Annotated in this window: 48 protein-coding genes, 2 tRNA genes and 3 pseudogenes; 29 read left to right on the plus strand and 24 right to left on the minus strand. The window is 57.2% G+C overall.

Going from position 1 to position 53,320, the window contains the following annotated elements:
* Positions 1-67 precede the first annotated feature (67 nt).
* Positions 68-367 (plus strand): annotated as a pseudogene (locus AACY08_RS20705) (LysR substrate-binding domain-containing protein); the annotation flags it as partial.
* A gap of 55 nt (positions 368-422) precedes the next feature.
* Here the strand turns inward: AACY08_RS20705 and AACY08_RS20710 are convergent.
* Positions 423-677, minus strand: a complete 255-nt coding sequence (locus tag AACY08_RS20710; protein ID WP_339471219.1) for a hypothetical protein — start codon at positions 675-677, stop codon at positions 423-425.
* Between the two features lie 280 nt (positions 678-957).
* Here AACY08_RS20710 and AACY08_RS20715 point away from each other — a divergent pair, with 280 nt between their 5' ends.
* Entirely contained in the window at positions 958-2,184 is a 1,227-nt protein-coding gene (locus AACY08_RS20715) for an MFS transporter (protein ID WP_339471220.1), read from the plus strand.
* A gap of 76 nt (positions 2,185-2,260) precedes the next feature.
* On the opposite strand, the gene deoC is transcribed toward AACY08_RS20715, so the two are convergent.
* Positions 2,261-2,944 (minus strand): deoxyribose-phosphate aldolase, encoded by a 684-nt coding sequence (deoC, locus tag AACY08_RS20720; protein ID WP_339471221.1) that lies wholly within the window; start codon positions 2,942-2,944, stop codon positions 2,261-2,263.
* A 120-nt stretch (positions 2,945-3,064) separates the two neighbouring features.
* Between deoC and deoR the strand changes: the two genes are divergently transcribed.
* Positions 3,065-3,829 (plus strand): DNA-binding transcriptional repressor DeoR, encoded by a 765-nt coding sequence (deoR, locus tag AACY08_RS20725; RefSeq protein ID WP_445261425.1) that lies wholly within the window; start codon positions 3,065-3,067, stop codon positions 3,827-3,829.
* Between the two features lie 20 nt (positions 3,830-3,849).
* On the opposite strand, the gene AACY08_RS20730 is transcribed toward deoR, so the two are convergent.
* The 10 genes and pseudogenes from AACY08_RS20730 to dapA all read right to left on the minus strand — a co-directional run bounded on the left by AACY08_RS20730 (position 3,850) and on the right by dapA (position 11,940).
* Positions 3,850-4,923 (minus strand): aldose 1-epimerase family protein, encoded by a 1,074-nt coding sequence (locus tag AACY08_RS20730; RefSeq protein WP_339471222.1) that lies wholly within the window; start codon positions 4,921-4,923, stop codon positions 3,850-3,852.
* Complete coding sequence (gene fucP / locus AACY08_RS20735) at positions 4,920-6,251, minus strand: L-fucose:H+ symporter permease (RefSeq protein WP_339471223.1); 1,332 nt, start codon at positions 6,249-6,251, stop codon at positions 4,920-4,922. Before fucP ends, AACY08_RS20730 begins: the two co-directional genes overlap by 4 nt.
* A gap of 67 nt (positions 6,252-6,318) precedes the next feature.
* Positions 6,319-7,239, minus strand: a complete 921-nt coding sequence (gene rbsK, locus AACY08_RS20740; protein ID WP_339414933.1) for a ribokinase — start codon at positions 7,237-7,239, stop codon at positions 6,319-6,321.
* A gap of 371 nt (positions 7,240-7,610) precedes the next feature.
* A pseudogene (locus AACY08_RS20745) lies at positions 7,611-7,974 on the minus strand (DUF86 domain-containing protein).
* Positions 7,964-8,134, minus strand: a pseudogene (locus AACY08_RS20750) (type VII toxin-antitoxin system MntA family adenylyltransferase antitoxin); the annotation flags it as partial. The pseudogenes AACY08_RS20745 and AACY08_RS20750, both read right to left, overlap by 11 nt.
* Before the next feature lie 117 nt (positions 8,135-8,251).
* Positions 8,252-8,341: transfer RNA gene (locus AACY08_RS20755), tRNA-Ser, on the minus strand.
* 83 nt (positions 8,342-8,424) lie between these two features.
* Complete coding sequence (purC, locus tag AACY08_RS20760) at positions 8,425-9,138, minus strand: phosphoribosylaminoimidazolesuccinocarboxamide synthase (RefSeq protein ID WP_003172493.1); 714 nt, start codon at positions 9,136-9,138, stop codon at positions 8,425-8,427.
* 27 nt (positions 9,139-9,165) lie between these two features.
* On the minus strand, positions 9,166-9,924 hold the full coding sequence (locus tag AACY08_RS20765) for an MBL fold metallo-hydrolase (protein ID WP_049709501.1): 759 nt from the start codon (positions 9,922-9,924) through the stop codon (positions 9,166-9,168).
* A 4-nt stretch (positions 9,925-9,928) separates the two neighbouring features.
* Complete coding sequence (bamC, locus tag AACY08_RS20770) at positions 9,929-11,044, minus strand: outer membrane protein assembly factor BamC (RefSeq protein ID WP_339471224.1); 1,116 nt, start codon at positions 11,042-11,044, stop codon at positions 9,929-9,931.
* Between the two features lie 17 nt (positions 11,045-11,061).
* On the minus strand, positions 11,062-11,940 hold the full coding sequence (gene dapA / locus AACY08_RS20775; RefSeq protein ID WP_339471225.1) for a 4-hydroxy-tetrahydrodipicolinate synthase: 879 nt from the start codon (positions 11,938-11,940) through the stop codon (positions 11,062-11,064).
* Between the two features lie 273 nt (positions 11,941-12,213).
* Here dapA and AACY08_RS20780 point away from each other — a divergent pair, with 273 nt between their 5' ends.
* A complete protein-coding gene (locus AACY08_RS20780; protein ID WP_003172487.1) occupies positions 12,214-12,774 on the plus strand; it encodes a glycine cleavage system protein R in 561 nt (186 codons plus the stop codon).
* 10 nt (positions 12,775-12,784) lie between these two features.
* Positions 12,785-13,258 carry a peroxiredoxin gene (locus AACY08_RS20785; RefSeq protein ID WP_339471226.1) on the plus strand — a complete coding sequence of 158 codons (474 nt, stop codon included), beginning with the start codon at positions 12,785-12,787 and terminating at the stop codon, positions 13,256-13,258.
* 152 nt (positions 13,259-13,410) lie between these two features.
* On the opposite strand, the gene AACY08_RS20790 is transcribed toward AACY08_RS20785, so the two are convergent.
* Both AACY08_RS20790 and AACY08_RS20795 read right to left on the minus strand, forming a co-directional pair.
* Positions 13,411-14,481 (minus strand): AI-2E family transporter, encoded by a 1,071-nt coding sequence (locus AACY08_RS20790; protein ID WP_339471227.1) that lies wholly within the window; start codon positions 14,479-14,481, stop codon positions 13,411-13,413.
* Between the two features lie 31 nt (positions 14,482-14,512).
* Positions 14,513-14,752, minus strand: coding sequence for a sulfurtransferase TusA family protein (locus AACY08_RS20795; RefSeq protein WP_010212198.1), 240 nt, complete (start codon positions 14,750-14,752; stop codon positions 14,513-14,515).
* A 94-nt stretch (positions 14,753-14,846) separates the two neighbouring features.
* On the opposite strand from AACY08_RS20795, the gene AACY08_RS20800 reads away from it, so the two are divergent.
* Positions 14,847-16,280, plus strand: a complete 1,434-nt coding sequence (locus AACY08_RS20800) for a M48 family metalloprotease (protein WP_339471228.1) — start codon at positions 14,847-14,849, stop codon at positions 16,278-16,280.
* 64 nt (positions 16,281-16,344) lie between these two features.
* Here the strand turns inward: AACY08_RS20800 and AACY08_RS20805 are convergent, their stop codons facing one another.
* From AACY08_RS20805 to rpoE, 4 genes are all read right to left on the minus strand, one after another.
* Complete coding sequence (locus AACY08_RS20805; protein WP_339414945.1) at positions 16,345-17,784, minus strand: DegQ family serine endoprotease; 1,440 nt, start codon at positions 17,782-17,784, stop codon at positions 16,345-16,347.
* A 235-nt stretch (positions 17,785-18,019) separates the two neighbouring features.
* On the minus strand, positions 18,020-18,982 hold the full coding sequence (locus AACY08_RS20810; RefSeq protein WP_339471229.1) for a MucB/RseB C-terminal domain-containing protein: 963 nt from the start codon (positions 18,980-18,982) through the stop codon (positions 18,020-18,022).
* A gap of 15 nt (positions 18,983-18,997) precedes the next feature.
* On the minus strand, positions 18,998-19,585 hold the full coding sequence (locus AACY08_RS20815) for a sigma-E factor negative regulatory protein (protein WP_339471230.1): 588 nt from the start codon (positions 19,583-19,585) through the stop codon (positions 18,998-19,000).
* A 32-nt stretch (positions 19,586-19,617) separates the two neighbouring features.
* A complete protein-coding gene (gene rpoE, locus AACY08_RS20820) occupies positions 19,618-20,199 on the minus strand; it encodes an RNA polymerase sigma factor RpoE (RefSeq protein WP_003172477.1) in 582 nt (193 codons plus the stop codon).
* A 459-nt stretch (positions 20,200-20,658) separates the two neighbouring features.
* Between rpoE and nadB the strand changes: the two genes are divergently transcribed.
* Positions 20,659-22,275: an L-aspartate oxidase gene (nadB, locus tag AACY08_RS20825; RefSeq protein ID WP_339471232.1), complete on the plus strand. Its 1,617-nt coding sequence runs from the start codon at positions 20,659-20,661 to the stop codon at positions 22,273-22,275.
* Here nadB and AACY08_RS20830 read toward each other — a convergent pair.
* Together AACY08_RS20830 and AACY08_RS20835 are read right to left on the minus strand one after the other, a co-directional pair.
* Positions 22,244-22,690, minus strand: coding sequence for a hypothetical protein (locus tag AACY08_RS20830; protein WP_339471234.1), 447 nt, complete (start codon positions 22,688-22,690; stop codon positions 22,244-22,246). The two genes, nadB and AACY08_RS20830, sit on opposite strands and share 32 nt — an antisense overlap.
* A complete protein-coding gene (locus AACY08_RS20835) occupies positions 22,674-22,928 on the minus strand; it encodes an FAD assembly factor SdhE (RefSeq protein ID WP_339414950.1) in 255 nt (84 codons plus the stop codon). The genes AACY08_RS20830 and AACY08_RS20835 overlap by 17 nt, the downstream gene beginning before the upstream one ends.
* A gap of 140 nt (positions 22,929-23,068) precedes the next feature.
* Here AACY08_RS20835 and ygfZ point away from each other — a divergent pair, with 140 nt between their 5' ends.
* Positions 23,069-24,010: a CAF17-like 4Fe-4S cluster assembly/insertion protein YgfZ gene (ygfZ, locus tag AACY08_RS20840; protein WP_339471236.1), complete on the plus strand. Its 942-nt coding sequence runs from the start codon at positions 23,069-23,071 to the stop codon at positions 24,008-24,010.
* A 36-nt stretch (positions 24,011-24,046) separates the two neighbouring features.
* Complete coding sequence (locus AACY08_RS20845) at positions 24,047-24,868, plus strand: HDOD domain-containing protein (protein ID WP_339471237.1); 822 nt, start codon at positions 24,047-24,049, stop codon at positions 24,866-24,868.
* Here the strand turns inward: AACY08_RS20845 and AACY08_RS20850 are convergent, their stop codons facing one another.
* Both AACY08_RS20850 and AACY08_RS20855 read right to left on the minus strand, forming a co-directional pair.
* Positions 24,869-26,254, minus strand: coding sequence for a sensor histidine kinase (locus AACY08_RS20850; protein ID WP_339471238.1), 1,386 nt, complete (start codon positions 26,252-26,254; stop codon positions 24,869-24,871).
* Complete coding sequence (locus AACY08_RS20855; protein WP_010212220.1) at positions 26,247-26,918, minus strand: response regulator; 672 nt, start codon at positions 26,916-26,918, stop codon at positions 26,247-26,249. The genes AACY08_RS20850 and AACY08_RS20855 overlap by 8 nt, the downstream gene beginning before the upstream one ends.
* A gap of 232 nt (positions 26,919-27,150) precedes the next feature.
* On the opposite strand from AACY08_RS20855, the gene AACY08_RS20860 reads away from it, so the two are divergent.
* From AACY08_RS20860 to AACY08_RS20880, 5 genes are all read left to right on the plus strand, one after another.
* Positions 27,151-28,134, plus strand: coding sequence for a Bug family tripartite tricarboxylate transporter substrate binding protein (locus tag AACY08_RS20860; RefSeq protein ID WP_339414954.1), 984 nt, complete (start codon positions 27,151-27,153; stop codon positions 28,132-28,134).
* Between the two features lie 60 nt (positions 28,135-28,194).
* Positions 28,195-28,653: a tripartite tricarboxylate transporter TctB family protein gene (locus AACY08_RS20865; protein ID WP_339471239.1), complete on the plus strand. Its 459-nt coding sequence runs from the start codon at positions 28,195-28,197 to the stop codon at positions 28,651-28,653.
* Position 28,654: 1 nt separating this feature from the next.
* A complete protein-coding gene (locus AACY08_RS20870; RefSeq protein WP_339414956.1) occupies positions 28,655-30,169 on the plus strand; it encodes a tripartite tricarboxylate transporter permease in 1,515 nt (504 codons plus the stop codon).
* Positions 30,162-31,190, plus strand: a complete 1,029-nt coding sequence (locus tag AACY08_RS20875; RefSeq protein ID WP_339471240.1) for an AbrB family transcriptional regulator — start codon at positions 30,162-30,164, stop codon at positions 31,188-31,190. The genes AACY08_RS20870 and AACY08_RS20875 overlap by 8 nt, the downstream gene beginning before the upstream one ends.
* 162 nt (positions 31,191-31,352) lie before the next feature.
* Positions 31,353-32,291 (plus strand): YncE family protein, encoded by a 939-nt coding sequence (locus tag AACY08_RS20880; RefSeq protein ID WP_339471241.1) that lies wholly within the window; start codon positions 31,353-31,355, stop codon positions 32,289-32,291.
* Positions 32,292-32,302: 11 nt separating this feature from the next.
* Here AACY08_RS20880 and ung read toward each other — a convergent pair whose 3' ends face one another.
* On the minus strand, positions 32,303-32,995 hold the full coding sequence (gene ung / locus AACY08_RS20885) for a uracil-DNA glycosylase (RefSeq protein WP_339471242.1): 693 nt from the start codon (positions 32,993-32,995) through the stop codon (positions 32,303-32,305).
* 136 nt (positions 32,996-33,131) lie between these two features.
* On the opposite strand from ung, the gene AACY08_RS20890 reads away from it, so the two are divergent.
* Positions 33,132-34,244, plus strand: a complete 1,113-nt coding sequence (locus tag AACY08_RS20890; RefSeq protein WP_339471243.1) for an enoyl-CoA hydratase/isomerase family protein — start codon at positions 33,132-33,134, stop codon at positions 34,242-34,244.
* A 55-nt stretch (positions 34,245-34,299) separates the two neighbouring features.
* On the opposite strand, the gene AACY08_RS20895 is transcribed toward AACY08_RS20890, so the two are convergent.
* Positions 34,300-34,662: a hypothetical protein gene (locus tag AACY08_RS20895; protein WP_339414961.1), complete on the minus strand. Its 363-nt coding sequence runs from the start codon at positions 34,660-34,662 to the stop codon at positions 34,300-34,302.
* A 300-nt stretch (positions 34,663-34,962) separates the two neighbouring features.
* On the opposite strand from AACY08_RS20895, the gene AACY08_RS20900 reads away from it, so the two are divergent.
* From AACY08_RS20900 to istB, 14 genes are all read left to right on the plus strand, one after another.
* A complete protein-coding gene (locus AACY08_RS20900; protein WP_445262036.1) occupies positions 34,963-36,546 on the plus strand; it encodes a methyl-accepting chemotaxis protein in 1,584 nt (527 codons plus the stop codon).
* 85 nt (positions 36,547-36,631) lie between these two features.
* Positions 36,632-36,844, plus strand: a complete 213-nt coding sequence (locus AACY08_RS20905; protein WP_339415050.1) for a cysteine-rich CWC family protein — start codon at positions 36,632-36,634, stop codon at positions 36,842-36,844.
* Entirely contained in the window at positions 36,844-37,536 is a 693-nt protein-coding gene (locus tag AACY08_RS20910) for a 16S rRNA pseudouridine(516) synthase (RefSeq protein ID WP_339471244.1), read from the plus strand. Before AACY08_RS20905 ends, AACY08_RS20910 begins: the two co-directional genes overlap by 1 nt.
* 305 nt (positions 37,537-37,841) lie before the next feature.
* Complete coding sequence (locus tag AACY08_RS20915) at positions 37,842-38,726, plus strand: alpha/beta fold hydrolase (protein WP_339471246.1); 885 nt, start codon at positions 37,842-37,844, stop codon at positions 38,724-38,726.
* A 284-nt stretch (positions 38,727-39,010) separates the two neighbouring features.
* Positions 39,011-39,084: transfer RNA gene (locus AACY08_RS20920), tRNA-Gly, on the plus strand.
* A 684-nt stretch (positions 39,085-39,768) separates the two neighbouring features.
* On the plus strand, positions 39,769-41,148 hold the full coding sequence (locus tag AACY08_RS20925) for a tyrosine-type recombinase/integrase (protein ID WP_339471247.1): 1,380 nt from the start codon (positions 39,769-39,771) through the stop codon (positions 41,146-41,148).
* Entirely contained in the window at positions 41,145-44,498 is a 3,354-nt protein-coding gene (locus tag AACY08_RS20930; protein WP_339471248.1) for a hypothetical protein, read from the plus strand. The genes AACY08_RS20925 and AACY08_RS20930 overlap by 4 nt, the downstream gene beginning before the upstream one ends.
* Before the next feature lie 543 nt (positions 44,499-45,041).
* The gene (locus AACY08_RS20935) at positions 45,042-45,446 is read left to right on the plus strand and encodes a hypothetical protein (RefSeq protein ID WP_339471249.1); all 405 of its coding nucleotides are present in this window, start codon (positions 45,042-45,044) and stop codon (positions 45,444-45,446) included.
* 3 nt (positions 45,447-45,449) lie between these two features.
* Positions 45,450-47,291 carry a hypothetical protein gene (locus AACY08_RS20940; RefSeq protein ID WP_339471250.1) on the plus strand — a complete coding sequence of 614 codons (1,842 nt, stop codon included), beginning with the start codon at positions 45,450-45,452 and terminating at the stop codon, positions 47,289-47,291.
* A 488-nt stretch (positions 47,292-47,779) separates the two neighbouring features.
* Positions 47,780-48,601: a hypothetical protein gene (locus AACY08_RS20945; protein WP_339471251.1), complete on the plus strand. Its 822-nt coding sequence runs from the start codon at positions 47,780-47,782 to the stop codon at positions 48,599-48,601.
* A gap of 97 nt (positions 48,602-48,698) precedes the next feature.
* The gene (locus AACY08_RS20950; RefSeq protein WP_339471252.1) at positions 48,699-50,552 is read left to right on the plus strand and encodes an ATP-dependent nuclease; all 1,854 of its coding nucleotides are present in this window, start codon (positions 48,699-48,701) and stop codon (positions 50,550-50,552) included.
* Between the two features lie 71 nt (positions 50,553-50,623).
* On the plus strand, positions 50,624-50,941 hold the full coding sequence (locus AACY08_RS20955) for a hypothetical protein (RefSeq protein WP_339471253.1): 318 nt from the start codon (positions 50,624-50,626) through the stop codon (positions 50,939-50,941).
* A gap of 144 nt (positions 50,942-51,085) precedes the next feature.
* A complete protein-coding gene (istA, locus tag AACY08_RS20960; RefSeq protein ID WP_339471254.1) occupies positions 51,086-52,600 on the plus strand; it encodes an IS21 family transposase in 1,515 nt (504 codons plus the stop codon).
* 20 nt (positions 52,601-52,620) lie between these two features.
* The coding region (istB, locus tag AACY08_RS20965) for an IS21-like element ISPre4 family helper ATPase IstB (protein WP_339471255.1) at positions 52,621-53,320 on the plus strand (700 nt) is incomplete at its 3' end.

Genomic DNA, 53,320 nt, shown 5'->3' on the forward strand with positions numbered 1-53,320 from the left:
AGAGATGCCCAGGAAAGTACTAATGAATATTTCAGTCACTTTTCGAAAAGGATCAACGTAAACCCTGCTTGGCGGAATGCTGTCGCCGTTGACGATTTTTCGTGATCAACAAGGGTTTAGCGGACGGATCGTGGCGTCCTCTTCAAGCCTGGAAGAAGTGCGTCGGTTGGTGATTGCCGGGTTTGGCTTAGGCTGTTTGCCGATTCATGTGGTGGCAGAGGATGTGAAGAACGGGCTGCTGTGGCGGCTGCCGCCAGATGAGGGGATCGCGGACGTGGATATTCATTTGCTGTGGAATCGGGAACAGAAGATGAGTCGGGCGGAAACGGTGTTTATCGAGAGCCTGTCAGAACGGCTTGGGCGATGACTGAGGCCCGGTAGCCGATTCGACTACAGGGCCTTTCCTATCTAGCGGGAGTGACTTAGCTTGCGCGCTCCTTGTTCGCTTGAGACAGAACCGAGGCGGCAAGCGCTTTGGTATCTTCGCTGTATTTATCGCTGCCCAGCACCTTTCCAGCTTTCTGCTCCATCTCTGCACTCGTCTGCTTGTCGGTGCCTTTTTGGGCTAAAGCTGAAGCGGCGAGGCTTTTGGCAATGGTTGAGGCGCTTTGGCTGTTGAGCACTTCCGCCTCCAACGTCGCGATCTTGCCGGTGGTTTCTTTCGTATTTTTGTTCACGATGCAGTTCCTTTGCGGTTGGAGGCGCCCGATCTCGAGCGCTACCACAAAGTAATAAGTTGCCGGGAGTACCGCAATGCGCTGCTCGTAGGCAGCATTTTGAAAGCCTGTACGAAAGGTGCATTGAACGTGTAGTGCGTGCTAGAGCGTCGTATCGATTGCACTGATGATTACTATCGAAACGAGCGCCTGCCCGATTTTCAACACTGATTCCTATAATCGCGTCCAAATTACCTCCCCCTCGCCTGGCTTCAGGCGACGCTCATCCTGGAACCCAACCATGCCAAGTGCCAGCCAGGCCCCTCGCGGCCTTCCCGAACATAATCAACAAAGTGTCAAACAGCAGTGGTTGGCAATTCTCTCGGTTGCCGTGGGCGCGTTCGCCTTGGTCACCAGTGAGTTTCTGCCCGTGGGCGTGCTCAACGACGTCGCCAGCGACCTCGGCATCACTGCCGGCCACGCAGGCCTGATGGTCACCCTGCCTGGCATCATGGCCGCCCTCGCCGCCCCCCTGCTGTCGGTGATCATTGGCACCATGGACCGTCGCTATCTGCTGATCGGCCTGACGTTGGTCATGATTATCGCCAACTCAGTCGTGGCCTTCGCCAGTGACTTCAGCCTGCTGCTGTTCGGCCGCGTCTTGCTGGGTATCAGCATCGGCGGTTTCTGGGCGACGGCCATTGCCCTCAGCGGCCGCCTGGCCCCCAAGGGTGTAGGCGTAGCGAAAGCCACATCGATCATCATGATGGGGGTGACACTGGCCACCGTACTGGGCGTGCCCGTAGGGACCTGGCTCAGCGGCCTGATGGGCTGGCGCATGACCTTCCTGGTCACCGCGCTGTTGGGCATACCGGTGGTCCTGGCGCAGGTCTTCCTGCTACCCCGGCTCAACCCGGAAAAGGCCATTCAAGTCAGTGACCTGCCGGCGTTGTTTATCAACCCACGGGCTCGGGTCGGACTGATCGCCGTATTGCTGATCGGCCTGGCGCACTTTGCCGCGTATACCTATGTCGCACCTTTCTTCAAAAACAGCTCCGGCTTCGATGGCCCGACGATTGGCTCGCTGCTGCTGATGTTTGGTGTGGCAGGGGTCGCGGGTAACATTTTCGCCGGCTTCGCCGCCAACCGCAGCGTGCGCTACACCCTGCTGCTGGTCGCGCTGATGATCGGCACCAGCACCGCGCTGTTCCCCCACTTCGCCACCGGTTTGACAGGCGCAGCGATGCTCATTGCGCTCTGGGGTTTCGCCTTTGGCGCCTTCCCGGCCTGCGCCAGTATCTGGATGTTTGTGGTCGCGCCCAAGGATGTGGAACGCGGCATGCCGCTGTTCGTCGCCTTGTTCCAGGTGATCATTGCCTTGGGCTCGTTCTTTGGCGGGCGGATCGTCGATCAGATGGGCAGTTCAGTGTTGTTAAGCCTGGCTACGGCGTTGGTGGGATGTGGGTTTGTCACAGTGTTGGTGCTGGGGCGTAATGTGAGTAACAGCCTGGCGGCCCAACCTGCCTGACAGACCAGTCCCCATTAAAAAGCCTGCTGAGCATTGAGTTCAGCAGGCTTTTTCAATGGCCGGGTACAAAACGAATTCAGTAACCCGCCGCATCCTCGAGCTTGCCACTGACAATGCTCACCCCCGAGCTTGTGCCCAGGCGGGTGGCGCCGGCTTCGATCATGCCGACTGCAGTCGCATAGTCGCGCACCCCACCCGACGCCTTGACCCCCATCTGCGGGCCGACGACGCGGCGCATCAGGGCGATGTCTTCAGCGGTGGCGCCACCGCGGCTGAAGCCCGTCGACGTCTTGACGAAAGCCACGCCCAATTCACGGCAGATTTCGCAGGCCCGGATCTTTTGCTCCTCGTCCAACAGGCAGGTTTCGAGAATCACTTTCAGCGGCACCGCACCACAAGCTTGATGCACGGCGGCGATATCGTCGCGCACTGTATCCAGGCGCCCTTCGCGCAGTGCGCCGATATTGAGCACCATATCGATCTCTCCCGCGCCCACGGCAATTGCCTGTTGGGCTTCGAAGGCTTTACTCTCGCTCAGCCCCGCACCCAATGGGAACCCGATCACTGCGCAGACTTTAACCTTCTGCCCTGCAAGCAATTGAGCGGCAAAAGGCACCTGGCCCGAGTTCACGCACACGGAATAGAACCCATATTCCTGCGCTTCTTTGCATAACGCTGCAATTTGCTCCCGCGTCGCGTCGGGCGCCAGTAAGGTGTGATCGATAAACGGTGCAAGTGCTGCGGGTGTGATTGAGGTCATGAAATCCGTTCCTGATGAAGGAGCACGATGGGCGAATGTGTTAGAAGACGCGCCCAGCAAATGTTAATATAATACCAATAAATGATGTAATTACAACATAACTGGCCGATCGGAATACCTGTGGAAAGCAAACAATCAGAACGCATCAAACTGATCCAACAAGCCCTGCAGGACCAAAAGGCGATCCATCTGCGGGAGATGGCCGCGTTGCTGGAAGTCTCGGAAATGACCCTGCGCCGGGATCTCAACCGCTACCCGGACAAGTTCCATTTACTCGGCGGGCATATCACGCTCGCATTCGACCCGGAAGGCGCGCCCGACTACAAAGTCACGGAGCAAGGCACTCGGCATGTGGAAGAGAAACGCCGCATCGGCAAGCTCGCGGCCGCGGTTATCAAGCGCGGCGACACGGTATTCTTCGACTGCGGTACCACGGTGCCCTTTGTGATTGATTTCATCCCCGATGAACTTGAGTTCACCGCGGTTTGCAACTCGCTCAACGTGTTGCTCAAGCTGCAGCAAAAACCCAACTGCACGATCGTCCTCTGTGGCGGCACCTTCCATCGCAAGAACCAAGTGTTCGACCATGCCAACGAGAGCAGCATCCTCGACAACGTGCGCTTGACCTGGGCATTCATCTCGGCCGCAGGCGTCAGCGAAACCTTCGGCGTGACCTGCTTCAACTTCAATGAAGTGGCGGTCAAACAGAAGGTCTTGCGCCAGGCCCAGCACCGCATGCTGCTGGCCGACCACAGCAAGTTCGACGTCGTGCGCACCGCGCATTTCGCCACCCTGGAACAATTCAACGTGGTGGTCTCCGATAAGAAGTTGCCCAAACCATACCGTGAGCTGATCACGCAATACGGCGCGCAATGGGTGGTGTGAACCTCCCTCGCCACGCCTCATCAGCCGCCCAATTCATCCCGTAGGCGACAACGCTCCTCAGCCGACAAATAGCCGGTGCTCACGCTGAACAGCGCACGTTGCCCGCCGGCCAATGAGCGCACATTGCCTTTGTTTTTTTCCGCCAGGTAGCCCTCGGGTTCGCAGGTAGAGGGCAAGACGAATGCGGCGACACCTTGGTCGGCGTTATGCAGGATCCAGCGGGTGGCATGGGAGAACTGATCGGGCCGATAGCGGGTGTAAAACGCCGAACCTTCGGGATGGTCCAGTAGAAAATGCGCACGACCTGCAGCATCGCCGGGCACCTCTTCGAAGAAACAGACAATTTCCGGATCATGCAGCGCGGGGCTGTTCAGGGTGCTCAAGCGCAAGGGGTCCTGGCTCAACTCAGCCATATAGGCCGACCACTCGGGAGTTGGCTTGACGTGGGCCGGCACGCTGCTGCGAACCCGGACACGGGCGCCGGCCAAGGGCTCGACCAGGCTGGCGCCGGGAATGTAGGCGTAGTTCATGTGGGCCATATACATCAGTTCCATGGCCTTGCCCGCAAGATTGGTGACCGCCATGCCGATATCAAATACCCCCGAGCCGACACGCAGGGTCAGCGTGGGTGTGGCCCGATAGTGGTCGCCAAACCCCTGCACATACTCGTAGTCCCCACCTAGGCGCAGGTACAGGCCAGCCGCGTCTTCCCCCACTTCCAGCCAGGCGGCGTCCATCGGCGCGCAGGGCATTTCGCCGTGCAGCGGGTGGTCATCGGCCGGGGCCGGGCAACCATTGCGCAGCAGCCCGGCGTGGAACATAAAACAGCCGTAGGTGCCGATCACCGTCGAACTGGGCTTGGGCTGGCGAACCATATTGCGCATGGTCAGCTCGCAACCGTCGAAGGTCGCGGACCAGATCATCTGCCCCTGGTAAGGCAAGGCCACCACGCGGCCGCGGGCATTTTCCAACGCCAGCGCCTTGACCCCACTGGGGTAGGTCCAGGCCAGCACGCGAAAATCGGCCGATTGCAGCAGGGTCTTTTCGACGCCGCTGAACTGCTCGGGAGACAAGGCCAGCGTAAAGGTTTTCATGAGGCCACCACAGCGCCAGCCCGAGGCTGCGCGGCGCGACTGTGACGCATGCAGGAATAGGCGTAGGCCACAATCACCACAAAACACAGCAGGGGCACGCTGTACGCCAGCTGCATATTGCCGTGAGTGGCATCTGACAACAGGCCTTGGAAGACCGGAATCACCCCGCCGCCGACGATGCTCATCACCAGCAGAGAACCGCCGACACTGGTGTCTTCGCCCAGCCCTTCAATCGTCAGGCCATAAATGGTCGGCCAGCACGGCCCGAGGAAAATGCTCACCACGACCGCTGCATACACCGCGCTGATATTCGGTACCAGGATGGTGTAGGCGAGCAAGGCAATTGTCAGCACGCCGTAGATGGCGAGGACCTTGGCAGGGTGCAGCTTGCGCATCAACAGATTGGCGATCATCTTGCCGACGAAATAAGCGGCAAAGGTCGTCAGCAGGAACCATGACGCGCTGCGCTCGTTCATCCCGCCCATCTGCATCGCCAGGCGAATGGTGAAGCTCCAAACACCCACCTGGGCACCCACATACAGAAACTGCGCCAGCACGCCGAAGGTAAAGCGCGGATTACGCGACAGGCGCGCCAGGCTCTGGCCGAGGCTGGGCTTTTTAACATCAGCCTTGACGTTGCCCCGACACGCGGGGAAGCGGGTGATGGCGATGAGGATAAACATCAGCACCAGCACCGCGATCATCCACTTGTACGGCAGCAGGGTCGACTGGATCATTTCCAACTGTTGGATAGCCGCCTCAGAGGCGCTCATCTGGGTCAGTTGTTCGTGGGTCGCATCGGTGTCCTTGAACATCACGAAGCTGCCGACATACACCCCGGCCATGGCGCCGAACGGGTGGAAGGTCTGCGAGATGTTCAGGCGGCGGGTGCCGGTCTCCCGCGGGCCCATCAAGGTCGAGTAGGTGTTGCAGGCGGTTTCGAGAAACGAAAGCCCGCACGCGATCACAAACAGCGCCATCAGGAACATGCCGTAGGTGGCGCTGGATGCCGCAGGAAAGAACAGCGCGCAGCCCGCCATGTAGAGCATCAAACCCACCAGAATCGTGCTTTTATAACCGAAGCGACGGACCACCAAGGCCGCCGGAATCGCGACGAAAAAGTAGCCCAGGTAAAACGCCGACTGCACAAACGCGGTCTGGAAATCGCTGAGCAAAAAGGCTTTCTTGAAATGCGCGATCAGCACGTCATTCATGCTGGCCGCCGCCGCCCACAGCGCGAAAATACTGCACAGCAGCAAAAACGCGAACCAGGGCGTGCGATTGAGATAAAAACCATCGGCAGTTTGTTGGAGCGGGACTTTTGTCATTGTTATTCTCCGTGGGGTATACGGCGCGTCAGCCATACAGGGATGGCCGACATCGGTGATAGACGACTCAGGACGGGTCAAAAAACTCGGCGAACCGGGCAACGTCGGGGTAGGAACTCTGGGTGCCGAGGCCGGTGACCGAACAGGCGGAATACGCCACCGCCCGGGTCATGGCCGCACGCATATCGCCCTGCTGGGTCCAGTAGTGGGCGAAGCAACCGATAAAGGCATCACCAGCGCCGGTGGTGTCCCGGGCCTCGACCTCGCGCCCAGGCACATGGAACTCACCCTCCTCGCCCACATACAGCGCGCCATGCTCGCCGAGGGTGACGATAACGTGGCGGATACCCTGGGCGACCAACACCCGCGCGGCGAGTAACGCACTCTCAGGCCCCTCGACCGACTTGCCGGTGATCAGTGACAGTTCGCTTTCATTGGGAATGAAAAAATCCAGCTGCGCCAGATGCTCGCGGCTCAAACCCGCGACCGCAGGGGCCGGGTTGAGCAACACCGGAATGCCGTGCCGTTTGGCAAACTCGATGGCGTAGTAGACGGTTGCCAAGTCGATTTCCAACTGCAGGACGATGAGGCTGCATTCGCGTAAAGCCGCGTCCGCGGCGTCGATATCAGCCGGCTTCAAATGCGCGTTGGCGCCTTTGACGATGAGGATGCTGTTGTGGGAATCGCTCTGCACAAAGATTGGCGCCACGCCGCTGGACACCCCCGGCACCCGCGTGACGTAGCGCGAGTCGATGGCATGGCGTTGAAAATTGGCCAGGGTGTTATCGGCAAACATGTCATCACCCAATTTGGTCAGCATCAACACTTCGCTGCCAAGCTTGGCCGCCGCCACTGCCTGGTTCGCCCCCTTGCCGCCGCAGCCCATGGCAAAGCTCGGAGCCTCAAGTGTCTCGCCCTGACGGGGCATTCGGTCGATATAGGTAACCAAATCCACCATGTTGCTGCCGATGACCGCGATCTTATTCATGGATATCTTTACCTTGTGCACGCTGTGGCAGGCACCACAGCGTTATTATTTTTGTTATTTAAATAACATTTTCTGTGACTACTCAACCTATTTTTTGTGAGTGCGGAAAAGTTGGGCTGATGCGCTGATGAGAGGAAGCGCGAATTAACGGAGGGGACGACGCCGTGCGAAGGCGCTCGGTTCGTTCGAAGGCTTGGCTGATGTGTAAAAAACGACAGCGAACCTGACGGTTTAACGTTGAAAAAACAGTGCCCACGCAATGGCAGGCCGAAGGCGCTTAAGGGCCCTGGGGAGTAGATCACGGGAACATTCAGAAGGGAGGAGCAACTACTAAAACGCCTGCTGAACATTGAGTTCTGCAGGCTTTCTCTTCATCTGAGTCGAGTGTCTGGGGTAGCGCTTGACTGACTCGCATCCTTAATCAGGATAAATGAACTGAACGCCAAAAAATCACCCAAATGCTGAGTGATGATCGCAACGGTAATCGGCAATTGGAGGGGTTGATACTCGTGCACGGCGATATTGCGAAAACCGACCATGCTCTTCAGGTTGGTCAACAGGATGCTGCCCCATATCCAGCGCGGCTTCGCACGCACGTTGAATATTAAGAATCGCTGCGTCCTGACGGATGAAGTCAGTAGCGAAACTGGCAGGGCCCTTTGCGTACTCCTCGCGGGCGCGAGCGACACCGCGCTCAATGCCCGAGGCGTTGTTGATTAGCACATCATCGGCCATGCACTTTTCCGCCCTTCTGAATATCTGACAGCAGCCCCGCTCGTGCAGCGTCCAGCGCGGTTTTTTCACTGAGGGTATAGCTCTCGAAAATACCCGCCTGACTGTCCTTGTTCCGGAGCCGTCGCCCTGTTGTTATGACTGGGTACTGCATGACGGTGTTACGGCCCATGATGCCATCTGATAAATGACCGTAGCAGGATTCATCTTGAAATTTCTGCCCCAAAACAAAAAACCCCCAACAACAATTAAGTTATCAGGGGTTTTCGTTATTCAATAATGGCGGAGAGATAGGGATTCGAACCCTAGGTACCGGTGAAGGTACAACGGATTTCGAATCCGTCCCATTCGGCCACTCTGGCATCTCTCCAACGGCGCGCATCATAACAGCGTGAATCAGGAAAGCAAAGCGCCGAAGCGATTTTTTTCCGTGCTATCAGATGCTTGCGTCGATTAAAGCGGTACGCCGAGACGATTGGCAACTTCTTCGTAGGCTTCGATCACATCACCGAGGCCTTGGCGGAAGCGGTCTTTGTCCATCTTCTTCTTGGTGTCCTTGTCCCACAGGCGGCAGCCGTCCGGGCTGAATTCGTCGCCCAGGACGATGGAGCCATCGTGGAACACACCGAATTCGAGCTTGAAGTCGACCAGCAGCAGACCGGCGTCGTCGAACAGCTTACTCAGCACATCGTTGACCTTGAGGGACAATTCCTTCATGCGCGCCAGCTGCTCAGCGGTGCCCCAGCCGAACGCCACGACGTGGGATTCATTGATGAACGGGTCGCCCTTGGCGTCGTCCTTCAGGAACAGTTCGAAGGTGTATGGATTGAGCTTGAGGCCCTCTTCCACGCCCAGGCGCTTGACCAGGCTGCCGGCGGCGTAGTTACGCACGACGCATTCCACCGGGATCATGTCGAGCTTCTTGACCAGGCACTCGTTGTCGCCCAGCAGTTTGTCGAATTGGGTCGGAATGCCGGCCTCTTCGAGTTTCTGCATAATGAAGGCGTTGAATTTGTTGTTCACCATGCCTTTGCGATCAAGTTGTTCGATGCGCTTGCCGTCGAACGCCGAGGTGTCGTTGCGAAACAGCAGGATCAGGCGGTTGGCGTCGTCGGTCTTGTACACCGACTTGGCTTTGCCGCGGTAGAGTTCTTCACGTTTTTCCATGATGGGCTCCGCTTTGAGTGAGGTGGGCTAGGCGATGTGGCGCCAGTCGAGCCCTGAATCTTGATCGGCCAGTTGCAGCCAGTCCGGGTCGCACCCAAGGGTGTCGACAAAACATTGCCGGGCAAGCGTCGGCAGGTTGTTCTTGCTGCTCAAGTGGGCCAGGACCAAGTGTTGCAGGTCTTGCCAGCCCAACTCATACACCAGGTACGCGGCCTGGTGGTTGTTCAAATGTCCCAGTTCGCCGCCCACCCGCTGCTTGAGAAAGTAGGGGTAATGACCGCGAGCCAGCAGGTCTCGGCAGTGGTTGGACTCGATCATCAACGCATCGAGGTTCCGGTAACCGTCCAGCACCTTGGCGCAGTAGGAACCCAGGTCAGTGAGCACGCCGAAGCGTCGCTCTCCGTCACTGAAAACATACTGCGTCGGTTCCTGAGCGTCGTGCGCCACGGCAATCACATCGATGCTCAGGGCACCGATTTGCAGTTGCTCGCCACCGGCCAGGAAACCCGCGGGCTCAATGGGTTTGCGCATCCCGCGCAAGGTGCCGCGACTGAGGTACACCGGAAGATTGTAGCGCCGAGACAGCAAACCCACGCCATGCACGTGGTCGGCATGTTCGTGGGTCACCAGAATCGCACTCAGCTGCGCGGGGTGAACCCCCAGGCGCAGCAGGCGCCGCTCGGTTTCTTTTAACGAGAAACCACAATCCACCAGCACATACGTGTCGTCATGGGCGACCAGCGTGCCGTTCCCTTGGCTACCGCTGCCGAGAACGGCAAAACGCATCGGATCAGCCCAGGTTGTCCTGAATCACGCCCAATACTTTGCGCGCTGTTTCAGCGGGCGCAACGGTATTGATGTTTTTCTCGACGGTGACTTGCACGCTTTCGCCCACTTTGCTCAAACGAACCTGATAACGCTCGGCGCGGGTTTCGACTTCTTCCTTGGTCGGCTTGCTGCCGAACAATTTGCTGAAGAAACCTGGTTCATCATCTTTGCGCTCGGCCTTTTCAGCCACGTTGATGTAGTACAGGCCCAGGCTGCGGTTGATATCTTCAACACGCCAAGGGCCCTGTTCCAACGCGCGGCCAACACTGGCCCAGGCACGATTGAGGTCTTCACCCAGGCTCAGCACAACGTTGCCGCTACCGTCTTCAGTGAGGCTGACGCGGCTCGGGGTGTCGTAATCACGTGCGGCGAGCAGCGAAACGGAACCGCCCTTCTCGGAGATACGGCTCATGCTGGCCAACATCTCGTCGACCAGTGCCGAGTCGACACCGGGGTTAACCGAACGATTGGTGAAATCAACGTTGGCGGTGCTGCCGGCAGGACGCTCGGCGCTGACCACGTAGACTTCACTGGTATTGCGTTGTACACCTGGCTCGATGCGCACACGCACTCGGGCTTCGCTGTCGGCGGCTACACCACCGGCCTGCAGGCGCTTGGCCATGGTCGCGGAGAGCTCGCTGCCCTGCTGCCATGCAGTGGTGAATTCACCGGTCTGCGGGCGTTGCTGATCAATGCGAAAACCGTTGTCCTGGAAGAACTGCACCGCCACCGGCCAGACTTCGGCGGGCGGGCGCTGAGCCACGATCCAGCGGGAGTCACCGCTTTTCTGCAGGCTGTAGTCACTGGCATCCGCCACGGCCGAGATCGGCTGTGGACGCGGCACTACGTACTCACCCTTGGTGGTGTCGTCGGCAACGTTGCGCGGGATCGGCAGCAAGGGGTCAAGGCGCTTGGCGACATTGACGCCAGGCGGCAACTCCATCGGCTTGGTGGGTTGGGCTTCCAGGTAATCGCTACCGCGGTCACGGAAGTAGCCATCCGGGCCCCAGATCCAACCGCAGCCACTGGTGCTGGAGATAATCAAGGCAAGTGCGGAAAGTCCGGCCAATCGCTTCATGCGTAATGCTTCCTCAATTAAACCAGGACGCCGGACTGGCGCAGGGCCTGTCGCAGCGGTTCGTGACAGGCTTCACTAAGACGAGTGAGCGGCAGACGGATACCGTCCGGCATCATGCCCATTTCAGTCAGCGCCCATTTCACGGGAATAGGGTTGGATTCGATAAACAGTGTCTTGTTGAGCGGCATCAGCTTCTCGTGGATCGCGCGGGCGGTCGGGGCGTCGCCGGCGATGGCGGCAGCGCACATCTCGCTCATGGCACGCGGGGCCACGTTGGCGGTCACAGAGATGTTGCCTTTGCCGCCGAGCAGGATCAGCTCGACCGCCGTGGCGTCGTCACCGGAATACACCAGGAAATCGCCGCTCACGCCGGCCAGGATGTCCTTGGCGCGCTGCAGGTCGCCCGTGGCTTCCTTGATGCCGATGATGTTCGGCACGGTGGACAGGCGGATCACGGTCTCGGCCTTCATATCGCACGCGGTACGACCCGGTACGTTATAGAGGATCTGCGGGATATCGACCGCTTCGGCAATGGCGCGGAAGTGCTGGTACAAGCCTTCCTGGGTCGGCTTGTTGTAGTACGGGGTCACCAGCAGGCACGCATCGGCGCCCGCCTTCTTGGCGTTCTTGGTCAGCTCGATTGCTTCGCGTGTCGAGTTGGCGCCCGTGCCGGCGATCACGGCAATACGGCCCGCAACACGCTTGACCACGAACTCGATCACTTGGATGTGTTCTTCCACATCGAGAGTGGCCGATTCACCGGTGGTGCCGACCGCCACGATGGCGTTGGTGCCTTCTTGCAGGTGGAAGTCCACCAGTTTGCCCAGGCTGTCCCAGTCGAGACGACCTTGTGCATCCATGGGTGTGACCAGTGCCACCATACTGCCCGCAATCATGCAACCGCTCCTGCCGGAAAAAGAGAGCCGTAATGGTACTGGCGCCAAGATGCTTGCACAAGCAAAGTACCGCCTGAGGATGCGTTCTGACGTAACTAAACGACGGACAATGCCATCATCGGGCCAAAGCACACCCTGAAGCACGATGAAATAGGACCGATCACGCAATGAAAACGCCACCTCCTATCCCTTGGCGACGCTTTTCGCTACCCTTCATCCTTTGATCGATACCGCCCTTACAGTATCGACCGCTCATCGTTTTAGGAAGGCTGCATGTCCACCCCCACAGTTCGCGAACAATTCCTTGTTATCAGTGCCCTCGGCGCCAACCCCATGGAGCTGACTAACGTCCTGTGCCGCGCCAGCCATGAAAACCGCTGCGCCGTCGTAACCTCCCGCCTGACCCGTCATGGCGAGTGCAGTGCGCTGGTCCTGCAGATCTCCGGCACTTGGGATGCCCTGGCTCGCCTCGAAACCGGCCTGCCGGGCCTGGCAAAGAAGCATGACTTCACCGTCAATGTGGTACGCAGCGCCGCCCTGGAAAATCGTCCGCAGGCTCTGCCTTATGTGGCGTATGTCAGTTCGGCCTATCGCTCGGACATCGTCAACGAGCTGTGCCAGTTCTTCATCGACCACAATGTCGAGCTGGAGAACCTGACCTGCGACACCTACCAGGCCCCGCAAACCGGCGGCACCATGTTGAACGCCACGTTTACCGTGACCCTGCCGGCGGGCGTGCAGATCAGTTGGCTGCGCGATCAGTTCCTGGATTTCGCCGATGCCCTGAACCTCGACGCACTGATCGAACCGTGGCGCCCACAGAACCCAATGTAAGGAAGTTTTCATGGCCGTAGTCATCGACCAACCCATAGCCGATTTCGAAGCCCAGGCCACCAGCGGCCAGACCTTCAGCCTCGCAGCCCTCAAGGGCAAGCAAGTGGTGCTCTACTTCTACCCGAAGGACAGTACGCCGGGCTGCACCACTGAAGGCCAGGGTTTTCGTGACCAGTACGCAGCGTTCAAGGCGGCCAACACTGAAGTGTTTGGCGTGTCGCGCGACAGCGTGAAGTCTCACGAAAACTTCAAAGGCAAGCAGGAGTTCCCCTTCGAGCTGATCAGCGACAAGGACGAAGCGGTTTGCCAACTGTTTGACGTGATCAAGCTGAAGAAGCTGTATGGCAAGGAATACCTCGGCGTGGATCGCAGCACGTTCCTCATCGACAAGAATGGCGTGCTGCGTCAGGAATGGCGTGGCGTGAAGGTGCCGGGGCATGTGGATGCGGTTTTGGCCGCGGCGCAGGCGCTGAACAAGCCTTGAGTCTGTAGTAAGCGGGCTTGTCCCGCGCTGGGGTGCGAAGTGCCCCCAACATAGCCGCCGCGTTTTTTTCAGATAAAACGCGGCTGCAGGTTTAAGGGCTGCTTCGCACCCCCGCGCGGAGCGAGCCCGCTCATACAAGTTGTGTCATACCGTTACAACAACGGCGCAACGACCGGCTCTTGACGCGGCCATGCATCCAGCACCGCCTTGAACAGCGTCGCCAGGGGGATCGCAAAGAACACGCCCCAGAAGCCCCACAACCCACCAAACAACAACACTGCGCAGATGATCGCTACCGGATGCAGGTTGACGGCCTCCGAGAACAGCAGCGGCACCAGCACGTTGCCGTCCAGGGTTTGGATAATCCCGTACACCGCCATCAAGTAGATGAATTGGTCGCTCCAGCCCCACTGGAACAAGGCAATCAATGTAACCGGCACCGTCACCACCACCGCGCCTACGTAAGGCACCACCACTGAAATCCCGACCAGCAATGCCAGCAAGGCCGCGTAGTTCAGGTCCAGGGCAATAAAGGCAATGTAGGTCACGCCCCCGCAGATAATGATCTCGATCACCTTGCCGCGTATGTAGTTGGCGATCTGCCGGTTCATTTCCTCGGCAACACGGGTAATCAGCGCTCGCTCGCGCGGCAGGTAGCCACTTACCCAACGGCCGATCATGGCGCGGTCCTTGAGGAAGAAGAACACCAGAATCGGCACCAGCACCAGGTAAATCATGATATTCACCAGCAGCGGCAAGCTGGACAGGGAAAAGGTCAGCGCCCATTGGCCGAACTTTCCGATCTCGCCGCGGGCCACTTCTATAGCCTGCAACACCTGCTCATCCGACACCAGGTGCGGGTAGCGTTCCGGCAACAGCAGCAACAGTGATTGCCACTTGGCGAGCATGCCCGGCAACTCATTGAACAGAGTGATCAGTTGATGCCATAGCAACGGCAGCACTACCACGATAAACAGCACCAACACGCCCATGAACAAGGCGAACACCAGCCCCACCGACACCCCGCCCGGCAGGCGCAACCGTTCCAGCGCCGTGACCAGGCCTTGCATCAGGTAGGCCAGCACCATCCCCGCCAACACCGGTGCCAACATGCCACCCAAGGTGAGCACAGCCGTAAACGCCAGAAACAACAGAACCGCCAGCACCACGGCCTCCTCATCGGAGAAGTAGCGCTGGATCCAGTCTCGTAACACTTTGAACATCAATCAACCTCAGGTGGTGGGGGCAAACAGTTCAGGCCTTGCGCAACCAGTAACGGTACACACCGGCGGCGTCTTCTTCGTGCAACAGGGTGTGGCCGGCCAGCTTGGCAAACGTACGAAAATCACGCTGAGAGCCTGCGTCCGTGGCGATTACCTTAAGTACGGCGCCACTGGCCAGACGATTGAGTTCCAGCTTGGCCTTGAGCAAGGGCAACGGGCAATTGAGGCCGCTGGCATCAAGTTCGGCATCAAAAGCTACAGCGTCGGTCATGGTTTTACTCCGGGCACGCGTTGGGCTGCTTAGAATATCTGGTCCGAAGCTCAGTGTCCGGCTACAGTAAGCTCTTTGTCGAAAGGCTCTGTGCATGACTTTTTTGCGCCCTACCCTGCTGACGCTGGCTTGCCTGCTGGCCTCCCCAGGCTTCGCTGACGACCTGCCGTCACTTGGCGACGCCAGTTCTGCCATTGTCTCGCCACAACAGGAATACCAGTTGGGCCGCGCCTGGCTGGCCTATCTGCGGGGCCAGGTCTCGCAACTCAACGATCCGCAGCTCAAGGATTACGTCGAAACCAGCGTTTACAAACTGGTGGAGACCAGCCAAGTCAACGACCGTAGGCTGGAGTTCATCCTGATCAACAGCCCGCAACTGAACGCCTTTGCCGCACCCGGCGGTATTGTGGGGGTCAACGGCGGCCTGTTCCTCAACGCTCAGACCGAAGGGGAATACGCTTCGGTGCTGGCGCATGAGCTGGCGCACTTGTCCCAACGCCACTTCGCCCGTGGCGTGGAAGCGCAACAACGCATGCAGCTTCCGATGATGGCAGCGTTGCTTGGCGGCATCATTGCCGCAGCCGCTGGTGCAGGTGACGCGGGTATTGCTGCGATTGCCGGCACCCAGGCTGCTGCAATCCAAGAGCAGCGTCGGTTCTCGCGGCAAAACGAACAAGAGGCGGACCGTATAGGCATCCTCAACCTGGAAAAAGCCGGTTACGACCCGCGCTCCATGCCAACCATGTTCGAGCGTCTGATGCGCCAGTACCGCTTCGATGCCAAGCCACCGGAATTCCTGCTGACACACCCGGTCACCGAATCGCGAATCGCCGACACACGCAACCGCGCCGAGCAGTCCAAGCCTGGCGGCAAAGAAGACAGCTTGCGCTATCAACTGATCCGCGCACGGGTGCAATTGCAGTACGAAGACACCCCGGGTCTCGCCGCCAAGCGCTTCCAGGCGCAGTTGGACGAGAACCCGAAAAACGATGTAGCGCGTTATGGTTTGGCTATCGCCCAGATCAAAGGCTCCCAATTCAAGCAAGCGCGGGAAAACCTGACAGCGTTGCTGGCCAAGGCACCGAACGACATTACCTACAACCTGGCACTGATTCAGTTGGAGATCGACAACAATCATCTGCCCGATGCCCAGCAACGTACCGATCGGATGCTAGCCCAATATCCGGGCAACTATCCGCTGAATCAGATCCGAGTAGACGTGTTGCTCAAACAGAACCGCACTGCCGATGCAGAGAAGGCCTTGGACGGTTTGCTCAAATCCCGCCCCGACGATCCCGACGTTTGGTATCAGGTTGCGGAAACCCGAGGCTTGTCCGGCAATATCATTGGCCTGCATCAGGCCCGCGCCGAATACTTCGCATTGGTAGGTGACTTCCAGCAGGCCATCCAGCAGTTGGATTTTGCAAAGCGTCGCGCTGGAAGCAATTTCCCGCTGTCGTCGCGTATCGACGCGCGTCAGCGTGAACTGATCGAACAGGAGCGCCTGGTCAAAGGAATGATGAGCTAAATCCAGCGGCCAAAAAAAGCCCCGCCCTCGTTAAACGAAGGCGGGGCTTTTTCTTTTTACCGGGTTACTCGGCCAACTTGAAGGTTATGAAGCTGGCACGCCCCTGACGCAGCACTCGCATCGATACCGAGCGGTTCTTCGGCAGCGCCTTGGCGATGTCAGTGAACTGCTTGGTATTGTCGATTGCCTGATTATTCAGGTGGGTGATCACGTCACCTGGCTGCAGGCCAATCAGGGACGCAGGGCCATCCTGGACTTCCTTGATCACGACGCCGCTCTTGAGGTCGTATGTCTTCTTTTGTTCAGCGGTCAGTTCGGCGACAGCAATGCCCAGGCGATTGCTGCTGCGTTCGGCACCCGGCTTAGCGTTACCCAAGGCATCCAGTGCTGCCCCTTCTTCAGGGATTGCGCCAACAGTCAGCTCAACGTTCTGGCGCTTGCCCTCGCGGATCACTTCAAGCTTGGCCTTGCTGCCTGCCTTGAGCGCGCCTACCAGGTGCGGCAGGTCGGCCGACATGACAATTGGCTGGCCGTTCATGCTAAGGATCACGTCGCCGACTTGCAGGCCACCCTTGGCAGCCGGGCCATCGTCCTGGATCTGCGCGACCAGTGCACCGGCCGGCTTGTCGAGGCCGAAGGATTCAGCCAGGTCTTTGTTCACTTCCTGAATCACCACGCCCAACCAGCCACGGCTGACCTTGCCACCGCTTTTCAGTTGGTTGGAAACGTCCATGGCTACATCGATCGGAATGGCGAACGACACCCCCATGAAGCCACCGGAACGGGTGTAGATCTGCGAGTTGATCCCCACCACTTCGCCGGCCAGGTTGAACAGCGGGCCACCGGAGTTGCCCGGGTTGATCGGCACGTCGGTCTGGATGAATGGCACGTAGTTTTCGTTCGGCAGGCTGCGGCCAATGGCGCTGACAATGCCTTGAGTCACGGTATGGTCAAAGCCAAACGGCGAACCGATAGCGACTACCCACTGCCCGGCTTTCAGGTCCTGGGATTTACCCAGTTTCAACACTGGCAGGTCTTTGCCTTCAATCTTCAGCAAGGCCACATCGGATCTTGGATCGGTGCCTACCAACTTGGCTTTCAGCTCACTACGATCAGCCAGGCGCACGAGAATCTCGTCGGCATCGGCAATCACGTGGTTGTTAGTGAGGATGTAGCCATCCGGCGAGATGATAAAGCCCGAGCCCAGGGACTGAGCCTCACGCTGGCCGCCACCGCCGCCACGGGGGGCGCGCTGTTGCGGCATGCCGCGCTCGAAGAACTCGCGCAGCATCGGCGGCAGGCCTTCCAGGTCCGGCATCTGCTGGTTGGAGACTTTGCGATCCGGCAGTTTTTGCGTGGTACTGATGTTCACCACGGCAGGCGATGCCTGCTCAACCAATTGGGTGAAGTCAGGCAACTCGACCGCTTGCGCAGGTAAGGCCTGACCCAGCACCAATACCGTGGCGACTATGGATAGGTACGATTTCAAACGTGGTATCGACATACAGCTCCCGTTACAACGAGCAGGGTTGAGCGACAGGGTTCAAGAAACGCCGAAAACTGCGACCGACATCTTTGTTCCGCGAACAAGACAAGGCCAGAGCCGACAAGCACTGACCTATAAAAAACATGAGGGATTTTTGCAAGTGAAAATGCTGATCCAGACATTTCATGTCTCTCGGCAGCCAACCTGGCATGCAACTACAGTGAAACGTCAGGATGAACATAGAATTAACGACTCACGGCTGGGCGACTGGCTTTTTTTCACCGCGTACCGACAATGCGATACGTTCTGCGGTGCCGATTGGAATCTCGCCCACTACTGTCACCATCATTTCGCCGTCCACCGTATTCAGGCGGCGCGATACTGCAACGGTGGGCCCCAGTTGAGTGCGGGTTTCAGTGACGCTCACATCGCTGATTGGCTCGAGGAACACCGAGAAACGCGCCAGCCCGTCTTCATACATCAGGCTGTCGACGGTCGCTTTGGTCTGGGTGTCTTTTCGAGCACCGCTGTTGGTCAGCTGAAACCCGGCCGGCAACCATTCCAGATGCCAGGTCTCGGTAGACTGCACCTCTGGGGCTTTATCATTGGCGACCGTGATGGATGTGCATTCGCTGCTGGGCTGCAGATCGCGGTCTTCAGGGACGAGCGACGTATTCAACCGCGTGAACTGGAAACGCTCGAGCAACTGCCCCTGATCATTGAGTAACAGTGATTTGAGCGGCAGCGCGGTTTCACGGTCCAAGTGCAGCTCAAAACCATAGCGGTATTGGTCACGGGGAGTGATTGACACGATCACCGCATTGCGACCGGCCACGCGGGATTTGCCAATAACGGCCATTTCGTAGAATTGATTGAGTTTTTGTGGATCAAGTGCACGTGATGGTGCATCGCGCGAATTGCCAAGGCCTGCGACAAGAGTGCCGCTGACGCATTGCGTTCGACCATCCAACCGCACGACTTCCTGGGCAGAACCATCAAGCTGCAAGAGCCGCTCACGGACCTGACCATTCTGGACGCGATGCCAGATGTCATGAGTAGAAAAACTGCCGTTACGTTCGTAGACAAACGTACCTTGAAAGCTTTGCTGCTGTTCTGCACGCCCAAGTCGAGTCAACCAGTCTTGGGCTTCATCGGCATGGCCGGGGAGTGCAAAACAACCACTGAGCAAAAGCGTAAGGAGCGGTATGGCTCGCATAGAGCTCCTTACGGATTAGCGGTTTTCCAGGCTTGCTGCGCGAGCGTATGGCAGAGCGCTCTCAGTGCCTTTCAAGGCAGATTCCTGTGCATGTTGGCGCAGGTAGCCTGGAAGACGCTGATCCTGCCAGCCGGATTGCCCTTGCAACACACCGTTGGCCATAGGACCGGTGGAGTCAGAGCTTTCCTTGTAGCCGGCCAGTACCGCTGGGCCTTTGACTTGCGGACCGGCCATGACCGGTTGCTGAGTCTGCTGGGCCAGCTCGGCACCGGCGATTTCGTCCTGATTATACAGGCGAACACCGGCCAACACTGCGACAGTCACCGAGGCAGCCACTGCGAGGCGACCCAGGCTACGCCATGGACCACGAGCAGATTTTGCCGGAACGGCTTCATCAGCAAGCGCAGCAGAAACCGCCGCAGCAATATCCAGACGAGGGATTAGAAGATCCTTGTGCATCACCGCCCGAGCGACTTGGTAACGAGACCAGGTATCACGGGTTTCGGCATCATCAAATGCATTGAGCACTCGACGAAGTTCCAGTTCATCCGCTTCGTTATCCATCACTGCGGACAGCGATTCCTGCAGGGCATCACGACTCATGGCGGTTCCTCTCTTGGCTGTAGCCGCTGTCTTTAGTTCTCTTGCAACAGCGGTTGCAAGGCTTTATCGATGGCTTCCCTGGCCCGGAAAATCCGCGACCTTACAGTCCCCACCGGACACTGCATGACACTCGCAATGTCTTCGTAACTCAGACCATCGAATTCACGTAAAGTTAACGCCGTACGCAAATCTTCTGGCAGTTGCTGAATTGTGCGATGAACGGTGCCTTCGATCTCGTCGCGCAGCAACGCACGCTCCGGCGACTCGAGATCTTTGAGGCCGTGATCACCATCGTAAAATTCTGCATCTTCTGAACTTACATCGCTATCCGGCGGGCGGCGTCCGCGAGACACCAGATAGTTCTTCGCCGTGTTAATGGCGATTCGGTATAGCCACGTGTAAAACGCACTATCACCGCGAAAATTACCAAGTGCACGGTAAGCCTTGATAAAGGCCTCCTGTGCAACGTCCTGCGCTTCATGGGTGTCGTGCACAAACCGCACGATCAACCCGAGAATTTTGTGCTGGTATTTCAGCACTAGCAGATCAAAGGCCCGCTTGTCACCGCGCTGAACGCGCTCGACCAGCTGCTGATCCTCTTCCTGGGTTAGCATGAACACTCCTCGTTGTACTTGAAGGAGGCTTGCATAACTAAACGATCAGGCTTGCAAACATAGACTCGGACTTTTCGCAAAAGTTCTCCCCCTCAAAGCAAGTTTCCGGCATGCACTGATTTGGCACACACGAAAAACGCAGCACGGGCAACGCCGGCTGCGCGAATAATCTTGTCGCCGGTTTTCTGACGCGTCCAATGCTCCCGACGGGCCAATAAACTCAACGTTTCCCAGCTTCCGGGCAACCTGCTATTGAGTCGAGGCTTATGCAAAAAGTTCCCGTCTCAATAACCCGCCGATTTTACCGAAGCCGTGCACCGTAATCTCATATTGCCACGAATGCCCGACTATTGTGCCGCTCCACCCCTCTATATACTAGTAGCCCGTGCGACCCTTTGATTCGCCGATCCAGGCGTCCTGTTTGCGCCACCCCGGATCGCTTTTTGCGGAATCCTTTAAATGAGCCAACAGTTTCAACACGATGTCCTGGTAATCGGTAGCGGCGCGGCCGGCTTGAGCCTTGCGCTGACCCTCCCCAGCCACCTGCGTATTGCGGTACTGAGCAAAGGCGACCTGGCAAACGGCTCGACGTTCTGGGCCCAGGGCGGTGTCGCCGCCGTGCTGGACGACACCGACACGGTGCAATCCCACGTCGAAGACACCCTCAATGCCGGCGGCGGCCTGTGCAATGAAGAGGCGGTGCGCTTCACTGTCGAGCACAGCCGTGAGGCGATCCAATGGCTGATCGACCAAGGCGTGCCGTTCACCCGTGACGAACACGCTGGCAGCGACGACGGCGGCTTTGAATTCCACTTGACCCGCGAAGGTGGCCACAGCCATCGCCGAATCATCCACGCTGCCGACGCCACAGGCGCAGCCATTTTCAGGACGCTGCTCAACCAGGCACGCCAGCGCCCCAATATCGAGCTGCTTGAGCAACGCGTCGCCGTCGACCTGATCACAGAGAAACGCTTGGGCCTGGACGGCGAACGCTGCCTCGGCGCCTACGTGCTCAACCGTGTCAGTGGTGAAGTCGACACTTACGGCGCGCGCTTCACCATCCTGGCCTCAGGCGGCGCAGCGAAGGTCTACCTCTATACCAGCAACCCGGACGGAGCCTGCGGCGACGGTATTGCCATGGCCTGGCGCTCCGGCTGCCGGGTGGCCAACCTGGAATTCAACCAGTTCCACCCCACCTGCCTGTATCACCCACAGGCCAAGAGTTTCCTGATTACCGAAGCCCTGCGCGGGGAAGGCGCACACTTGAAACTGCCTAACGGCGAACGCTTCATGCAGCGCTTCGACCCGCGCGCCGAGCTGGCCCCGCGCGATATCGTCGCCCGTGCCATCGACCATGAAATGAAGCGCCTGGGCATCGACTGCGTCTACCTGGATATCAGCCACAAGCCCGAAGCCTTCATCAAGACCCACTTCCCCACGGTTTATGAGCGCTGCCTGGCGTTCAACATCGACATCACCAAAGGCCCGATCCCTGTGGTGCCGGCCGCTCACTACACCTGCGGCGGCGTGATGGTCGACAGGCATGGCCGCACTGACGTACCCGGCCTGTATGCGATTGGCGAAACCAGCTTCACCGGCCTGCATGGCGCCAACCGTATGGCCAGCAATTCGTTGCTCGAATGTTTCGTCTATGCGCGCTCCGCGGCGGCGGACATCCTCGAGCAGCTGCAACGCATCCCGGTGCCTGCCGCCCTGCCCCGCTGGGACGCCAGCCAGGTCACCGACTCGGACGAAGACGTAATCATCGCGCACAACTGGGATGAGCTGCGCCGCTTCATGTGGGACTACGTGGGAATCGTGCGCACCAACAAACGCCTGCAACGCGCGCAGCACCGGGTGCGTCTGCTGCTGGATGAGATTGAGGAGTTCTACAGTAACTACAAAGTCAGCCGCGACCTGATCGAGCTGCGCAACCTGGCCCAGGTAGCAGAGTTGATGATCCGCTCGGCCATGGAGCGCAAAGAAAGCCGCGGCCTGCATTACACCCTGGACTACCCGCAGATGCTGCCCGAAGCCCGGGACACTATTCTGGTGCCAACCACCTACGGCGGCTGAACTTCAAGCGCACCCGCAGGCGCCGATGCACATCGGCGACCTGCGCATCCGACGGCACACAGATAGAACGCACCCACCACGCCCCAGGCACCCGATAGCGCAGCACCACGATTAGCGGCAGCGCCAAGCTGTCGGGACGCAACTGCACGCTGTGCCAACCTCGCTCAGCACTGAGCAACTGCCAGCCATCGGCGTCGCGGCGCAGGCCACGAATCGACGAACGGTGTGTGAGCAGGATATGACGCGGTAAAACCCAGGCGGCATGCGCCAGGCACAGCAACATGCCCAGGCTTGAACAAGACAGATCAAGAAACAAAAGCGCAGCCAACGCGAACAGCTGGGCGAGGAGATACGCCGCCAGCATCAGCCGTGAGGCCTGCCAGCGGCATTCAAACGTATTACTTGGGCTGAACACGGTCCAGAATCATCCGGACCATACGCTGCAGTTCCGGGTCTTCCGATTCGGCACGTTCCATAAACCAGCCGAACATGTCCTGGTCTTCGCATTCCAGCAGCCTGACATAGAGGTCGCGATCCACCTTATTGAGCGTCGCATACACATCCTTGGTGAAAGGCACCAGCAACACGTCCAATTCCAGCATGCCACGACGGCTGTGCCAGTAGAGACGATTGATTTCTACATCTTCGACCATGGAGCGCTCCTCAAATAGAGCGCAAGTATACAGGCCCGACGGCACCGGAACAGTCGGCTTTGGTCGCCCCATACGGAAACTATCCATTTGCCGGGCGCCCCTCTATGATGCACCCATGACTTTTTGACCTGCGATGACCCATGGCTGACTCTGCTTTCTTCTGCCCCCTATCCCACGAAGGCGTTCTCGCCGTCCGAGGCGCCGACGCTGCCAAATTCCTTCAGGGCCAACTGACCTGCAACCTCAATTACCTGAGCGAGACCCAGGCCAGCCTCGGCGCGCGCTGCACACAAAAAGGACGTATGCAGTCGAGCTTTCGCATCCTGCTGCAAGGTGACGGCGTGTTACTGGCAATGGCCACTGAGCTGCTGGAACCGCAGTTGGCAGACCTGAAGAAGTACGCCGTGTTCTCCAAATCCAAGCTCACCGACGAAACCGCCGCCTGGGTGCGTTTCGGCCTCGTGAGCGCGAATCAGGCGTTGGCCAGCCTAGGCCTGGAACTGCCGGCCGAGACCGATAGCGTCGCCCGCAGCAACGCATTGATTGCCACCCGCGTGTCCCCTGAGCGCGCCGAACTCTGGGTACCCACCGAACACGCTGAGGCCGTGCACGAGCAACTGGCCAAGCAATTAAAAGAAACAGATTTGAATGATTGGCTCCTGGGTCAAATCCGCGCAGGTATTGGCCAGGTCATGCCGCAGACGCGCGAGCTGTTCATCCCGCAGATGCTCAACCTGCAAGCCGTGGGCGCCGTCAGCTTCAAGAAGGGCTGCTACACCGGCCAGGAAATCGTAGCGCGCATGCAGTACCTGGGAAAACTCAAACGTCGGCTGTACCGCTTGAGCCTCAATACCGCTGAAATGCCCGAGCCGGGCACGCCGTTGTTCTCTCCCAGCCATAACAGCTCGATCGGCGAAGTGGTCATTGCCGCAAAAGCTGACCAAAACGTTGAACTTCTGGCCGTATTGCAAGCCGAAGCTGCCGATAGTGGCGATGTGCATTTAGGCACGCTAGAAGGTCCCGCCTTACAGCTGCTTGACCTGCCTTACACACTCGACCGTGATCGAGAGATCCAGCGTTAGTCGCCATACCTTTTTGCAACACGCTAGAGAGCATGAATGAACGAGCTGGCGGAAAAAGTCCAACAGGCTTTAGTGACGGCCATCGACAACGATGACCTGGTTCTGCCGACATTGCCGGAAGTAGCCCTGAATATTCGTCAGGCCGCTGAAGACCCGGAAATCAGCATCAGCCACTTGAGCAAAGTGATCGGTCGCGATACCGCGCTGTCGGCTCGCCTGATAAAAGTGGTCAACAGCCCGCTGTTGCGTGCGACCCAGGAAGTCACCGACCTGCACACCGCCATCACCCGGCTGGGCACCAACTACAGCAGCAACCTCGCAATCGGCCTGGTCATGGAGCAGATTTTTCAAGCCCGCTCCGATGTGATTGATCAGAAAATGCGTGATGTGTGGCGTCGCAGCCTCGAAGTAGCGGGCGTCAGCTATGCCTTATGCCGCAGTCACAGCCAGCTCAAGCCCGACCAGGCGGCCCTCGGCGGCCTGGTGCACCAGATCGGCGTGCTGCCGATCCTGACGTACGCAGAAGACCACTATGAGCTGCTGTCGGACTCGGTCAGCCTCAACCATGTAATCGAGAGCATCCACCCGTTACTGGGCGACAAACTGCTAAGCGGCTGGGACTTTCCGGAAATGCTGGCGAAACTGCCCGGCCAGTACCTGGACCTGGAACGCGATTCGGCCAGACTCGACTACATCGATGTAGTGCAAGTCGCCGTGCTGTATTGCCATCGCGGCACCGATCACCCCCTGGCAAGCGTATCGGCCTCTACCCTGCCGGCGATCAAGAAACTGCGCATCGACCCCTACAGCGAATCCTTGCGCGCCGAGTTGGATGAAGCACGCTCGATGTTCTACTGATCAGCCCGCGATAAAACTCACCCGCACCTTCAACCCGGCCTGCTCGCCATCGTGCAGGCTGATCTGCGCCAGATGCGCCCGGCAGATTTCACCGACAATCGCCAACCCCAGGCCTGACCCCATGCCTTGTTGGCTACGGCGGTAGAAGCGTTCGAACACCCGATCCCGCTCATCCTGCGGAATACCGGGGCCGTCATCCTCCACTTCCAGCACCGCCGGTGCCGTTACACGCAGGATCACGTTGCCACCCGGCGTCGTATGAGCCAAGGCATTGTCCACTAGATTGCTCAACAGCTCATTCAACAGCGTTGGCTCACCGCGCAACCACACTGGCTCGTCGGCTTCCAACGCCAACGCCACGCCGCGTGCGTGGGCCAACGGCGCCATGGCCATGCCCAGCTCGCGAGCCAATTGGCTGAGGTCAAGTAGCTGCGCGCCGCCTTCGGCAATCGCTCGGGCACCGTTTTCGATGCGTGCCAGAGACAACAGTTGATTGGCCAGATGAGTCAGACGGTCAGTGCCCTGGGCCGCGGATTCCAAAGTACTGCGCCAGATGGCGGGATCTTCGGCGCGCAAGCCCAGTTCCAACCGGGCCTTCAGCGCTGCCAGCGGCGTACGCAACTCATGGGCCGCATCGGCAATAAACTGCGCCTGGCGCTCGAACTGGCCGCGCAGGCGCTCGGTGAAGTGGTTGAGGGACCGCACTAACGGGCCGAACTCGTGCTGCACTTCCACCAACGGCAAAGGACGCAAGTCGTCGGGCTGGCGCTCCTCCACCGCCGTGCGCAAACGCTCCAACGGCCGCAACGCCGCACTCACGGCAAACCACACCAGCAACAACGCGCCGATACCGAGCATGCCCAGGCGCAGCAAGGTGTCGGCCATCAGGCTGCGAGCCATGCTTACGCGCGCTTCATCGGTTTCGGCGACGCGGATTTCCGCCATGCCATTCATGTTGGGTTCAGAGACAGCCTTTAGCAGGCTCACCACACGCACTTCCTGGCCCTGATACACGGCGTCATAGAAACGTGCCAGTGCCGGATAGTCATCGGTGCGCGGCGTGCCCGGCGGTGGGCCGGGAAGGTTTTCGTAGCCGGAGATCAACTGCTGGTGGATGTCATTGACCTGGTAATAAATCCGGCCGGCACTGTCGTAGGCAAAAGTGTCCAGGGCGACGTAGGGCACATTGGCGCTCAAGGTGCCATCTACTTGGGTCAAGCCAGCGGCGATAGTGCGCGCCGAGGCCAGCAGTGTGCGGTCGTAGGCGGTATCTGCGGCCTCGCGGCCATTCCAGTAGGCGCTCATGCCGCTGGCGAACATCAACAACACCAGCAGCAGCGCCAGGTTCCACAGCAGGCGCCAGCGCAGGCTGCTGGGCTTATGCATCGCGAGCTTCCAGCAAGTACCCAAGGCCACGAAAGGTCACGATAGCGATGGGCTGGCCGTCGAGTTTCTTGCGCAGGCGGTGCACGTAGATTTCGATGGCATCCGGACTAGCCTCCTCATCCAGGCCGAACACCTGGGAGGCTAACTGCTCCTTGCTCATCACCCGACCCGGGCGAGCGATCAGCGCTTCGAGCACTGCTTGCTCACGGGAAGTAAGCGTCATCAGCTCACCACCCACGGTGAAACGCCGGGTGTCGAGGTCGTAGACCAGCACGCCGCAGGCCTGCTGACGCTCGCCACCCAACACGCTGCGCCGCAGCAACGCCTTGACCCGCGCCTCCAGCTCCGTCAATTCGAAAGGTTTGGCGAGGTAGTCGTCAGCCCCCAGGTTCAGGCCGTGTACGCGGTCCTTCACATCACTGCGTGCCGTCAACATCAGCACCGGCAAGTTTTTTCCACGGGCGCGCAAACGCGCGAGCACCTCGAAACCATCCATGCGTGGCAGCCCCACATCGAGTATCGCCGCCGCGTATTCCTCGCTGCTCAGGGCCAGGTCCGCCGCCACCCCATCGTGCAGCACGTCAACGGTCAAACCCGTGCTCTTGAGCGCTTGCGCAACACTTTCGGCGAGTTGCAGATGGTCTTCAACCAGCAAGACACGCATGGATTTCTACCTCATTCAGGCGTGGTCGGCACCGCGCATTGCCGGGCAGTTTACAGGCGCCGCCTGCCCTGTGAAGCCCGAAGACATTGAAAGGTGACTGAAAGGTTAGTGAAAGCTTCGCGCTTTAGCATCCAGCTACGGCAGGTTACGCCTGCCAAGCTATTTGAGTGATAGCAACCGAAAAACGCCTCGAAGCGTTTTCGTCCCAATAAGAACAATAATGGAGACAGGCATGACCCCTTCCCTTCGTAAATTCGCGCTCGCCGCCGGCTGCATGCTGTTTGCCGGCCAACTGTTAGCCGCTGATGAACCCAAGCGCCCGGAATGTATCGCCCCAGCATCGCCTGGCGGCGGCTTTGACCTTACTTGCAAACTGGCGCAAAGCGCGCTGGTCAACCAGAAGCTGCTGAGCAAGCCGATGCGCGTCACCTACATGCCTGGCGGCGTCGGTGCCGTGGCCTACAACGCGGTGGTTGCCCAACGCCCTGCGGACGGCGGCACCTTGGTTGCGTGGTCCAGCGGTTCGCTGTTGAACCTGGCCCAAGGCAAGTTCGGTCGCTTCGATGAAAGCGCCGTGCGTTGGTTGGCAGCGGTCGGCACCAGCTACGGCGCCATCGCGGTGAAAGCCGATTCGCCCTACAAGAACCTCGACGATCTCGTCAAAGCCTTGAAGAAAGATCCAGGCAGCGTAGTGATCGGTTCCGGCGGCACTGTGGGCAGCCAGGACTGGATGCAAACCGCGCTGATCGCCAGAGCCGCCGGAATCAACCCGCGCGAGCTGCGTTATGTGGCCTTGGAAGGCGGCGGTGAAATCGCCACCGCTCTGCTCGGCGGCCACATCCAAGTGGGCAGTACCGACATCTCCGACTCCATGCCGCACATCTTGAGCGGCGATATGCGTCTGCTGGCGGTGTTCTCCGAACAGCGCCTGGATGAGCCGGAAATGAAGAATATTCCGACCGCCAAAGAGCAAGGCTACGACATCGTCTGGCCGGTGGTTCGCGGTTTCTACCTGGGGCCAAAAGTCAGCGATGCCGACTACGCCTGGTGGAAGGACGCGTTCGACAAACTGCTGGCCTCTGAAGAGTTCGCCAAGCTGCGTGACCAGCGCGAGCTGTTCCCGTTTGCCATGACCGGCCCAGAGCTGGACACCTACGTGAAGAAACAGGTGGCTGACTACAAAGTGCTGGCCAAAGAGTTCGGCCTGATCCAGTAATCGCCCTTCTGTCGCGCGGCCACGCCCGTTTAAACACGCGGCGTGGCCCAGGAGTTCAACATGCTCTTACAACGCATTTTTGCCGCCGTGTTGCTGCTGGCCTGCGCCGGCCTCGCAGCGATGGCGTGGCGCTATCACGCCGCATTTTCATACGAACCAGTCGGGCCACGCGCCTTCCCGCTGCTGATGCTCGGGCTGATGAGCCTGGCGCTGATCTACATGCTGATTCGCCCGCAGCCAACTCGCCATACCGAAGAAGAACCCGCGCTGGACCGTGCCACCTTGATCAAGATCGGCGTGTGCGTCGGGCTGTTGATCGTGTTCGCAGGCACCTTCGAACCTCTGGGCTTCATCCTCAGCAGTATGCTGATCGGCATCCCGATGGCACGCCTGTACGGCGGCCGCTGGCTGCCCAGTGTGATGATCGTCAGCCTAATGGCCGTCGGGCTTTATCTGCTGTTCGATAAAGTCATGGATGTGCCGCTGCCCCTTGGCCTGCTCGACGTTCTGGAGAACTGATATGGATACTTTCGGCTACTTGGGCCAAGGCTTTGGCGTTGCACTGTCCCCCTACAACCTGATAACCGCGCTGTGCGGCACCCTGATCGGCACCGTGGTCGGCCTGTTGCCGGGCCTTGGCCCGATCAACGGCGTGGCGCTGTTGATTCCGATCGCCTTCGCCCTCGGCCTGCCGCCGGAATCGGCGCTGATCCTGCTGGCAGCCGTGTACCTGGGCTGCGAGTACGGTGGCCGGATCAGCTCGATCCTGCTCAACATTCCGGGCGAAGCGTCCACCGTGATGACCACCCTCGACGGCTACCCGATGGCCCGCAAAGGCCTGGCGGGTGTAGCGCTGTCGTTGTCGGCCTGGAGCTCATTCATCGGTGCGTTTATCGCTACCTGCGGCATGGTGCTGTTTGCGCCGCTGCTGGCCAAATGGGCGATTGCCTTCGGCCCGGCGGAATACTTCGTACTGATGGTATTCGCGATTGTCTGTCTCGGCGGGATGGCGGGTGATAAACCCCTGAAGACGTTTGTGGCGGCGCTGATCGGCCTGTTCCTCTCGGCGGTGGGCATCGACGCCAACAGCGGTGTGTACCGTTTTACCGGCGATAACATTCACCTCACCGACGGCATCCAGTTTGTGGTGTTGGTGCTGGGCTTGTTCTCCATCAGCGAGATCCTGTTGCTGCTGGAAAAAACCCACCGTGGTCAGGAAGCTGTGAAAGCGACCGGACGGATGATGTTCAACCTGAAGGAAGCATCTTCTGTCTTTGTAGTAAACATCCGTTGCGGACTGCTCGGTTTCATCATGGGCGTGTTGCCCGGTGCCGGTGCGACCTTGGCCTCGGCGGTTGCCTACATGACCGAAAAACGCCTGGCCGGTGCCAGCGGTACATTCGGCCAGGGCGACATGCGCGGCCTCGCCGCTCCGGAAACCGCGATCGGAGCGTCCGCCTGCGGTGCGCTGGTGCCGATGCTGACGCTTGGCGTACCCGGCTCGGGCACCACGGCGGTGATGATCGGCGCACTGTCGCTGTACAACATCACCCCTGGCCCGCTGCTGTTTCAACAGCAACCGGATATCGTCTGGGGCCTGATCGCCTCGCTGTTTATCGCCAACATCATGCTGGTGGTCCTCAACATCCCGATGATCCGTATCTTCACGCGCATCCTGGCCGTGCCAAACTGGGCGCTGGTGCCAGTGATCGCGATCATCACGGCGATTGGTGTCTACGCCGTTCACGCGACCACCTTCGACCTGTTCCTGATGGTGGGTATCGGCATCTTCGGTTACATCCTGCGCAAGCTCGACTTCCCGCTGTCGCCGGTGCTGCTGGGCTTTATCCTGGGCGGCTTGATGGAGCAGAACCTACGCCGTGCGTTGTCGATCTCCAACGGTGACCTGCAAATCCTCTGGTCGAGCCCGATCACCTTTGGTGTATGGGTACTGACTGCGCTGATGCTGGCCCTCCCGCTGGTGCGCATCTACCGCAAACGTGCCTTGCAGCGTCGTGCCGTGGCCGATGCCTGAGACCACCTTTAAACACTGGTGGGGAACACCGCTGGTCGGCCTGGCCGGCGGTTACCTGGCCAGCCTCGTCGGCTGGCCTTTGCCGTACATGGTCGGCTCGTTGCTGGCGATCATTCTGGTGCGTTGCCTCACGCCTTGGCAGTTGGCCGAGATACCCGGCGGGCGCAAATGCGGCCAATGGGTGGTGGGCATAGGCATTGGCCTGCACTTCACCCCGGTGATGATCGAGCAGGTAATGAGCCACTTCGGGCTGATTTTTTTTGGTGCGCTGGTCACCAGCCTGTCGAGCGTGGTCGGCGTGTGGTTGATGAGGCGCAGCGGTGAAGACCGCGCCACCGCATTTTTCTCCAGCATGCCGGGTGGCTCCGGTGAGATGGTCAACCTCGGCGCACGCAATGGCGCAGTGCTCAGCCGGGTCGCGGCGGGGCAAAGTTTGCGGGTGCTGGTGGTGGTGCTGTGTGTGCCGGCGATCTTCAAGTATCTGCTGGAAGGCGGCACCCCGCAGTTTCATCCGGCGCCGGTGAGTTGGCCTTGGTTGTTAGTCCTGTTTCCGATGGGTGCGCTGGTGGCCTGGTGCTGGCAGCGTTTGCGTCAGCCGAACCCGTGGTTGTTCGGCCCCTTGCTGGTGAGCGCCACTGCCAGTGTGGTCTGGGACCTGCATATCGGCCTACCCGACGGCGGCAGCCAGATTGGCCAATGGCTGATCGGCAGCGGTTTGGGCTGCCACTTCAATCGTCAGTTCTTTCGACGTGCGCCATCGTTCATGGGCCGCACCCTGATCGGCACGGCCTTGACCATGGCGCTGGCGACATTGGCGGCGTTGGGTTTGAGCGCCCTGACCCATCTGGACCTGCGCTCGCTGACCCTGGGCATGATGCCCGGCGGCATTGCCGAGATGAGCCTCACCGCCGAGACCCTGCAACTGTCGGTGCCGCTGGTGACGGCGATGCAGGTGATGCGCTTACTATTCGTGTTGTTTTTGGCGGAGCCGCTGTTCAGACACTGGAACCGCCTACCCTGAGCAGAGCCGCTGTGCAAAGGTCTCCCAGGAACCATGACCGCTCATCTGAACTGTCATTTTTCACAGGTAGTCAACCTCACTCACTGAGCGCTCAATCTGTGGTGCAGATCGCGTGAGTACAGGTGATGACTGCACCCTTTCCGCCTACTCGAATTGCTCATCATGACCAAACACAATGAGCCACGCCCACCGACCTCTGACGACGCCCCAAAACCTGCAGCGATTGTGGAAACCATCGCAGTACCAGGCGACCCCAATAGCCTGGTGATGAACCGTGCAGGCACACGTCTGTATGTGACAAGCGCTACAACGGGATCCATCACCGTCCTCGGCACCCAACCTCTGCGGGTAATACAGACCCTAACAGGCCTGGGTTCTCCCATAAGGATAGTAATCAGCCCGGATGACTCCCGGGTTTATGTGAGTGACAACAGTGTCGCGACTGGAACCCCCATCAACGTCATCGAAACCCTGAATAACACCGTAGTCAAAACCATCACAGGGCTCATCACGGTGAATGGCATGGCGCGGAACTCAACGGGTACAAGATTATATGTGGCTGATCACGGCGACTCGAAACTGGTTGCCTTTGATACCAGCACCTATCAACGAGTGAGTGAGACACCGGTGCATGGCCCTAAAGACGTGGTGATCGCACCGGACAACACGCGTGCTCACGTCGCCACGGATAGTCACGGCTGGGCCATCGTCGACCTCGCGAGCAATAATGTCACCGCGTATATCGGCATCGCCGCCGGCCCCCCCACGGCCATCGCTTACAGCCCGCGCTATCCAAACCTCTACATCACACACCGCGAAAGTGGAAAGGTGACCGTTGGCAATGCCTTGATCCCCGACGTCAGCAAAGAAATCAGCAACCTTGAGGGGCCTTGGGCCATTGCCTTCAATCGGCTCAGCGAAATGGCGTATATCTCTGAAACAGACGGGCGTCGGATCAGCATTATTGACACGCGTCTGAACCGCATCACCGGCACTATTGAAGGCTTCGACAAACCGCGGGGTATGGTTGTCGCCCCGGATGGCCGAAATCTATATGTCGCTGATATCGAGAATGGCTCGGTTTCGATGGTCAGGCTTTAGTACCGCGCGGATCAGACGGGCGGCAACCGCCACTCAATCGGTGCCTCGCCATTCTGCTCAAGAAACTTGTTGGTGCGGCTGAAATGCCCACAACCCAAGAACCCGCGATACGCCGACAACGGCGACGGGTGCACCGAGGTCAACACGAGGTGCTTGGTCGCATCGACCAACTTCTGCTTGCCCTGCGCATGTGCGCCCCACAGCAAAAACACCAAATGCGGCTGATGTTCGCTGACCACTTCGATAACCCGATCGGTAAAAAACTGCCAGCCCTTGCCCGCATGGGCGTTGGCGTTGGCACGCTCCACGGTCATGGTGGTGTTGAGCATCAAAACCCCTTGGTCAGCCCAGCTTTGCAGGTAACCATGATTGGGGATGTCGATGTTCAGGTCGCGCTTGAGCTCTTTATAGATATTCACCAGCGACGGCGGCGTCGGCACGCCCGGTTGCACCGAAAAGCACAGCCCATGAGCCTGGCCGGGACCGTGGTACGGGTCCTGGCCGAGGATCACCACTTTGACCTTGTCCAACGGCGTGGAATTGAGCGCATTGAAAATCAGCGGGCCCGGCGGGTAGATTTCTTTTCCGGCGGCATGTTCCTGGCGCAGAAACTCGCGCAACTGGACCATGTAGGGCTTGTCGAACTCATCGCGCAGGGCGTGTTTCCAGCTGGGTTCGAGTTTGATACGGTCGCCATCGGTCATAGTTGAATTGTCTTGTAAAAAAGAATGAGGCGAACCCTAGGAAAGCCGACTCCGCTTGTCAATTGATCTGACACCCCGCCGGCACTTTCTTACGAAGCGATCATACTGATCCTTCACCTTCTCGATTGAGGTCACGATGAACCTGCACTTCGAAGAGCTAACCGGCAGCGACGGTGCCCGCATCGGCATCGCCAGCCTCGATGCTGAACAGTCCCTCAATGCCCTCTCCTTGCCAATGATCCTCGCCCTCGGCGACCGCCTGGACACCTGGGCCAAGGACCCGAACATCGTGTGTGTGCTGTTGCGTGGCAACGGCCCCAAGGCGTTTTGCGCTGGCGGCGAAGTACGCAGCCTGGCCCAGGCCTGCCGTGAACATCCCGGCGAGGTGCCGCCATTGGCTGCGCAGTTTTTCGCCGCGGAATACCGCCTCGACTACCGCCTGCACACCTACCCCAAACCGCTGATCTGCTGGGGCCACGGTTATGTACTGGGCGGCGGCATGGGCCTGCTGCAAAGCGCGTCGGTGCGTATCGTCACCCCGAGCAGCCGGTTGGCAATGCCGGAGATCAGTATCGGCTTGTATCCGGACGTGGGCGCTAGCTGGTTCCTGTCGCGCCTGCCGGGCAAACTCGGCTTGTTCCTTGGCCTGACCGGCGCGCACATCAACGGTCGCGACGCCTTGGACCTTGGCCTGGCCGACCGCTTCCTGCGCGACGATCAACAAGACGAACTGCTGGATGGCCTGCTGCAACTGAACTGGCAGGAACAGACCTCGGTGCAACTCAATAGCCTGCTCAAAGCGCTTGCTCAGGAAGCCGTCGATCAGAAACCCGAAGCGCAATGGCTGCCGCGGCGCGCACAGATCGACGAATGGTTGGACGTGGGCGATGTGCGTTGTGCCTGGCGCGCCTTGAGCCGACTGCGTGAGCACGCCGATCCGTTGTTCAGCCGTGCCGGCGAAACGCTGACCGAGGGCTGCCCACTGACCGCCCATCTGGTATGGGAGCAGATCCAGCGCGCCCGGCATTTGTCCCTGGCCCAAGTGTTCCAGATGGAATACACCCTTAGTCTCAATTGCTGCCGCCACCCGGAGTTCAGCGAAGGCGTGCGTGCGCGACTGATCGACAAGGACCAGACGCCCCATTGGCATTGGCCCGATATCAATACCGTCCCAGAAACGGTGGTGCAGGCGCATTTCAATAAGGCGTGGGAAGGCCGCCATCCGCTGGCTGACTTGTCTGATTACTGATTATTGGCGCCCATAAAAAAGCGGCGCTTCATGCGCCGCTTGCCATGCGGGTCTGTCAACGGTGACCGCCGCGACCACCTCCGTGGTCGGAACCGCGACCATGCCCGCCATTACCCCAACGGTCGCTACCCCAGCCTTGATTCGGATAAGGCCGGTAACCGGCGCGCGGCCCGTAATAGCGCGGCGCAGGCTGGTAATAACGCGGTGCCGAGTAATAACGCGGTTGGGGGGCGTAATAGCGCGGCGAAGGGTAATAGTCACGGCGGTAAGGATACGCCGCGCCACCGCCGTAGTAGTACACCGGCGCCGGTGAGGTGTAGACCTCAGAACGGTAATAGCTCTGGCCTCCATCGTAATAGGGCACACAGGCAGAAAGGGTCAGACCGAGTAAAGCACTGAGCAGCAGTCGTCGATACATGGCGGCCTCCTGGACCGCGGAAGAGCACCTCCAGCGACGCTGAAGGGCGGCATTCAGCTTTCACTGAATGACGAAATATCTGACATCAAAAACCGAATCTGGTGCGCTTTCGCAACAGCTTGATACATCTGCGCGCACTTTAACGTTTCAGTAAATTTAGCTAGCTCGAAACTTTGCCAATTGCGATGACATCACTATGACATCGCGCGAAGCCAGGGAGGCTCTACCGTGCGCCTTTCGCGACTATGACCGGACTCGCCCCATGAAAATATCAACCAAACTGCTGCTTTCATTCCTTCTATGTGCGCTGGTCACCCTCGGGGTCGGCCTGCTGGGCATCAAAGGGGGGGGCGCCTCGCCACAGCATTGGAGCAGACGTTCTCCAACAATCTGGTGTCCGTCAGCAATACGGCGGCCACCCTCAATGGCTTGGTCGCGCATAACCGGGGCCTGTACCGATTGATGGATGCAAGCAAGGGCGACGTCTCCACCCAGGACCGCGATCGCGTGCGCCAGGACATCGCCAACGAACTCAAGCGCAGCCAGGCGGTTTACGCTACCTACCGCGCAACACCGCTGGAAGATGACGAACGGGCAGCGGGAGATAAACTCGACCAGATTTGGCCCGCTTATATCAGCAGCTCCGAACGCATCATGGCGCTGCTCGACAGCGGCCAGGTCGAACAGGCCCGCACCCAGCTCAACACCGCCAACAACGAACTCTTCCGTGAGGCGCGCGAGTTGATCCGCGTGATGATCGAATCCAATAACCGCCAGATCAAGGAAGGCGTCGTCGCCGCCGATGAGCTGCGCGGCAGTACGTTGGCGTGGATGATCAGTGGCATTGTCCTGGCCTTCATCATTGCCATCACCATTGGGGTGTTGATCACCCGCCTGATCACCCGCCCTATCGCCCAGGCTGTGGAAAGCGCACAACGCATTGCCAAGGGCGACCTGACCCAGGCCATCCTCTCCGAACGCACCGACGAAGCCGGGCAATTGCTGATGGCACTGGCGGATATGCAGGGCGGCTTGAAAAGCACCCTGATGGAAATCGCCAAAGCTTCCGACCAGCTCGCTTCAGCCGCCGAAGAATTGAGTGCGGTCACCGATGAAAGCAGCCGTGGCCTGACCCGTCAGAATGATGAGATCCAACAGGCCGCTACGGCCGTGAACCAGATGACCGCTGCGGTGGACGAAGTGGCGAGCAACGCCGTATCGACCTCAGAGGCTTCGCGCCAGGCCACCAGCGAGGCCGAGGACGGTCGCCAGCAAGTCGAACAGGCCGTGTCCGGCATGAGTTCGATGGTGAGTGAAATCGACGATTCCACGCAATCGGTCGCAGATCTCGCCGGGCAAGTGCGGGAAATCGGCAAGGTGATCGATGTGATCCGTGGCATCGCCGACCAGACCAACCTGCTGGCCCTCAACGCCGCCATTGAAGCGGCCCGCGCGGGCGAGCAAGGTCGCGGTTTTGCAGTGGTCGCCGATGAGGTGCGTGCACTGGCGCATCGCACTCAGATCTCCACGGTCGACATCGAAAAAATGATTGGCGAAGTGCAAGTCGGCGCTGATGGTGCGGTCGCGGCAATGAACAAGAGCCTGACCTGGGCCAACAATACCCAGGCCCTTGCGCAAAACGCCGGTGAAGCACTGCAACGCATCACCGCCAGTGTGGCGATGATCAATGAACGCAACCTGGTGATCGCCTCCGCATCGGAGGAGCAAGCCCAGGTGGCCCGCGAAGTAGACCGCAACCTGCTGAATATCCAGGACCTGTACACCCAGACGGCCGCCGGTGCCAACCAGACCAATGCCGACAGCCAGGACCTGTCGCGCCTGGCCACGTCCTTCAATGCATTGGTCAGCAAGTTCCAGCTCTAAGTAGCCTGTGCGGAGTCGGCCCTGTATCGTGCAAGGCACACCGGAATTCTCCGGAACCTTGCCTGATCCAAGCCCGAACCTGCCGATGACCACGCCAACCCTCTGCCCTGCCTGCGGCGCCCGCAACGACTGTACCCTGGCTGACCCACGTACGGTCGACCGGGCCTGCTGGTGCTACAGCGTCACCATCGACCCGGCCGTGCTCCAGGCCCTGCCCGATGAATTGCGCAACAAGGCCTGCTTGTGCCCGCGCTGTGCCAGGGTGGATGAGCAATTACGCGGGGCAGAGCCGACGTAATGCGGGTTGATCGTTTCCTCAGTAACCTGCCGCGCTTCAATCGCCAGCAAGTGCGTTTGCTCTTGGTGGAACGACGGGTGTCGGTCGATGGCGTGGCAGTCAACGATCCTCATCATGAGGTGCGCGAATTCAGCCGCGTCTGCGTCGACGATGAAGTGCTGCAGGCGGGTAAACCCGCGCGCTACTTCATGCTGCATAAGCCCCAGGGTTGTGTGAGCGCCACGGCAGACCCGCAACACCCGACCGTCCTGGATTTATTGAATGAGCCCGACAAAGCCGACTTGCACATCGCCGGCCGCCTGGATTTCAACACTACGGGGCTGATGCTGATCACCAACGACGGCCAATGGTCGCGCCGACTGACGCAACCGCAAACCAAGTTGCCCAAGGTCTACCGGGTAGAGACCGAGCAAGACATCAGCCCTGCGTACGCGATTACCTTTGCCAAAGGCCTGTATTTCGCTTTCGAAGACCTGACCACGCAACCCGCAGAGCTGGAACTGCTTGGGCCGAGAACCGCTCGTCTCAGCATAATCGAAGGGCGCTACCACCAGGTGAAGCGCATGTTCGGGCACTTTGATAACAGGGTGATCGGCCTGCATCGCGAGCAAATGGGCCCTTTGGTGCTGGATGCTGCCCTTGCGCCAGGCGAGTATCGGGCGCTGACTGACGACGAAATCCGACAAGTCTGACGACCGTTCGGCCGGTGGTGACAAAAAATCGGCTCATCGCCTTGCGGGGTGGCACCTCTGCTGCTTGAATCAGGATCACCAGTTTAAATATGACTGGCGAGTCGCCTATAACCTCCAAGAAACACATTGCCCCGCCCGCGCTTGATCTACGGGCCTTCCCGGCAAACAGCCCGCCATAACAACACCCGTCCGCCAGCCGTCATCGGATCGACATGGGCCTCCCACTTCAAGGCGTATGCCTACCTGTCACAAAGCTCGTGCAGAGTTACCTGCGCGCCCTACCCGCTTGCCAGGAGTCTTACGACATGAGGCCAGAAATCGCTGTGTTGGATATACAGGGTCAGTATCGGGTTTACACGGAGTTCTATCGCGCGGACGCTGCTGAAAAGACCATCATCCTGGTCAACGGCTCCATGGCCACCACGGCATCCTTCGCTCAAACCGTGAAAAGCCTGTACCCGCAATTCAATGTGGTTTTGTACGACCAGCCCTACGCTGGCCGCTCCAAAATCCATAATCGCCATGAGCAGATGCTGACAAAGGAAGTCGAAGGCCAGATCCTGCTGGAGCTTATCGACCACTTCGCCGCCGAACACGTATTGTCATTTTCCTGGGGCGGCGCCGCCGCGCTGGTTGCCCTCGCCCATCGCCCTCGTCGGGTTGAAAAGGCCGTGATCAGTTCGTTCTCGCCGGTGATCAACGCCCCCATGCGCGACTACCTTGAACGCGGCGTCGACTACCTCGGCAACCTCGACCGCGACCGCGTCGGCCATCTGGTCAACAGCACCATCGGCAAACACCTGCCGTCGCTGTTCAAACGCTTCAACTACAAACACGTCAGCAACCTGGCCGAGCATGAATACGGGCAGATGCACTTTCACATCAGCCACGTGCTGAACAGTGACCGGCTGTGTTACGTCAAAGCGGCCAGGCAAATCGCCGTTCCCGTGTTGTTTGTGAACGGCGAATGGGACGAATACACCAGCGCCCAGGATGCCAAGCTATTTGGTCAGTACGTGGCTAACAGCAGCTTCAGCACCATTCAGGCGACCGGGCATTTTCTGGATATGGAGCACAAGGCGGCGTGCCGCGACAGTCGGGATGCGGTGGTGGACTTTCTGAAACCTGAGCGGCAGGTCAGCCGGTTGCGGTATCACCAAGGCCAGACGCAGCATGCCTTCGCGATCTGAAATCAGACCCACTGTAGGCGCGAGCTTGTATGGGGGCCGGCTTGCCTGCGATAGCATCACCGAAGTGTGACTGACACACACAGGTGCCGGTATCGCGGGCAAGTCAGCAGCTGCGCTTGTAACTCACACATTTTTGAAGAAAAACTTCAAATCCTGGCGAACATCTGGTACAAAGTCAGCCGCTCTGAGCGGGTATAGTTTAATGGTAGAACAGTAGCTTCCCAAGCTTCCGACGAGGGTTCTTATAGGACAGGTCGTTTTGTGAGCATAGGAACGTGCAAAACGCGGGTATAGTTTAGTGGTAAAACGAAAGCTTCCCAAGCTTTAGTTGAGGGTTCGATTCCCTCTACCCGCTCCATAAAATTGCTCCACCCCCCAGTAAATACGTGCTCTCCGCCCCCACCCTCTCTGATCAGCGCTCTCGCTTATCTAGACCCGCCTTCCAATCAAGCAGCTCTTTCTCCGCGTAAATCAGCGACCACCTGCGCTCACATCATTTTGTGAATAAAGAAAACCGGGCATCAAAGTCAAACGGTCATCAACTGTCAGACGCGGTCTGAAGGTCTTAGGCAAGCAGGAAGGCATTCGGTCGCGACTCACATAGAACGTCCGCTACGACAAACCCAAACAGCCTCTGCTGACGCACCGGGAACCCCTAAGCCGGCCTCAACTTTCGCACTGCAGTATGGGCGATGGGTGCCTGGCTGGTCGCGCGAAGGAATCGGACAAGAGACTCAAAGAATGGTGCGGACTTCTCGCCGAGCAACCTGAGAGGTCAATAGGTATCCGCCCGGAACGCTGCGGACAAGGGCAAATCACCCACCATATTCCTGAAAAACATCAATGGATGACTTTTAATCTCTAAATGGAATTACACAACTAAAAATCTAAAGGTGTAAAATCCGGCACGATTTTTTACACCATTTAGAAAAGAGTGTCAATACATGATTAATGTTTTAACCAAGAATTGTCAGTCTTCTCTAGCCCAAAAGACAGATGCTCGACTGCCAACTTGGAGCTACCAGGCCAAAAGGAAAAGCCTGTGAAGCATGTTTACCTCATACAGATGGATACACCTCGCCTCTTCGAGACCGCCACAGGGCGTCCGATTGACCCCTTCAACAGGTATGCGGGATACAAGACGAAAGAAGTGGGCCATGCGTTTGGTGAGTCAGTGCCCTACCAGTATTGCGGCTCGGTGGCGCATTTCTTCGACTACTGCTACGAAACAGGTGTGATGGGAGGCACACCCATGCCGCCCGAGGTTGCCCAAAAGACCATCAACCTGTACTGGGAGTTTTTGACCAAAGGGATTAACAGCACTGACTTCATCGTACGCCGAGCTGCTAAAGCCCTGGGAAAGACGCCAGTAAAATCTGGGAGTGCCCAGACATATTTGGCCGGGGTCAATGACTTCCTTCGCACGAGCCAAATGAAGCTCAATGACTTGGCATCCCTCATGCGGATCCTGACCAAGAGTGACGCATTCTCCAATGTTATGTCCCTGCCTCAAACGCAGGACAGACGGCGTACCAAAGCCGAAATGGACAACATTCACAACAATACGTTGACGTTTGGAAATACCCCCAAGGATGCCCACGCTTACGCCCCAGGTGGCATTCCTGGCGGTAAGGTCAAAGGCTCTCAGGTAAGTCGGAGCTTCCCCACCGAACATGTTCTGACACTACTCAATGACATTGAAGATCCTGAAAGCCGATGCGCCGCTGTCATGATTGCCGGAGGAGGATTGCGCCACTCCGAAGTTTGGGGGATCCGAAGGTCAGACATCGATATTGATGCGAGGACAATCAAAATTGAAGATCCCAACTACCATCGTAACCCTGCGGCGGAGAAAGCAGCGAGAAAGCTGCCATTCAAAGGCAGGACACTTGCGTCCATTGTCATGTTCGAGCCTTTCAAAAATATGTTTTTTGAAGCCCTGGCCGACTATCTTGATATCCGCCCAACAACAGACAGTGACTATCTATTCGTTTCGAGCGAAAAGCATACTTACGGTGAGCCCTTGCTTTTCTTGAGGAATATGAATTCGCTCAACAGAAGTCTGAATAGAGCCTTGAGGAAGGCGCAGGTGGATCTCGGCACTATGTCTCCTGCGACTGGTGCGCCCTATACCTCTCACAGCCTGAGACATTTTTACGGGGTATGGGCAAGAAACTTTGTTTACATCCCCGGTCGTAATCAGATGGGTCTTACTTTATCCGAGATAAAGCTTTTGATGGGCCACAAGGACATCAGGTCAACGGAAAAGTACGCTCGACTTAGCGAAGAGACTGTGATCGCCGAAATCGAGTCAGCAGAACGCATGAAAGCTTTGTGGGGTAGAAATCCTAACATTGACCAGATCAGATCCGCTGTATACGCAGAGCTTGCCTATGACCTTTCGGAGCGAATTGCCGCATGATTAACACCTCCGAAAAAGTAAACTTAGCACCGAATGTAAACATCCAGAAAGAGGTGCGAGAGGCCTTCAAAACACTTTGCAAACAAATGCGAATGGAGTTTGGCCATAAAGTTGACCAAGCCTTGGACAGCTCTAGTCGCCAGGATCGGAGTAGGTTTTCGCTTTTCATTCTTAGAAGCTTAACTGGCTTCAAAAAAATCAACAGAACTCACCTTGATCTAATGTATGACTTGGCACTACTCAAAACAGAAGACAATGCCATCGCGAGTTCGCTTTATGAGAAGATAACCGGATGCCTACCAGTCTTCTTAGAAGACGCTATGGGATTACGGGCATCGTTTCGGGCAATGTTTTTCATCTTGTGGTCGAAAGGCCTAGCGACCTTGCCTCACACATTCCAGCTCCAAGGTGTCTGGTCGAAATTCCCTCTGCTTGAATCATTAAGCAAAGGTTTTATCTATGAGCACTCAGAGGGCTTTCCAGAGACAACCAGAGCTTCAAGAGTTTTCCAATACAGAACTAGCTGGCTAAAGGCTGAGGACGTAAGCTTTGAAGAGCTTTGGGAAGCAGCACCAAGTGTTTGCGACAATAGGGTGCACGACCCAAATGTTTTCCGCTATCTGCCATGGATCCAAACTTTTGCCGCCAGGCACCCTAATATCATATCTCCTGGAGACGCCTATCATTTAGAGAAGTACCACCAGTATCTACAGGCAAAATCCACTTCGTCGTCTACAGCCCACGACTTTAAGATGACAATTGAAGAGTTCAAGGACTATTTCGCAGTTCCGTTCGAGGACGCCTTGGAGATGACTCCAAAGCAGCGCGAGCGCGCCAGACGACACTACCAGTCTAATTGGGCGAGAGAAAATACTGCGCTTAAAAAACGGGTGAGGGATAACGAGATTGCCAAACAGCTCGCCAATAAGTCAGAGCTAAGCATTGAACAGCGCTCAATACTCGCCCCCAAACCTGAACGCGACACAAAAAATTTTTCTTGGTTAAAGAACAATTTTTATCCTGGTAGCGAGCACATAAACATCGAAAACCTCTCGAGGTTTTGGCTAGCAGCGGCAAACTATTACCTTGCATATCTTGAGCGACAAAGTCACTCGACCCGCTACCGCTCCAAAAAAATACAGGCGATCAATTTTCTTTTAGATTATGTATTTTGTTATCTCCCATTGTGGTTTGAAGAGAATCCTCGTTCGATTGTTCGTTTCCCCGAACGACCATCCGAATTTGAAAGAGTGATTTTCTGGAATAACACGATATCCAAAGAGGATCTCGAAGCCAATCTTTTTGGGGTAGGAAAAACGCTCGACGGGATCACCCTCCCTTGTACACTGAGCCAGTATTATGATGCCACATATTCCGCCAAAACAAAGGCAGCATTCGTAGCCAATATCCACGAGTTTTTCGAAGTAATTATTGTTGACAAGGCAGTCATAAAGGCCGGAGTAGAGTTTGCCGTTGAGGCAGGATTTGATAATCCAGTTAGCTTGAAGGTTGATCGCTCTGGAAGCGGCGCACGCGGAAGTACCGACAAGGTGGTTCTTCCTCTTGACTCAACCGTAATCGCTAAAGCATACGTCCAAGCCGTTGATAAAATCGGTCTATCTCTTCAACAGCAGATCCTCACGGGCAGACTCAGAGGCAATCAACTGGATGAAGTCCGACGAGCAGAGTGGATCAACCTACTTGAACTTGGTTTGAGCCACGACATCCAGATTAGCAATCCTGACGACGAAGATGACGCGCTAGTTATCTCACTCACGCGTATCATTAACGTCTACTCCTGGTATCCGGGCCTGTATGGAGCCGCTACTACCGAAGTTTATATGCCCTGGATCAGCGCTACAAGGATGCTCTCCGTTGCCCTACATGGTGGATTGCGCCTTCAAAACTGCCAGTGGCTCGATATCAATACATTTGACAACTTACTTAGCAAGCCTGAGCATCGAATACTCAACTCCTGCATTCTTTATGTAAATACCGACAAAGATGGCCAAGATCGTCCAGTCGTAATCCCTGATGACGTCATGAACGCCTTAATCGCCGAACGACATTTCCAGCGCGAGGTGTTCCAACGCCCCCTCCCTCCGACATACTATGAAAATGACCCTACAGACCCTAAAGAGTACGGAGAAATCTACTCCCTATTCCGCAGCCCTTGGAATAGTCATGGGCTTCCCTTTTCTGACTCCAATTACTCCGAAAAGTGGGCGCTATTACTTTATGGCGTACAGGACGCTTATAACACTCTAGTTCCCTCAGAGCGCCACCACCAATTCGTAACGTATAACAAACATGGGCAAATTAAGTCTGTCCATACTCCACACTCACTTAGAGCTACCTGGATCACACACGCCCGGATCTATGGCCACCTTGACATTCGAGTTGCTCAGCAGCAGGTCGCCCATAAAAACGCTCACACCACAGATTACTACACTGTCCCGAACATCTCCGAGTCGATTAAGGCGATATCAGAATCCAATAAACTGATAATGCGTAGCGCTTGGGCGCAGATGACTCCTGCCGCAAGCAACTCCTATATGACCCCCAATGCTATTAGTGTCGGCTGGAGTACAGACCGAACCAAACTATCCCAAGACCAAAACTTCATAAGCGTAAACTCAGCAGTTATCGAGCATGAAAAGACCGGTATGCAGATTATCGCTACCGACAAAGATCCGGATGTAGGCTTTTACACGAACTGTATTTGCCTTAAAAACGGTAATTGTCCTAAAGGCCTCATCGCCTTCACTGGCCGATCAAGAGTATGTGGATTGTGCCCAATTGCCGTGTTCGGTATCGATCACTTGCCGGCGATAAACTGTTTGATAAGAAAACTGATCGGCGAATCGGAAAGTCTTGTGGGCAAATTAAAAACCCTTAAGGCAAGCAAAGCCAACAGACATGAAATCGAGGCTATCCATCACGAACTGACCGTGGCGAAGCTTGAATTGGCTAGCTACCATTTGGTGAAGCAGACTTTAAAAGATCGCCTCGACAAGGACGCTTCTGAACCACGATTGATTACCAGAATGCGAGACCTTAAAGACTTTCAGTCTCATGAGATTGATATGAATAGTCCTGCACAACGAGTGATAGCTCAGCTGCTTGACAGTCAGGACTACCCTCAATTCGCCTCACATAACTACCCATACATGATTGAAAAAATCGCAAAGAATCCCGACTTACTTAAGATGGCCATTGCTCAAGGCCCTGCCCGGGACAACTATGTTGGGCAAGTCCTTTCGATCATGAGAACTATGAACCTGTCCGTGGCTGACATTGCTGAACGCATCGACTCTAACTCTCTCTCAATCGGTAGCCAGCTCCAATGAAGCGGAAACCAAACTGCGCTGCCTACCAGGCAACCCAGCTTGCCAACACCCTCCGTAGTATCGAGAGCTGTTTAATACTTCTTAAAAAGGGGAAGCCGTTCCCTTCGATTAACCGGCTCACGCTAGAGGTTGGCAGGCAGTTGGACATTGATCCGTCTATCTTTCGAAAGCCTACAAGCGAACATCGAAAGCTACTAAACAAATATATTAAGGATTTAGTTTCAAGAACCACAAAGGAAACCGACGAGCCTTCAGTCGATGCGCTTAAAATTCGGAATATTGAGCTCACACGAAAGGTATCCATTCTAGAAAAAGAGCTAAAAAGCCCGCACAACAAACTAGCATTGGTGGCACCCAAAATCGTAAAGTCCGATCCACGGTTATTCGACCTAGATAGCCTTTGCATGCTTATTGATGACATCTTGAAATGCCAGAGAAACCTACAATTCAAAGACGGCGCTCTATATAACTTAGAAACATTCTCGGAGGAGGATGAGCTAGTTACACCCTACAATAATTGCAAAGTCTACCTGGAGTGGAAAAATGGACGTTAAAACGCTTATCGAAACCATATTGAAAATGCCAGTTGGCAACACAAAGGCTGTAAAGCTCCAGAAGGCCGTAGTTGATATTTTACGCAGCGGCCAGAGCCTGACGCTGCATCATGGCGAAGTCAATCTTTCATCCCTAGCTGTGCTGGTGGGTTGCACGCGCCAATGTTTTTATCCAGGTCGAGGACATGATGATATGCGAGCGATTGTTAGTCTTCTAAACACTCATGCTTCAGTGTTGGCAAACTGCATGTCATCTTCCACACCGCCAAAACTTGGAAAACTCAACGTTTCGCTCCACAAGGTTTTATCAGATAATGAAAAACTCAAGAGGGAACTACTAAAAAGCCAAGCTCGTTGGAAGGATCTTTATAACCAGCGATTGATAGTGGACTAACTAATGTCGACGTATTTGGTAGTTAAAGTGATACACCGCCTTGACGGTACTGTAGTCGTCAAAGGTGTATTACCTTGGAATAAACGGCGCGTGGTTCTCAGGCTTGAACGCGCACCAACGACTGCACTCCTACCAGGCAAAACATACAGCGTGCGCCGTTCTCAAGGAAGGATGGATTTTACGCCCACGTCGACCTCAGCCGCTCATTGGCACCTGCTGGTCAAGCACCACTTCTACTTGCCAGAACTGTACTTACCAAGGCGCGAGCAAGTTAGGCTACTGGCTTTGAGTACCCAGGGTATCTCAGCCGCCCTCTTGGCGTTGGAACAGCAGGATTACAGAGCTCTGTGCATTTACATCTCTGAGCCGTATGCAAGTCAGCTGGCCTATCATTCCAATCGTCAATCTTGCCTCTTCGATGCAGCCACCTTAATGCTTGAATCCGGCTTTTGTCACTATCAGGCGCTTAATATATGCCACCTCCATGGCCCCGAAGGCACTCGTGCACTATTTGAGACGCCCGCCAAAGCGTTTCCATTCCTGGGTATTAGACATTTGCAGGACAATTCCTCGACCGCCAGCCAGCTCGCGAGCACTCCCAGCTATCAGCTAATCGCCAAGATGCTCACTGACGCCAAGCGGGGGGCAACGGTTTTGAATGCCTTAGATCTCCCGGCGTCTCTGAGGTCGGCGCTACCTGAGTGCCTGGACAAGCATCTGGTTGTTGGACACCATGATAGTTTTCAACTCATGGGCCATCACCTGATCCAGAGTTCAATACGCTCCCAACTTCAGAAGCTAACTCATGCCTTTTTTCCCACGTACTCCGACCGCGAGATCGAGTATGCCTACGTCCGGTATTCCAGTTTATACGGAGCCCTCAATGACTCTGACCACGGCCAGCTTGTTGGCGATGCGATTAATTCGCGGTTTTCCATATTTACTTACTCAGGTAACGAATCGGCTGCGTCGTTCTGTGACGAATTTTCATCGATTCTGCAGATTTTAGGGGGATCTGAACCGAGTGTTGTTCATCAGGGGTTGACGGGGCGGTACGCCTCAGAGGCTCAGATGGTTCATTGGGAATCAGTACCTGACGGACGAAGCGAGTATCGAACCTTCGTCGTTTGGGATTTCCAATGGTACAGCGCCGTCGAAGTTTCCCTGCTTCTAGAACACTTCACCCCTCGTGACCGAGTCGTATTTTTGGTCAACCAGGCAACTTCGGTCGACGACAGCTTAAATAGCCAGATCGTCGGTCAACTCCAAGGCTATTTCCCCAATCACCACATTGAGCCATATCGTGGTGCTATCGCGAGCCAGCGTTCAGATCATTCGTCTCTAGAGCAAGCTGTCGCTGAGCTCGTCAGTGATATGAACCTTGTCGCCATCTGTGACAACTATCAGCTCTGTGAGGTGATCAACAAGTTAGTACGCCAGCGTGGAAGACCGGTGGCTTTGGAAACGCAGTGGGACACCTACTCCAAGGGGGATCGGCTGCTGCTCAAACAGGTTCGTCCAAAACGAGTGACTTTTGCCAGGTTAGTTTTGACAGATGACAGTGGCATGATGATCGAAACACAAGGGAGATACTCGCGAATTGATTCAGCGGTAGTGAGGGCGTCTGAATGCTCGCTTGGAGCAGCTATGACTATCGATGATGCGCTGCATGCAGGGATAAGGCGCGCTGTCGTGATTGCCGGCGCCACGAGAACGCAGGGGCTCGGTCAGTCGGTCAGAGAGTACGGTGTGGATCTGGTGGGAGCGTTCGCTCATGACTTGCCAGAAGCTGGCGCCTCAGCAGCGGGCGTCTCGATGCAACGAATCACACCTACTGTTGAGTAGGAAGGTGATCCAACCTTGGCAAGCAAGCGAAACCGACGCATCTAGAACGTTCAAAGCGTTGGTAACTTCATGGTGCCGCTAAGTTAAGCCGGCGACCATTCCGCTTTAAGCTTGCCCCCTCCGAGAAGGGCTGTCGTGAATCAAACCTCTGACAAGCCAGGTTTTTGGCCGTTGGGACTACCACTCTCAAGCATTTTGCCCATCGTGGGCCGGCGTGATCCGCTTGCAAGCCAGAGTTTGCCCCAAGCAGCTCTCAAGCGCATTTCCAGCTAAAGCTCAGGGTGATCGCGTTTCTTAGTGCTATTGCGCAGTGCATTTGCCTGACCTAAGATCAGTCATAGGCGGTGATGGTCGCCTGGCGCCTGTTTCGCGAAGCAATAGCCCATTTTTGACATCCTCCAGTTTTACATCGGCAAGTCCCTAACCAGACGCTGCCCGGTGAACAGGTAATCGGTCACCTAAGCGTCGTGAATCTAGGAGCTTTTGCCATGTCTGATTTTTCCCCGCTAAACATTTTCAAATCTCAAGCCAAGCAATTCGTTCGTGATCAGAGCGTGAAGCTTTCTGTAGCTCAAGAAACGCTCGCCCAGGAAGCTGGCTTTGCTAATTACCATGAGCTTTCTGTCATCACCGAACGAAACCCCATGGATTCGCGCTTGATGCTGGCTGTATTTGGAGTCAAAGACTTCAGTCACGCGATTCATGAAGACGATGTTTACGTCGACTTGGATCAAGAGCTGGAGGATCAACTCTCCGAAGCCATTGCCGATACCAACGCTACCGGCTTCACAATTGATGCCCTTGAGGTGAATGCTGCTGAATACAGCGCCGCAACTGGGGTGCTGAACTTAGGCGTCTCATTGACATATCAGGGACAGCAAGACCAAGAGCGGATGTATCACGGCACAGCGTTCTTCCTTACAGCCACGGTCGAGCTACTGCGACGTGATGGTAGGTGGTTGCTTACGGCAGAAGGCCTATCCATCTCCAGCGGTGAGTCTGATGCTGATCGCGACCGTAGGTCTGAGTGGGAACACGGGGCTCAGGTTGAAGAAGCTGAACGCGGCAACGGCATAACCATGGCCCAAGCCTTGGCGAGCGAATTGGGCATATCTATCGAAGACGCAGAGCTTCTGTCCGATGCGGAAGTCACGACTAATGAATCGGATGAAGGGCTCGTATACAGCTACTGGATCAATCTTGAACCTGTAGCCGAGGGTAAGGTGAGAGCAGACCTGCTTGCGCGATTCGGCTCTCTCGAGTACGAACTGGGCCCGAACTTCTTCGACGATATTGAGAACGAACTCTGATACTGACCAGGTGATGGCCGGTGCAACGCTGGCCATTCAAAACACCCTCTGACGTATTCACCCTCTACAAAACAAGCTGCGGATGTCGGCAAGAACCATGATGCTCGTGGATGACAGTGCGCATCACCACTTTCCAGCTACGCTGAGGCACCATGCCCACCGCAGACAGGGAATTCCGGCCATGCACTCCTTGAGCAAAATACACATCAAGAACTTTCGCTCGTGCAAGCAAGTGTTCTTGCCTCTGGGTGATTTCACCCCACTGGTCGGTCAAAACAACGCGGGGAAATCCACCATCCTCGACGCGATCAGATTGGTGCTAGCACCAAAGGCATTTGCGAAAACAGACGCTAATGACCCCACTCAGCCAATCATCATCAGCGCCTGCGTGTCAGGCATTACAGACGAGCTGATTGCGCAAATCCCTGAAGCCAAACATCAAGCCGCGATTACCCCCTACTGCATCAACGGTGACCTTTGGATAAGGATTTCTGCTTCAGGCTCGACCAAACCGACCACAGAGGTCTGGGAAAATGCTGGTCTTGATGAGCAAGGTCTCCCTACTTCATGGCGCTCATATCCCACGGGCCTGCCTCAAGCCATTTCGGCACTGTTACCTGAAGCGTTGCATATCCGTGCCATGGATGATGTCCAGGAAGACTTAGGCAAAGGCAAAGCTGGCAGCACAATTCGTGGGCTGCTGGATGAAATCATGGCGCCCATCCTCACTGCCCACCAAGAGGTGCAGGATGCCCTCACAGCAGTCAGGAATATACTGGGAGCCGACGGTGAGAACCGATCCCCTCTACTGACTGAGTTCGATAATAGCGCCACCAACGCCCTCTCAAGCTTCTTCCCTGGTTTGTTGTTAAACCTGGACGTGCCATCAATTGACGTTAAGGAGTTTTTCAAGAGCGGTGATCTAAACGTGACCGATGAGATATCCGGTCAAACCAGACGTTTCGACACCTTAGGTAGCGGTGCACAGCGTGCGATACAAATGGCCTTGATACGGCTTCTGGCCGATATCCGTAAAACCCGCGATCAAGACCTTGCGCGTCGTCTTCTGCTGATCGACGAGCCTGAGATTTTCCTCCACCCTCAAGGTGTCAGAGGCCTTAGAGAAGCACTTCATGTGCTTTCAAAATCCGGTTACCAGGTTGTTTTCACAACCCATTCGCCATTGATGGTGAGCAGGGATAACGCGCCCGAAACGGTCATCGTGCGTAGATCGCGGGAGAATGGTTCCGAGGTTCGCATTCCGATGGGAGCGGCGGTTGCGCAGGCTATGGCAGAGGCGCAAGCCCAATCTCGAACCCTTTTTGAGCTTGGAAATATTGCTGAAATTTATTTCGCAGAAAAGGTAATTCTCTGCGAGGGCAAGACGGATCAGAGACTGCTTCCACTCATCTACGAAAAGCTATACGGAGTCCGGCCTGAACTCGAACAGATCTGCTTTGTTGCTCTCGGTAGCTGTACTTCCATTCCCAAGGGCTTTTCTGTACTGACCGCAATGGGTATCAAATGCGGCGTGATCGCTGACTTAGATTTTGCATTCACTCACGCCAGGGGGCCCTGGCTGGCGAAGGAGTGCGAAGAGATGGATAAGGTCAGATCTGTGCTGCAAGTCATCGGCCAAACCGAAGGATTCCAGATCGGTGGTAACGGCATGCCTCAGAACTCCAAAACCGGCTCAGCAGCTGACTGCTGGGCTGCTTTTGCAAGAAATGCTGACGGCCAAGTTCTTGCGAATGCTGCTCATGAAGCAATGAAAGGCTTTGCAACGTGGGTCTGGCCAATGGGGTGCATTGAGGATGCCTTGAAAATTGAGGAGAAGGGAGAGGCAGCCATAATCGCTCAGGAAGACAACATCCGGAGCTGGGAGCCAGAGATGATTGATCAAGAGTTTCCTGTTTTCCGTACCAGCCTAGATTGGATGCGGGCTATCTAACGGCACGGACTCGTCGTAACGCTTCTATTCGGGACGGTTTGAAAAGTGCATAGCCAAACAGGAAGTAGCTCATGTCTAACAGGAAGAAGAAGCTAAATCGTTCCGAAAAAGTTACGTCGACACTGGCAGATCACAAAAGGGTAGGAAAAGCGCTCATACCCCCAATGATGCAGCTCACAGGGATGAGTTTCTCGTCTTGGGCGAACACTCGCCTACCGGATATGCTTTGGGCCTGTCTGGTCATTACCGTAATTCCCCGTGAAGAGGCAATCGAGGTTTTTCGGGACATCGCTTCCATCGGCATTCGATATCGACGTGACGAATCCGAGCAGGAATCAAAGCAGGCGCTGGGTGCGGATTCCACGGCCATCCGGCCACCTATTCCATAAACATCCGGCCACTGATTCCAAGATGATCCGGCCACCCATTCCACGCTCATCCGGCCACCCTTAAGGCAGGCAGCAACGCAGGATTAATTCACTACCATCGACCTCTTTTATCGAAGCAGAGAGGTCGTCGTGGAGCGTTTATCCATGCGTAAAATCCGAGAAGTGCTACGTCTCAAATTCGAGGTCGGCCTATCTGCCCGCCAAGTCGCTGGCAGCTTGCAAGTAGGCCGAGCCAGCGTCGGTGAGTACCTCAATCGCTTTGCTGCCAGCGGCCTGACCTGGCCCTCTGCGCTGACTGACGCCGAGTTACAACGGCATCTTTTTCCGCCGCCGCCCACCGTTCCCAGCGATCAAAGGCCGGTGCCAGACTGGGCTCATGTACATGGGGAGTTACGCCGCCCCGGCGTAACTCTGGCCCTGCTTTGGCAGGAATATCGACTCGCCCATCCGCAAGGCTTCCAATACAGCTGGTTCTGCGAGCACTACCGCCTCTGGGCTGCCAAGGTCGACGTGGTCATGCGCCAGGAACATCGTGCTGGTGAAAAATTGTTTGTCGATTACGCCGGCCAGACCGTACCGGTCATTGATCGGCGAACCGGCGAGATCCGCCAAACGCAGATCTTCGTCGCCGTTCTCGGCGCGTCCAGCTACACCTTTGCCGAGGCCACCTGGTCGCAGAAGCTGCCCGACTGGCTGGGCTCCCACGTGCGCTGCTTCGCTTTTCTCGGCGGCACATCGCAGATCCTGGTGCCCGATAATCTGCGCAGTGGCGTCACCAAGGCGCATCGCTACGAGCCGGACATCAACCCCAGTTACCGCGATCTCGCCGAGCATTACGGCGTAGCCGTACTGCCCGCGCGTTCGCGTAAGCCCAAGGACAAAGCCAAGGTCGAAGTGGGCGTGCAAGTCGTCGAACGCTGGATCCTGGCAGTGCTGCGCAACCGCCAGTTCTTCTCGCTCGGTGAACTGAACACGGCAATTGGCGGGCTGCTCGAACGCCTCAATCAAAAGCCCTTCAAGAAGCTGCCCGGCTCACGCCGCTCGGCCTTCGAGACCATCGACCAACCCGCACTGCAACTGCTACCAGAACATCCGTATGTCTACGCCGAATGGAAAAAGGTGCGGGTGCACATCGACTACCACGTCGAGGTCGACGGCCATTACTACTCGGTGCCGTACCAGCTTGTGAAGCACCAACTCGAAGTGCGGCTAACCGCTAAGACCGTCGAGTGCTTCCACACCAACCAGCGGGTGGCCAGCCATCTGCGCTCGCCGCACAAAGGCCGCCACACCACCCAAACCGAGCACATGCCCAAAAGTCACCGCGAACATGCCGAATGGACGCCGCAGCGACTGATCCACTGGGCAGAGCAGACAGGCCCGAATACGGCCGGCGTCATCGCCTACATCCTCGAACGCCGGATCCATCCGCAGCAAGGCTTCCGCGCCTGCCTGGGCATCCTGCGCCTGAGCAAACAGCACGGCGAAGAGCGGCTGGAAGCCGCTTGCCAGCGAGCGCTGGCACTGGGCGCATGCAGTTACAAAAGCCTCGAATCGATCCTGCGCCAAGGGCTGGAAAAGCTACCGCTGTCCCAGCAAAACCTGCCGCTACTGCCCGACGAACACATCAACCTGCGCGGCCCTAGCTACTACCACTGACCTGAAAAAGGAGCACCAAAATGCTGCCCAACCCGACACTCGACAAGCTGCAAACCCTGCGCCTGCACGGCATGATCAAGGCGCTTGGCGAACAAGACGCAACGCCTGAAATCAACGATCTCAGCTTTGACGAACGCCTCGGTCTGATCGTCGACCGCGAGCTGACTGAACGTGAAAACACGCGTCTGAGCAGCCGCCTGAAACTGGCACGACTGCGCCACAACGCCTGTCTGGAAGACATCGATTACCGAAGTCCACGTGGCCTGGACAAGGCCTTGATCCTGCAACTGGGCAGCGGCCAATGGCTGCGCGACGGCCTAAACCTGATCATCGGCGGCCCAACGGGGGTAGGCAAAACCTGGCTCGCCTGCGCGCTGGCCCACAAGGCCTGCCGGGACGGCTACAGCGTGCGCTACTTGCGGCTGCCGCGCTTGATGGAGGAACTGGGCCTGGCCCACGGCGACGGTCGCTTCGCCAAATTGATGGCCGGCTACGCCAAGACTGACCTGCTGATCCTGGACGACTGGGGCTTGGCACCGTTTACCGCTGCGCAACGGCGCGACATGCTTGAACTGCTGGACGACCGCTACGGCAACCGCTCGACGCTAGTGACCAGCCAGATGCCAGTGGACAAATGGCACGCGCTGATCGGCGATCCGACCTTGGGCGACGCGATCCTCGACCGGCTGGTGCACAACGCTTATCGGATCGAACTGAAGG

Origin of the sequence: Pseudomonas sp. EL_65y_Pfl1_R83, from assembly GCF_963970695.1 — a bacterium.
Classification (GTDB): domain Bacteria; phylum Pseudomonadota; class Gammaproteobacteria; order Pseudomonadales; family Pseudomonadaceae; genus Aquipseudomonas; species Aquipseudomonas tritici.

Bases quoted from the DNA above. Each gene is read 5' to 3' on its own strand.
- AACY08_RS20780 (WP_003172487.1), top strand. From the start codon at position 12,214: ATGTCCACCCCCACAGTTCGCGAACAATTCCTTGTTATCAGTGCCCTC.
- dapA (WP_339471225.1), bottom strand. From the start codon at position 11,940: ATGATTGCGGGCAGTATGGTGGCACTGGTCACACCCATGGATGCACAA.
- AACY08_RS20815 (WP_339471230.1), bottom strand. From the start codon at position 19,585: ATGAGTCGTGATGCCCTGCAGGAATCGCTGTCCGCAGTGATGGATAAC.
- AACY08_RS20785 (WP_339471226.1), top strand. From the start codon at position 12,785: ATGGCCGTAGTCATCGACCAACCCATAGCCGATTTCGAAGCCCAGGCC.
- AACY08_RS20860 (WP_339414954.1), top strand. From the start codon at position 27,151: ATGACCCCTTCCCTTCGTAAATTCGCGCTCGCCGCCGGCTGCATGCTG.
- AACY08_RS20765 (WP_049709501.1), bottom strand. From the start codon at position 9,924: ATGCGTTTTGCCGTTCTCGGCAGCGGTAGCCAAGGGAACGGCACGCTG.
- AACY08_RS20845 (WP_339471237.1), top strand. From the start codon at position 24,047: ATGAACGAGCTGGCGGAAAAAGTCCAACAGGCTTTAGTGACGGCCATC.
- AACY08_RS20875 (WP_339471240.1), top strand. From the start codon at position 30,162: ATGCCTGAGACCACCTTTAAACACTGGTGGGGAACACCGCTGGTCGGC.
- istA (WP_339471254.1), top strand. From the start codon at position 51,086: ATGCGTAAAATCCGAGAAGTGCTACGTCTCAAATTCGAGGTCGGCCTA.
- AACY08_RS20855 (WP_010212220.1), bottom strand. From the start codon at position 26,918: ATGCGTGTCTTGCTGGTTGAAGACCATCTGCAACTCGCCGAAAGTGTT.
- AACY08_RS20880 (WP_339471241.1), top strand. From the start codon at position 31,353: ATGACCAAACACAATGAGCCACGCCCACCGACCTCTGACGACGCCCCA.
- AACY08_RS20915 (WP_339471246.1), top strand. From the start codon at position 37,842: ATGAGGCCAGAAATCGCTGTGTTGGATATACAGGGTCAGTATCGGGTT.
- bamC (WP_339471224.1), bottom strand. From the start codon at position 11,044: ATGAAGCGATTGGCCGGACTTTCCGCACTTGCCTTGATTATCTCCAGC.
- AACY08_RS20850 (WP_339471238.1), bottom strand. From the start codon at position 26,254: ATGCATAAGCCCAGCAGCCTGCGCTGGCGCCTGCTGTGGAACCTGGCG.
- AACY08_RS20795 (WP_010212198.1), bottom strand. From the start codon at position 14,752: ATGACCGACGCTGTAGCTTTTGATGCCGAACTTGATGCCAGCGGCCTC.
- AACY08_RS20900 (WP_445262036.1), top strand. From the start codon at position 34,963: ATGTGCGCTGGTCACCCTCGGGGTCGGCCTGCTGGGCATCAAAGGGGG.
- rpoE (WP_003172477.1), bottom strand. From the start codon at position 20,199: ATGCTAACCCAGGAAGAGGATCAGCAGCTGGTCGAGCGCGTTCAGCGC.
- AACY08_RS20895 (WP_339414961.1), bottom strand. From the start codon at position 34,662: ATGTATCGACGACTGCTGCTCAGTGCTTTACTCGGTCTGACCCTTTCT.
- AACY08_RS20955 (WP_339471253.1), top strand. From the start codon at position 50,624: ATGTCTAACAGGAAGAAGAAGCTAAATCGTTCCGAAAAAGTTACGTCG.
- purC (WP_003172493.1), bottom strand. From the start codon at position 9,138: ATGGAAAAACGTGAAGAACTCTACCGCGGCAAAGCCAAGTCGGTGTAC.
- AACY08_RS20935 (WP_339471249.1), top strand. From the start codon at position 45,042: ATGGACGTTAAAACGCTTATCGAAACCATATTGAAAATGCCAGTTGGC.
- AACY08_RS20910 (WP_339471244.1), top strand. From the start codon at position 36,844: ATGCGGGTTGATCGTTTCCTCAGTAACCTGCCGCGCTTCAATCGCCAG.
- AACY08_RS20800 (WP_339471228.1), top strand. From the start codon at position 14,847: ATGACTTTTTTGCGCCCTACCCTGCTGACGCTGGCTTGCCTGCTGGCC.
- fucP (WP_339471223.1), bottom strand. From the start codon at position 6,251: ATGACAAAAGTCCCGCTCCAACAAACTGCCGATGGTTTTTATCTCAAT.
- AACY08_RS20835 (WP_339414950.1), bottom strand. From the start codon at position 22,928: ATGGTCGAAGATGTAGAAATCAATCGTCTCTACTGGCACAGCCGTCGT.
- ung (WP_339471242.1), bottom strand. From the start codon at position 32,995: ATGACCGATGGCGACCGTATCAAACTCGAACCCAGCTGGAAACACGCC.
- AACY08_RS20810 (WP_339471229.1), bottom strand. From the start codon at position 18,982: ATGCGAGCCATACCGCTCCTTACGCTTTTGCTCAGTGGTTGTTTTGCA.
- deoC (WP_339471221.1), bottom strand. From the start codon at position 2,944: ATGACCTCAATCACACCCGCAGCACTTGCACCGTTTATCGATCACACC.
- AACY08_RS20890 (WP_339471243.1), top strand. From the start codon at position 33,132: ATGAACCTGCACTTCGAAGAGCTAACCGGCAGCGACGGTGCCCGCATC.
- AACY08_RS20870 (WP_339414956.1), top strand. From the start codon at position 28,655: ATGGATACTTTCGGCTACTTGGGCCAAGGCTTTGGCGTTGCACTGTCC.
- rbsK (WP_339414933.1), bottom strand. From the start codon at position 7,239: ATGAATAAGATCGCGGTCATCGGCAGCAACATGGTGGATTTGGTTACC.
- nadB (WP_339471232.1), top strand. From the start codon at position 20,659: ATGAGCCAACAGTTTCAACACGATGTCCTGGTAATCGGTAGCGGCGCG.
- AACY08_RS20930 (WP_339471248.1), top strand. From the start codon at position 41,145: ATGATTAACACCTCCGAAAAAGTAAACTTAGCACCGAATGTAAACATC.
- AACY08_RS20805 (WP_339414945.1), bottom strand. From the start codon at position 17,784: ATGTCGATACCACGTTTGAAATCGTACCTATCCATAGTCGCCACGGTA.
- AACY08_RS20715 (WP_339471220.1), top strand. From the start codon at position 958: ATGCCAAGTGCCAGCCAGGCCCCTCGCGGCCTTCCCGAACATAATCAA.
- AACY08_RS20945 (WP_339471251.1), top strand. From the start codon at position 47,780: ATGTCTGATTTTTCCCCGCTAAACATTTTCAAATCTCAAGCCAAGCAA.
- ygfZ (WP_339471236.1), top strand. From the start codon at position 23,069: ATGGCTGACTCTGCTTTCTTCTGCCCCCTATCCCACGAAGGCGTTCTC.
- AACY08_RS20730 (WP_339471222.1), bottom strand. From the start codon at position 4,923: ATGAAAACCTTTACGCTGGCCTTGTCTCCCGAGCAGTTCAGCGGCGTC.
- AACY08_RS20940 (WP_339471250.1), top strand. From the start codon at position 45,450: ATGTCGACGTATTTGGTAGTTAAAGTGATACACCGCCTTGACGGTACT.
- AACY08_RS20790 (WP_339471227.1), bottom strand. From the start codon at position 14,481: ATGTTCAAAGTGTTACGAGACTGGATCCAGCGCTACTTCTCCGATGAG.
- AACY08_RS20905 (WP_339415050.1), top strand. From the start codon at position 36,632: ATGACCACGCCAACCCTCTGCCCTGCCTGCGGCGCCCGCAACGACTGT.
- AACY08_RS20950 (WP_339471252.1), top strand. From the start codon at position 48,699: ATGATGCTCGTGGATGACAGTGCGCATCACCACTTTCCAGCTACGCTG.
- AACY08_RS20865 (WP_339471239.1), top strand. From the start codon at position 28,195: ATGCTCTTACAACGCATTTTTGCCGCCGTGTTGCTGCTGGCCTGCGCC.